Origin of the sequence: Ilumatobacter sp. (assembly GCF_041688325.1) — a bacterium.
In the GTDB taxonomy this organism is placed as follows: domain Bacteria; phylum Actinomycetota; class Acidimicrobiia; order Acidimicrobiales; family Ilumatobacteraceae; genus Ilumatobacter_A.
In genome coordinates this window covers 1-57,215 of the sequence record NZ_JBDNIJ010000018.1, presented here as the reverse complement: position 1 = coordinate 57,215, position 57,215 = coordinate 1, and the positions used below count along the sequence as shown (strand labels likewise).

Sequence of the window (57,215 nt, the reverse complement as noted above, 5' to 3'; positions counted from 1 at the left end):
TCACGCGCTGTACGGATTCACGACAATCGTTGCCGTTGGCATCCTGTACAGCTATCGGACGAGCCCGTTTATCAAAGACAAGCAATACCTGCTGTACGGCTTTGGTTCGCTGTTCATCATGGGCCTCGGTATCCGGGCTGTGTACTTAGGCTGACATGCCGATGGCGAACGGCAGCTTCGCAGGATCCCAGTTCAGCTGCGTGATGCCCTGCTGGCAGGCGTAGCGGTCGGTCATGCCGGCCACGTAGGCCACTGCAGCTTTGAGTGCGGCCTCGCTGCCAGCGTCGATGTGGCTCACTTCGACCTCACTGCCAAGGACAGCCTGCGTGGTCTGGATCGGAAGCGAATGCGGGCGGTCCGCGTAGTGCTCGACCAGAGCCCGCAGAAGTGCGATGACCGAGTCGGCCTGGCGGGTGCTTGCTGGCCGGAGGTAGATGTGCTTGTAGTTGAATTTGCGGAAGGCGGCAAGCGCCTCGGCGGTGTCGGGCATCATGCCGACGCGGCCTGAGGTCACTGCTGCGGTGATCATTGCTCGAACGAAGGCACCGAGCTGTGACGACCGGTTACGTCCACACCGCTCGGCCACGATGTCGGGCAACATGTCGGCGGTGACGATGCCTGTTGCAACGGCGTCCTCGAAGTCATGACAGACATACGCGATGCGGTCGGCCCACGAGACGACTTCGCCTTCTGGTGTTTGTGGCGCCGGAAGACTCCATGAGTGGTTGCGGATTCCGTCGAGCGTCTCGGCGCAGAGGTTGAGCGGCTGCAGCGTGACGTCGGCGCCCCAGGGGGCATGGTCGAACCCGCCCACCAGATATGGCGAGAGCGCATCTTCGCTGGCATGTCCGCCAGGACCGTGCCCGCAGTCGTGCCCGATGGCCATTGCCTCGGCGAGGGGGACGTTGAGTCCGAGCGCCTGAGCGACCGACCGTGCGATCTGGGTCACTTCGAGCGCATGGGTCATCCGGGTGCGCTGATGATCTTCAGGGAACACAAACACCTGTGTCTTGCCGGCGAGTCGACGAAACGACGTGTCGTGGAGGATGCGGTCGCGGTCACGTTCGAAGCAGGTGCGATGCGGATCGGGGGCTTCTTCGAGGGCTCGGTTGCCAGCGCCGTGCGCTCGTGTTGCGAACTCCGCGAGCGTGGCGTCTTCACGGGCTTCACGTTCCTCACGAATGAGAATCTTGGTGGCGCCGATTTCAGCTCTGGAGTCGGCGTGAGCGAGAACAATGTCGTCCCGATCGTGTCCCGTCATGGTCGACGCCCAGCGGTCGGCACGCACGTCTGCCGAGTCGAGGTACGGCAGGTCATCCATCGCTCGCATCGTACGGCGTTAGCCTTAAGCAGATGTCCCAGTTCGTCGACGAATGCCAATTGAACGTGAAGGCAGGCGATGGCGGAGCAGGCTGTATCAGCTTCCGCCGTGAAGGGCCGGTTGTCTTCGGAGGCCCGAACGGCGGCGACGGTGGTAACGGCGGCGACATCTGGTTCGTCGCAAGCCACAATGTGGCCTCTCTCCTGGCCTTTCGCGACTACCCGCACCGCAAGGCCGGCAACGGCGTGCACGGCAAGGGCAAAGACATGCATGGCAGGCGCGGCGAGTCACTCGAGATCGCCGTACCGATTGGTACCGTCATCTCCGACCTGTACACCGGCGCGCTGCTGGCCGAATTGGTCAACCAGGGCGACCGCTGGCTCGTTGTCGGAGGCGGCCGCGGTGGCCGAGGAAACGCCAAGTTCCTCTCGAATAAGCGACGTGCGCCGAGCTTCGCCGAACAGGGCGAGCACGGCGAAGAGCGCTGGCTCAAGATGGAACTTCGTCTGATGGCCGATGTCGCTCTCGTCGGATTCCCAAATGTCGGCAAGTCGACCCTGATCAGTGTGATCTCGAAGGCCAAGCCGAAGATCGCGAACTACCCGTTCACGACGCTTGAACCGAACTTGGGCGTGGTGCAGCTCGACGAGGCGACCGAATTTGTGGTGGCTGACATCCCGGGCCTCATCGAAGGAGCAAGTGAGGGCAAGGGTCTTGGGCATCAGTTCCTCCGCCACATCGAGCGAGCCCTGGTGCTCTGCATCATGGTCGACCTCGCACCAATGGATGGCGTGTCGCCGCAAGAGCAGGAACGGATTCTTCTCCAGGAACTTGGCCAATATCAGCCCGACCTCCTCGAACGTCCGCGCCTCGTCGTCGGTACGAAGGCCGATGCCATCCAGGCCGACGAACTCGAACTGCTCGGTTGGACCGGCGACATCATGTCGTCGGTGACGCGGCAGGGCCTCAGTGACCTCGTCGGCAAGATGGCAATGGCCGTGCACGATGCTCGCCAAGCCGTCGAGCACGCCGAAGGTGTGGTCACGATCCGCCCTGAAGCAAAGGGCGCAGCAGTCGAAATCGTCGGCGAAGGCGAGTTCCGCTTGGTCGGCAAGGAAGTCGAGCGTGTCGTCGCACTGAACGATGTCACGACGCCCGAGGCGCTTGCGTACATCGACCACCGGCTCGAACGGCTCGGCGTGCCCAAGATGCTCGCCAAAGTGGGTGCTGAAGAGGGCGACGTCATCTGGATCGGCGAATTCAGTTTCGGCTACTCGCCGGACATCTGATGCGGGTTGTCGCCAAGATTGGTACGGCGTCGATCACCGATGCCAAGGGCGCGATCGATCGTTCGGCTATCGCCAAGCTCTGTGACGAGGTCGGCGATCTCCGCCAGCAAGGCCACGAGGTGATTGTCGTGTCGTCCGGTGCAGTTGCTGCCGGAGTCGCGGCGGTTGGTCTCAGCGAACGCCCTGTCGATATGCCGACGCTGCAGGCAATTTCTGCCGCAGGCCAGAGTCGCCTCGTCGAGGCGTACAACCAAGAGCTCGGCCGTCACGGTTTGGTCGGTGCACAGCTGTTGGTTGGCTCAATGGACTTCGTCACGCGCAATCAGTACCTACAGTTGCGCTCGACGATGAACCGATTGCTCGAACTCGGCTGCGTTCCAATCGTTAACGAGAACGACGCGATTGCAAATGACGAACTGCGGTATGGCGACAACGACCGCATTGCAGCGATGATCGCCAACAGCGTCAACGCTGACGTGTTGGTTTTGCTGACCGACATGGATGGCGTCTTCACAGCCGATCCACGGACTGACAGCAGTGCCACCCTGGTGCCGCTGGTGCGCGCTGACGACCCGCTCTTGTCGATTACGGCCGACGCCGGGGGGAGCGGCCGGGGGAGCGGTGGCATGGCGAGCAAGCTCGTTGCTGCGAGGATGGCGTCCTCGTCGGGCATCCGATCGGTGATCGCCCGGGCGAGCCGTAAGGGTGTGCTTTCCGGGTCGGTGTCTGACGAACTGGTCGGCACCACGTTCGAGGCGCACGACCGCAGGCTGCCGGCCCGCAAGCTTTGGATTGCCTTCGCCGCCGAACCGGCAGGGACCATCTTCGTCGACCCAGGTGCACGAACCGCGCTGACGGATCGTCCGACGAGTTTGCTGCCAGCCGGCGTCACGACCGTTGCCGGTAAATTCGAGTCCGGACAGGTCGTCGAAATCAGCGATGGCGACATCGTGTTCGCCCGAGGGCTCGCCTCGATGGGCAGTACCGAGCTGGCCGATGCCGCCGGGATCTCCGGCGTCGGACATGTCGTCCATCGCGACGACCTCGTCCTCTTGGCCTGAAAAACCTGGTTACCCCATTTTATGTGAGCAGAAGTGGGCAACGACGCTGCTCTTGCTCACACAGAACCGGTGGCTAGGCCTCGGGTGCCGGAATCGGCTGGCTCTGCGGGGCTTCGACAGCGTCGAGGCCGAGTTCTGCACGCAATTCGCTGAGGCGGCCCTGTGCCTGGACGTTGGCAGTGGCCTGCTCGATTTCGAGCACGCGGCTCTCGACGCCGACCTCGTTGAGCTCGGCTGACGCCTTGGCTTTGGCGTAGCGCGCCTCAATCTTCTCAGTGACCTCATGGAGCGTCGGCACATCGTCGCCGACCGTCTCGGTGAGCGAGCTCATTGCTGCGTTCATCTCTTCTTGCATCTTGGCCTGTTCGAGCTGGCTGAGCAGTTTGGATTTCTCGGAGATCTTCTCTTGGAGCAGGCGACTGTTTTGCTTGACCGCTGCCTTGGCCTGATCGGATGCCTGTGCTGATTCGAGCACCATTGACTTGAGGCTCTCGACATCGGCTTCGATCGACAGCAGTTTGTCGGCGATCGTCTCGGCGGCACTGGTGTATTGCGCAGCCTTCTCGGCATTGCCAGCCTTCTGAGCATCGGAAGCCATGATCAGAGCCTGGCGGGCGTTGCCGTTGAGCTTTTCGAGCTCGGTCATCTTCTTGTTCAGACGAATCTCCGCCTGCTTTTGGCCGGCGATGACGTTGGCAGCCTGCTCTTTGAGCTGCTTGTGCTGTGTCTGGGCGGAACTAATGGCCTGTTCGAGCTGCACCTTTGGATCAGCGTTCTCGTTGAACCGGCCGGTCAACTTCGCAACGAGGTACTTCCACTGCTTCTTCATGTACTTGAACATGGCCGAGATCCTAATACGTGGACGCGCTGCGGGTACGCGCCTCAACGGCCATGGGCCAACGGTGCAAGTCAGGCGTCAGAGTTGGGCGTCAGAGTTGGGTGTCAGAGTTGGGTGTCAGGGCCGCGGTGCACGTCGTTCCGGGTGTCGTTCCGAGCGCCGTTACTCGGGAGGAGTCGACGCTTCAGTGCGTCGAGCTCCGGCGCACCCATCACAGCGAGTAATCCGAAGTACACGATCACGCCGACAACGGCGCCAACGACCAGTCGCAACAGCGCATCGACACCGACATTGCCGCCGACGTTGCGGGTGACGAGCCATACCGCCTCGCCCATCACCGCGCCGGCGACGATCATCCTCCAGAGGCTCTGGAAGATCGGCCGGATTTCGAAGCCAGGAACCTTGTAGCTCATGATTTGCAAGACCCAGAACGCTGAAAACACGTAGGCAATTGCGTACGCGGCACCGAGGCCGAGTACGCCGTAGGAGCCAACCAGGAGGAGCGCGAGCACGATGTTGATCGAGTTTTCGATGACGTTGACCTTGAAAGCGGTTTTGGTGTCCTTGTGGGCGTAGAAGCCGCGCAACACGAAGAAGTAGATCGAGAAGGCGCCGAGCCCGAGCGCAAAACCGCCAAGTGCCCGCGATGCGCTCAGACCACACGCCGCGTCACAACGTCCGTTCTCGATTGCCAGGCCGACAAGAGGCCGGCGCAACACGAACAGGCCGATACCGGCTGGGATGGTCAAGAGGGCGGTCATCCGCACGCCGAGCGACATCGTCGAGATAAACGAGGCCTTGTCTTTGCGAGCGACCGACCGGGCGAGTTCGGGTTGGAAGGTCGTCGCAATCGAGACGCCGAGAAGGCCCTGCGGGAGCACGAAGAATGTGAACGCTGCAAAGTAGGCAAACGTTCCGCTTGAGCCTGGCTCGGTCAAGTTGCGAACGACGACCAAGGCCACGATGTTCGACCCGACGAACCCGAACGTCCAGAACGACAGGCTGAGCAGCTTTTTCACCGACGGGTGTTTGAGGTTCCAGAGAGGCCGGAAACGGAAGCCGGTGGACAATGCCGCAGGGATCAACGCGAACGCCATCGCGCCGATACCGAGCGTTGCACCCAGTCCGAGTGTCAGGCGAAGCCGTTGGTTGTCGAGGACGTCAGCCAGATCCCATCCGGTGCTCACCGGGTCGGGCAGCGACAGCAGCGTGACGATAATGATCAGGTTTGGCAGGACCGGGCTCCACGCTGCAGCGAAGAAGTGTCGACGACTGTTGAGAAAGGCGTTGGCCAAACCGGTCAGTCCGTAGAAAAAAATCTGGATCAGGAAGATTCTCGACAGCGTCGTGCCAACCGAGCGGAACAGATCAGCGTCGACACCACCCGCGACGTTCAAGGAGAAGAGCCGGAAAATCAGCGGGGCAGCGAGCACGGCGAGCACCGTCAGCCCGGCGATCATCACGACAGCAGTCGTGATCACGACGTTGGTCGACTCGTCGTCTTCGTCCTCGGCGAACGTCGAAAACAGCGGCACAAGCGTTGCCGAGAGCACGCCGCCCAAGAGGAGTTCGTAGACGATGTTCGGGCTCTCGTTGGCGTTGATGTACGCGTCGTTCAGGGCCGTGCCGCCAATGACCCCGGCGAGCACGCTCAGCCGCAGCAGCCCGGTGACACGGGAGAGCGCAGTGCCGGCAGCAACGGTGAGATTGCTCTTGAGGAGGCTCACGCGGGCCGGATCTCCTGTACCGCCTGTCGCAGCCCTTCCAGCTCAACAACGAGATCCTCGACGTCGTGCTCGTACGCGTCGGTGTCGCCGGCTCCCACGCTGACTTCAGCGGCGCGTGCGACGAGTTCGTCCAAGCGCGTCTGTGCGAGCCGCAAGGTGTTGGCCGTCTTGGTCGACTGGGCTTTCAAGCGATCGACGCTTTCAAGTTGGCCGTGGACTGAAGCGATTGCCTCGGTCGCACCCTGCCGCTGCAGCGTGTCAAGCTTCGAGCGGAGTGCCGTCGGATCGATTCGGTGGACGGCCTGGTCGATGTCGTGGCCGCGGCGAGCAATCTGCCAGGTCTCATCGAGCCCATGATCGAGCTTGGCGACGATCGAGGCCATGCGATCCTGTACCGGGCCGGCAGTCACCCCCTCGACGACCTGATGGAGGTTGACGGCCGATCGCTGTGCGCTCTGCACGAACTGACGCCAAGGTTCTTGCACAGTGAATGGATCAATTCGAACTCGCGTATCACGCGGCATCGCAGCGGCCACTGAAACGCTGTAGGCAACAACGCCGAGTGTGATGCCGAATGCTGGAGCGATGCCGAGCAAAATCGAACCCGCGGCGACCCCCACCCCGAACAGGATCCTCCAAGAGAGAATCGCCTTGGCCGTCTGCGGTGTGTAGAACCGGTCGCGAAAGCTCACGTCAGCCGCCAGCGATGTCGGATGCGATGAGCGTCGTCAGTTGCTCGACCGTTGGGGCCTCGACATCCGAGAGGCGAAGGGCGTGGTAACCAATGGCGGCTTCGAAAACGTTGCGAGTGAAGCGAGCGTTGCCGAAGCCTCGACCGCGCGGCTCGGCCTCGATGACCGCGCGTAATGCCTCGGTGCCGCCCTCGTCGAGGTGGTACTGCTTTTTGCCGCTGATCAGGCCAAATATGGCCACGAGTTCCTCGGTGTCATAGTCGGGAAACTCGACGGTCCGTGTGAAACGGCTCTTCAGGCCAGGGTTCGTGTCGATCAGCTCGACCATCTCGGCGGGGTAACCGGCAGCGACCACCGACAGGTCGTCACGGTGGTCTTCCATGAACTTGACGATCGTGTCGACTGCTTCGAGGCCGAAGTCGTTCTCGCCGCCTCGGGCAAGCGCGTAGGCCTCGTCGATGAGGAGCGTGCCGCCCAGCGCCGACTCCATCACCTTCTTGGTTGTCGTGGCGGTCTGCCCGACGAAGCCGGCAACGAGGCCGGAGCGGTCGGTCTCAACGAGGTGGCCTTTACTGACCACCCCGAGAGTGCGGAAGATCTGGGAAAGCAGTCGGGCGACGGTGGTTTTTCCGGTTCCCGGGTTACCGGTGAAGACCAGATGCTTGCTGGTTTCGATGACGGGAAGGTCGGCGGCAGCGCGGAGCTCTTGAACGCGCAGCAGCGATGTCAGCCGGCGGACTTCGGCCTTCACCTGATCGAGACCGATCAACGCGTCGAGTTCTGCCAGCAGTTCCTCTATCGAACGTTCGGGTGGCAGCTCGACTTCCGGGGCTTCGGCTGGGATGAATCCGACAGAGGTTTGAGCTGTCGCCGGTGCAATGGGCTGGCCGGGGCGCGGTACGCCGTACTCGTCCATGAGCTGCAGCATCGTCGTGCGGAACCGATCGATTGCAGTGATCTCGGCAGTCGAGGGCACCAGGTCGATCGCTGCGGTTGCGTGGGCGACTGAGAGCGCATGCGTGTAATAGGCGTTTGCGCGACGCTTGGAATCACGGGCATCGGCCTTGACGAGGAGATCGAACATCGTGCTCGGCTTGGTGAGCCACTGCGCTGACCCGCCCAGCGTCTCGTTCTCGCGGAGCTGGGTCGGCGTGAGAATCATCGGTGGGTTGAGCTTGCGGCCAACGGCATCGACCCACGTTTCCAACTCCAGTGTGGTGTGTCGGCCGTCTGCGTCGACGACGGCCGACACGAGATTGGCTGCTTCGATTGTGCACTCGCTGCGGTGGTCGTCGCCCCCTGACAGTTCGTTGAGCAGGGAGTTCATCGTGTCGACGAACTCGTCGGCCTTGCGTTCGAACACGGCTGGCATGTCGCTCAGCGTAGATGACGCGGTCTGCAACACTGGGGTGCATGAATGAGTGGGTTGCACCGGGGCCCGGGGCGTGGAAACTCGACACTGCCCACTTTGAGACGACGGTCTCGCGTCCGATGCGTGATCTCATCGAGCTGGCGCTGCCGTCGGGCATGAGCGAGGGATTCGAACTTGTTGGCGCTCCGTTGAAAACCATCGACGTGGGATTCGTCAATGGCCGGATGTACCAAAGGTTGACGCCGCTGGTCGGCGGAGGCCGCGATCTTCCGACTCCGCCGAAGGGTGTGCTCTGGCTGATGACTCGACTCCATCCAGCGTTTCGCAAGCGGGCGAAACAGTCTGTTCGGGCAATCGACGAGCGGTTTTGGTTGCAGGAGTTCGCCCGTTGGGAAGGCGAGTGGAAGCCCAAACTGAACGCAACGAACCGCCGACTCGGTGGCGTCGACGCCACGTCGCTGTCCGATGCCGACCTCGCGGCGCATCTCAACACAGTCTGGCAGCATGTCGAATGGGCAGGTTCGCTGCATTTCCGCCTCCATACATCCGACCTGGCACCGATCGGCAGGCTCCTCCTCGCAGCGGGCAACTGGGGCCTCGATCAACGGCAAGTGATGACCACGCTGGCAGGAGCATCCCCGGCGACGAGTGCGCCGATCCGTGCGCTCAGTGCGATTGCCGACGAACTGTCCCGCGTCGGGGTCAAGCCCGCATCACTCAGCGACGTGCGCGAAGCGAGTGCTGTGGCGGCTGAACTCCTCGACGAGTATCTGAGCGAATTCGGTAGTCGCGTCACCACCGGATACGACATTCGCGACCGGACATTGCGTGAGCTCCCCGAGGTGATTCTTGCCTCCATCCAACACAGTCGCAGCGTCGAGTCGCCCGTGATCGTTGGCGATCAAGCGTTTGGCGCACTGCTGGAACAGGTCGACGAATCGAACAGGGCCGAGTTCACCGATCTCGTCGAGGAGGCTCGCACGCTTTACGGGCTACGTGACGAGAATGGCCCGATCACGGTCGAATGGCCTGCCGGAATCGCGCGTCACGTGATTCTCGAAGCAGGCCGCCGACTGGTTGCTCGCGGTGCGCTCGACGAACTCGAACACGTCTTCGACGTCGCCATCACCGAGCTGGTCGGGTTACTCGAAGGCAAGGAATATCCAACGGCCGCCGAACTCGGCATCCGCCACCGAGAACGGTGTGCATGGGGTGCGTTGACACCGCCGCCCGTGCTCGGCTCCACTGCGGAACCACCTGACATCGACGTCCTGCCTGGCCGGATGTCTGAGATGATGCGAGCGGTCCTCACGGTGACCACACTGCTCGACTCAGCGGATCAGACCGACTCGCTCTCCGGAACCGGCGTCGGAACGACGTCGTATCGAGGCATTGCTCGCGTCGTCGCTGATGCTGACGAAGCATTCGAACGAGCCAACCCTGGCGACATCATCGTGACGCGGCTCACGGTGCCGACCTTCAACTCGGTACTGGCGATGGCCGGAGGAGTCGTCACTGAAGGGGGCGGCCTCCTCAGCCACACAGCAGTGATCGCCCGCGAGCTAGGGATCCCCGCTGTGATCGGAGTCGCCGGTGCGCTGACCGATATTCCTGACGGAGCCGAGATCATCCTCGATCCCGTTGCTGGGACTGTGACGATCGTCTGAGCGTCATTCCAATTGCTGGGTCACAGAGGTCGACCGGTAACGTCGGCTCTCATGACGAGTACCGAAATCAATGGTGGCGATCGCTTCGAGAGCGTCCAGAGCATTCGCGATGCATTGAAGGAAGTCAACTATCTGGCCGATGATGGCATTGCGAGCGTGGCCTTCCTGGCCGACAAGCTCGGCAAGCCGATTCTGGTCGAGGGCCCAGCCGGCACCGGCAAGACCCAGTTGGCCAAGTCGATCGCCGAGATCACCGGATCCAAGCTGATCCGTCTGCAGTGCTACGAGGGGCTCGACGAGAGCAAAGCCCTCTACGAATGGAACTACAAGAAGCAGTTGCTCCGCATTCAGACCGAGCGTGGCGAGAACACCGAAGACTGGACCGACATCCAAGACGACATCTTTTCCGACGAGTTCCTGCTGACTCGTCCGCTGCTTGAGGCAATCACCTCTGACGAGCCGGTTGTACTGCTTATCGACGAAGTCGACCGCGTTGAGGTCGAGACCGAGGCACTGCTCCTCGAGATCCTCTCGGACTACCAGGTGTCGATCCCCGAGCTTGGCACGATCACCGCCAAGCAGATTCCGCTGGTGTTCCTCACGTCGAACAACACACGTGAGCTGTCCGAAGCGCTGAAGCGTCGCTGCCTGTACCTGCACGTCGACTATCCCGAACTGGATCGCGAGCGCGAAATCGTGCTCGCCAAGGTTCCGAACATCACCGAGAGCCTCGCTGACCAAGTTGCGCGAGTCGTTCGTTCGATCCGTCAGCTCGATCTCAAGAAGGCCCCCAGCGTGTCTGAGACCCTCGACTGGGCGCGGACCCTGATGATCCTGAACATCGACGTCATCGATGAGAAGATCGCCAAGGAGACGCTCAACATCTTGTTGAAGTACCAGACCGACATCGCCAAAGCCACCAAGGAACTGTCGGTCGACGACTGATTGGTTGGGTCTGTCTCAATGCTGGAACTCCTCAACGGCTTCGTCATCGAACTTCGTAACGCTGGCCTCCCGGTCAGCCTCACGGAGAATCTCGATGCGATGGAGGCCGTGCAACACATCCCGATCGAAGACCGCGACGCGTTCAAATACGCGCTCGGCGCCACGCTGATCAAGAACCACGCTCACTGGCGCAGCTTCGACACCGTCTTTGAGGTCTACTTCAGCCTGCGCGGGCCGGAGTACAGGATCGGCGATGGTGACGGCTCTGACATCGATGAGATGTGGCGCGAGATGCAGGAGCAGCAGCAGAACGCCGAGGGCAACGGCGGTCAGGGCGGCATGGATGGAATGACGCCCGAAGAGATCGCGCAGATGCTGATGCAGGCATTGATGAACGGCGATCAAGACATGATGCGGGCGATGGCCAAACAGTCCGTCCAGCGTTTTGCCGGCATGGAGCCTGGCCGGCCGGTCGGCGGCACCTACTACCTGTACCGCACGCTCCGGAACCTCGACCTCGACAGCATGCTCGAGAAGATGATGGAGCAGTCCCGCCAGGATGCCCCGGACGACTTGACCACACTCGAAGAGCGGTTGGAGAAAGAGGAATACTCCGACCGCATCGAGAAGTTCAAAGGCGAGATCGAAGCCGAGATCCGTCGGCGGCTCGTTGCTGACCGGGGTGCTGAGGCCATGGCCAAGACGCTCCGCAAGCCACTGCCCGAAGACGTCGAGTTCATGCACGCCAGCCGTGACGAAATGGTTTCGCTCAAGAAGTCGCTGCAGCCGTTGACCCGCAAGCTCGCTGCACGCCTCGCCCGAAAGCGCAAGCACGGCCGCAAGGGTCCGCTCGATTTTCGCAGCACGGTCCGACATTCGCTCAGCTACGGCGGCGTGCCGGCGGAGCCCCAATTTAAGTACCCCCGTCCGTCTAAGCCAGAACTGATGGTCATTGCCGACATCTCCGGCTCGGTTGCAGCCTTCGCTCGGTTCACCCTGATGCTGGTGTACGCGATCTCGGGCCAGTTCTCGAAGGTCCGCTCGTTCGTCTTCATCGATGGTCTCGACGAAGTCACCGACTACTTCAAGGCGACCGAAGATATTTCCGAGGCCATCCACCGCGTCAATACCGAAGCCGACGTCGTCTGGGTCGACGGGCACTCGGACTACGGACACGCTTTTGAAGTCTTCTGGAACAAGTACGGCAAAGACATCACTCCGAAGACCACGGTCTTGCTCCTCGGCGACGCTCGAAACAACTATCACGCCAGTCAAAGCTGGGTCGTCAAAGAGATCCAGCAGAAGGCTCGCCACGTGTACTGGTTGAACCCTGAGCCCAAGAGCTACTGGAACACCGGTGACTCGATCGTGGGCGAATATGGCACGTTCACCGATGGCGTCTATGAATGCCGCAACCTCCGACAGCTTGAGGGCTTCGTCGAGAAATTGGCGTAGCCGTCAGACGACGAACACCCAACCTCACCCGACCGACCGAGTGAGTGAGTGAGTGAGTGAGTGAGCTGATCGATCAGACCGACGAGATCATCTGATTGACGACATCATCTGTGCAACCTCGCGTCGGCTGCGGAGCCGGCGGACATCGGCGTGGGCCCAAAACGGACTGGTAAGGAACCCCTCGTAGCGCTTCGTGTGGGCGGCGTGGTGGGTCCAGGCCCAGACGATGACGTTGACCTCGGGGTGAGGGCTGACGAGGTTGCGCCATCGTTCCCTCTTGCCGTTCCACAGTTCTTCACGTTTGATCACTCGACGGAGGCTGCGTCGGACGACGCTCCACGTCACCAGCCAACGCGGCAGATCGAGCCAGATGATCGTGTCGGCGCCGCCGTGCACGAGATCCATCACGACGCTGTAGTTGCCAGCGACGACCCACCTGTCGGTGTCGAGCGCCTCCGCGACTCGGCGACGGAACTCGGGCGTCGGCGTCGGTGCCCAGTTCTCGCCGTGGAACAACTCATCGAGTTCGAGAGATGTGCCATCGATCTTTTCGGCGAGCGCTGCTGCGAGCGTCGATTTTCCGGAACCGGACGCGCCAACGACGGCGACGCGTCGCATTATTGGCGACGGGTGAACGTCGGCTCGTCGGGCGTTGACCTTTCGGCGTCGTAGCGATAGCCGTTGGCATCGAACGCAAGGAGCGCTTTGGCGGCGGTGATGCGCTCTCGCACGATCCAGCCGGCCATCGAGCCACGCGCCTGCTTCGCAAAGAAGCTCACGATTTTGTACTCGCCGCCTTCCTTTGCATCGAGGAAGCGGGGCGAGATGATCCGGCCGTCGAAGCGGTCAGGTTGGACAACAGAGAAGTACTCGTTCGATGCGAGATTGACCAGCACCTTGGCGCCGGGGGAGTCGGCGAGCGATGCATTCAGCTGGTTGGTTACCTCATCACCCCAGTAGCTGTACAGATCGCCGCCATTGGGATGCGTGACCTTGGAGCCCATCTCCAGCCGGTACGGCTGGATGAGGTCGAGGGGGCGCAGTACGCCGTGGAGGCCCGACAAGATACAGAGTACCTTCTGGGCATAGGTGTAGTCCCGCTCGCTGAACGAGCTCTGGGCATCGAGCCCGGTGTATGTGTCGCCGTCGAACGCGAGCACCGCCGGCCGGGCGTTGTCGGTGGTGAACGGTGTGGTCCAGTCTTGGAACCGTTCATGGTTGAGGTCTGCGAGCTTCGCCGAGATGGACATCATCTTCGACAGGTCGTCGGGCGACTTGCCTGCCATGATCCTGGCAAGATCCTCGGACCGTCCGAGCAGAACAGGCTGACTGTGTTTCTTGGTTGGCAGCGGCGTTTCGAAGTCCAGCGCCTTGGCGGGTGACACGACGATCAACATGACTCTGGTCTATCTGATCTCCTCGTAAACGCCTCTCCGTTCGTCAGCGTGATGGTTTTGGCTCTCATTTCAACCAAAACCATCACGCTGACGAACGGGCAGACCGGGACGAGACGAGAAGGGCTCAGGTCCGCTGGTAGTTCGGCGCTTCCTTGGTGATGGTCACGTCGTGCGGGTGGCTCTCTTCGCGACCAGCATTGGTGACACGCATGAACTTGGCGTTGCGGAGTTCGTCGAGCGTTCCAGCACCGGCGTAGCCCATGCCAGAGCGAAGGCCGCCAACGAGTTGGTAGGCCACGTCGCCGAGCGGCCCGGCGAACGGGACGCGACCCTCGATGCCTTCGGGAACGAGCTTCTGGCTGGCCGCGCCGATGGTTGATCCGCTGGTCGACTGTCCGGTGGCGTAGCGGTCTTGGCTGTCACCGGTCATAGCACCCATTGAGCCCATGCCGCGATAGCTCTTGTACCGGCGTCCTTCGAACAGCTCTACTTCTCCGGGGCTTTCTTCAACGCCGGCGAGGAGCGAACCGAGCATGACGGTCGATGCACCAGCGACCATTGCCTTGACGATGTCGCCCGAGAACGTGATGCCGCCGTCACCAATGATCGGAACGCCGATCTCCTTGCCCTTCTTTGCCGCAAAGTAGATCGCCGAGAGCTGTGGCATGCCTGCTCCGGATACGACACGGGTGGTGCAGATCGAACCGGCGCCGACACCCACCTTGATCGCATCGGCACCGGCCCTCGCCAGCGCCTCGACACCTTCTTCGGTGACCACGTTTCCAGCGGTGACAGCGAGCTCGGGCCACGAGCCCTTGACACGTTCGATGGCCTTGATCACGTTCGCCGAGTGCCCGTGAGCGGTGTCGATTGAAACCGCGTCGACACCCATTCTGACCAAGGCGTCGACGCGTTCTTCGACGTCGGGGCCCACGCCGATCGCCGCGGCACAACGGAGGCGACCCCTGCCGTCACGCGAGGCATTCGGGAAGTCGAGGCGCTTCTGGATGTCTTTCACTGTGATCAGCCCAGCGAGGCAACCGACGCCGTCGACGAGCGGAAGTTTTTCGATGCGGTACTGTTGGAGAAGCAGTTTCGCTTCATCGAGCGTCGTTCCAACAGGCCCGGTGACCAAGTTGTCTGATGTCATGAAGTCGGTGACGGGGCGATCGAAGTCGGACCCTTCGCAGAAGCGAATGTCGCGGTTCGTCAGGATGCCCACGAGATGACCGTCGTCGTCGGTGATCGGCACGCCCGAGAACCTGAAACGGTTCATCAGCGTCTCGGCCTCGTGCAGCAGGGCCGTCGGTGGCAGGGTCACCGGATCGGTGATCATCCCCGACTGCGACCGCTTGACCTTCTGCACCTCAGATGCCTGGTCGGCGATCGACATATTGCGGTGGATGACGCCGATGCCGCCGTACCGAGCCATCGCAATGGCCATGCGGCCTTCGGTGACCTTGTCCATAGCGGCAGACACGAGCGGTACCGCCAGCTCGATGTCGGCGGCAAAGGTCGCAGTGGTGTCGACCGCGTCAGGCAGCGTTTCGGAGTAGCCAGGGATGACGACGACGTCGTCAAAGGTCAGTGCTTCGAACTTGTCAAACAGACCGTCGTTGATATTGTTCTCGCTCATTGCGATGCCCCTGTCGTGTGTGGTGTTGCTGGTTCGAGCGTGGCTGCCCGATGAAGATCATGAGTGTCGCTCATGCGACGCGAGCACAGGTCAGCCATCACGCCGACCAGTAGCCGGTGCTCGACGGCATGCACGTTTGCCTCGAACTGTTCGATGGTTCCAGATACGTCGATCGGCACTGCCTCGGTGGCGAGGAGTGGGCCGTCGTCGATGCCTTCGTCGGGCACGAAGTGGACCATCACGCCCGATTCGGATCGGACGCCGTTGACTGCTTCTTCCCACGCCCGTTCGATCGCATGGAGGCCAGGAAGTTCGCCGGGCTTGGCCGGGTGCAGGTTGACGACGCGGCCAGGAAACCAACCGAGGAAGCTCAGCGTCAGAATGCGCAGCCACCCAGCGAGCACGATGAGGTCAGGGTCGAACCCGGCGACGAGTTCGGTGAGCCTGGCGTCGTAGTCGGCGCGATCTTCGTCATGATGCTGGCCGATGTGGACAGCGGGGACACCTGCGTCGGCGGCGCGCTGCAGAGCGAACACGTCGGCCTTGTTGGAGACAACAGCAACCACTCGGCCGTTGATACGACCATCGGCGCAGGCATCGAGAACCGCCTGGAGGTTTGAGCCGTTGCCCGAAACCATGACGACGAGACGCTGCTCGCGAACGGGGGAGTCGCTCATGAGAGGTGGACCTTTCCGGTTCCGGGGATGAGCTTGCCGACGACCCATGTGGGCTCGTCGATGGATGCTTGAACGGTTGCGACCTGATCGGGAGCGCAGACGATGATCATGCCGACGCCCATGTTGAGCGTGCGGTACAGCTCTTCGGTGCTCATTTGCGGTGTGAGCTCGCGGACAAGCTGAAAGAGCGGCGGCACGGGCCACGAACCGAGCGCGATGTCGGCGTCGACATCGTCGGGTAACACGCGTGGCAGATTCTCTGGGAGGCCGCCACCGGTGATGTGGGCGAGGGCCTTCACGGCGCCGGTCTGCAGTGTCGGGGTCAGGACATCGAGGTACGAGCGGTGCGGCTCCAGCAGTGTTTCGCCGAGCGGCTTGTCGAACCCGTCGGGTGTGACGTCCATTGGTGCCCACTCAAAGATCTTGCGGAGCAGCGAGTAGCCGTTGGTGTGTGGCCCGCTCGATCCGATACCGATCAACACGTCGCCAGCGGCGATGTCAGGGCGGGGGAGAAGTTCGGCGCGCTCGGCGACGCCGATCAAGGTGCCGGCAATGTCGAACGAGCCGGGTTGGTAGATGCCAGGCATCTCAGCCGTTTCGCCGCCGAGCAGTGCACAGCCGGCTGCCTTGCATGCATCGGCCATGCCGCCGACGACTTCAGCGACGAGGTCGGCGTCGAGGACGCTGGCCGCGATGTAGTCGAGAAAGAACAGCGGCCGCGCTGACTGGACCAAAACGTCATCGATGCAGTGGTTGACGATGTCCATGCCGACACCGCGCACCATGCCGAGTCGGGCAGCCAATTCGACCTTCGTGCCGACGCCGTCGGTTGAGGCGACGAGGACGGGTGAGTCCATTGCCTGAATGCCTTCGGCGGAAAAGACGCCCCCGAAACTGCCGAGCCCGTGGAGGACCCCCGGCCCAGGCGTTTGATGAGTTGCCTCGACAGCGGCCTTCATTTCAGCGACAGCACGCGTGCCCTCATCGATGTTGACACCCGCTGCGGCGTATGAGGCGAGCTGCGCTCCGGGTGCCCGCCATGCAATGTCGCGCCGGACCTGCATGTCCTGGAAGCTGATCTGTGCCATTCGCTCGTAGGCGTGTGCTCGTGCCTCGGCAATGTCGATGCCCACACCGGTGGTGGCCAGCACTCGGCCACCTGACGTGTTGCCAGCGGCGTCGACGCTGGCGTCAAAGCGGAATGCGGCAGCGGAGTCGGTGCCTCGATCGGTGATTGGGTGGCCCGTGACTGGTTCGCCGGGGTAGTTCGGCGAGGCAGCAACAACGGTGACTGCAGCTGCTGCCTTGATCCGAAGCGGGACCGACATCACGTCGCCACGGGTGCAAGCCAGTGCGAGTTCGGCAAGGTCGCTCTCGAGTAACGGCAGCACTGCCTGAGCTTCTGGGTCGCCGAAACGGACGTTGTACTCGATGAGGCGCGGACCATCAGCGGTGAGCATCAGTCCGGCGAAAATGACGCCGACGTAGGGAGTTTCAGCGGCCGCGAAGTGGTCGAGTACTGGTTGGACAAATACGTCGGTGAGTTCTGCGCCGCTGAACGCGACAGGTGCGGGGGCGTAGGCGCCCATGCCGCCGGTGTTCGGGCCAACGTCGCCTTCGCCGATGCGCTTGTGGTCCTGAGCGAGCGGTAGGGCAACGGCAGTCGTGCCATCACACAATGCCAGGAGCGAACATTCAGGGCCGGTCAGGCGCTCTTCCAGCAAGAAGGGGCCAACTGACGCGGCTTCGGCGATTGCGGCGCGTGTCTCAGCATCAGTGGAGGGCAGAGCGACACCTTTGCCTGCGGCGAGTCCGTCCAGTTTGACGACGATCGGCCGGCCGAGCTCGGCCCACCAGGTGAGCGCAGCATCTGCATTGGTGAACTGAGCGAACGCCGGGCCCGGGATGCCGAGTGATGTGGCGAGATCGCGGGCGTAGCCCTTGGATGCTTCGAGCTGTGCGAGTGCCGCGGTCGGGCCGAAGCACGCAATGCCTCGTTCGGCTGCGGTGTCGCTCGTGCCGGCAACGAGTGCGGCCTCGGGGCCGGGAATCACCAGGTCGGTGTCGGACGTGCTTGCGTTCCCGATATTCGACGCCATTCGGACCTCGTGGCCATGTTGACGGCAGGCCCATGCAATTGCTTGCTCGCGGCCTCCGCCGCCGATGATCAAGACGCGCATCAGGCGATGACGCCTTCGAAGTCGAGCTTGGCCTGAGCCCCGCCGACGGCGATTGGATATTGACCGGTGTAGCAGGCGTTGCAGTAGCCGTCGTCGTCGCCCGCGTCGCGGCCGGCAACGGCGTTCATCATTCCGTCGAGCGACAGGAACGCCAGGCTGTCAGCGCCGATGTGCGCTCGCATCTCGGCGACGTCGAAGCGAGCAGCTATGAGATCGTTGTCGTGGCCCATGTCGACGCCGAAGTGGCAGGCATGGGTGATCGGCGGGCAGGTGATCCGGACGTGGACTTCGGAAGCTCCTGCATCGCGCACGAGCTTGACGAGTGGCCCGGCGGTGGTGCCGCGCACCAGCGAGTCGTCGATCATGATGACGCGTTTGCCCTTCAGGTTTTCAGTCAGCGCGTTGAACTTGAGTGCGACACCGCGTTCACGGATGTCTTGGGTCGGCTCGATGAAGGTGCGGCCGATGTAACGATTCTTGATGAGCCCGTCGTTGAACGGCAGGCCGCTCTCTCGGGCGAAACCAATTGCAGCAGGGATCGAGGAGTCGGGAACCGGAATGACGACGTCGGCATCGACCATTGATTCCTTCGCCAACTCGATGCCAAGCCGCTGGCGGGTGTGGTGCACGCTGCGGCCGTCCCACACCGAGTCGGGACGGCTGAAGTAGACGAACTCAAAGGTGCAACGGGCGGCCTTGGACTGTGGCGCCAACACTTGGGTGCGCTCGATTTCGCTGCCGCGCAACGTGACCATTTCACCAGGCTTGACCTCGTCGACGTCGACGCAACCGAGCGTGGAGAGGGCACAGGTTTCGCTGGCCACCGCGTAGCCGCCGTGCGGGAGACGACCGACTGATAGCGGGCGGAAGCCCCACGGGTCGCGAACGGCGATGACCTGATCAGCAGCCAAGATGACGAGAGAGAAGGCGCCCTTCCAGGCGGGGAGGGTCCGCTCGATCCGCTCTTGCCAGGTCTGACCGCCGGCAGCGGCGAGCATCAGGGTGAACACTTCGGTGTCGCTGGTTGCAGTGAGGCCAAACCCCTTGTTCAGCAGTTCGTCGCGTAATGCTGCAGCATTGACGAGGTTGCCGTTGTGCGCGACCGAGAGTGGTCCGTGCATCGTCTCGACGAGGAATGGCTGAATGTTTCGACCGGAGTTGGAGCCAGTAGTGGAGTAGCGGGTGTGGCCGATGGCGTGATAGCCGGTCAGCGGCGCCAGCGTGTCGGGGGTGAAGACATTGGCGACGAGGCCGGCTTCTTTATGCAGCCGAGTGCGCTTGCCGTCGCTGACTGCGATGCCAGCGGCCTCCTGCCCGCGATGCTGGAGGGCGAAGAGCCCGAAGAATGCCAGCTGAGCGACACCTTCGCCATGTGGGGTCGACAGACCGAGGACGCCGCACTCGTCTTTCGGCTTGTCGTCGATGACCGCACCGTGCCGAGGGTGGGGTTGACCAATGGTGACCGGGACGTCGTGCAGGCTCATGGAATCTCCAGGGTTGCAACCGCATCTTTGATGCGTTGATCGGCGGGGTAGGAGCCCCGCTCAAAGGTGAGGCCGGTGAGGCGCTCGTAGGTTTCGATATAGCGGGCAGAGGTCTGCTCCCACACTTCTGCAGGAAGTTCGGGTATGTCGCCCTCTCCGGTGTATCCGGCGTCGGCGAGTGCCCGGCGGACAACCTCTTTGTCGAGACTTTGCGGTTCGTTGCCGGCAGCCATGCAGGCGTCGTAGGTGTCGGCAATCCAGTACCGCGACGAATCGGGCGTGTGGACTTCGTCGATGAGCATCAGTTCACCGTTGCTGTCGAGGCCGAACTCGTACTTGGTGTCGGCGAGGATCAGCCCGGCGTCAGCAGAGCGCTCGCGGCCGCGATCGAACACCGCCAATGCCACAGCTTGGACCTGGGCCCACAGTTCGCTTTCGACATGGCCTTCGTTAACGACAGCAGCGCACGACAACGGCACGTCGTGGCTGCCCATCTCGCCCTTTGTTGTCGGAGTGACGATTGGCTCCGGCAGCTTGGTGTTCTTCTGCAGGCCGTCGGGGAAATCGTGGCCGTACATGGTGCGCGCTCCGGCCGCATACTGAGTCCACAGTGCCGTGTCGGTGACACCTGTGATGTGGCCGCGTACGACGACTTCGACGGTGAGTGGCGTGGCAGTGCGTGCAATCAGCACATTGGGGTCGGGGAGTGACACCACGTGGTTGGCGACGATGTCGGCGGTCTGTTCGAACCACCACCCGGCCAGTTGATTGAGCACTTGACCCTTGAAGGGCACTCGAGCAATGATCCGATCGAAGGCCGAGAGGCGGTCGGTGGTGACGAACAGTCGGCGGTCGTCGCCGAAGGCATACGAGACGCGCACTTTGCCGTCGCGCCGGTCGTCGAGGGGAAGGTCGATGGTGTCGAGCGGCGTGAGCGTCATGGCGGGGTCAGAGTCCTTTGGCGTGTTGCACGCCGTTCTCAAACAGTCGCAAACCAAGATGGTTTGGCCCGCCGCCGCCGCGGGTGTGGCGAGGGTGCTGGCGAGCCACGATGTGATTCTCCGGGTGAGGCATCAGTCCGAGCACGACACCTGATGGATCACAGACACCAGCGATGTCGCCGACCGAGCCGTTGGGATTGGTGCTCCGATAACGCAGCGCCACCTGGCCCGCAATGGTGAGCGACTCGGGGTCAGGGTGAACGTACCTCCCTTCACCGTGTGCGATCGGACAGTGAATTGGGTCCTCGATGCCCTTCGTCCACACACAGGAACTCTTCTCGACGGTGTCGAGCACGACCCATCGGCAATCGAAATTGCCCTGAGCGTTATGCCCGAGTGCACCTGGCAGCAGCCGCGTTCGAGTGAGTACTTGGAACCCGTTGCAGATACCAATGAGTGGCCGACCAGCATCGACAAAGCCGCGGAGTTCCTCGCCTAGGCCGACCATGAGGTCGAGTGCGAGCATGCGGCCTGCACCGAGCGAATCGGCATGGCTGAAGCCACCTGCGACCACGGCAAGCCGGTAGTCGCCGAGCAGCCGGGGTCGTTCGATGAGTTCGCTGGCAAGCACGATTCTGGCGTTGGCGCCGGCCATCTCGAGGGCTTGGCGCACGTCTTGGTCGCGGTTGGTGCCGGGCCCGGCGATGATGAGGGCAGGAACCTGGCTCATGACTCAACTCCGGTCGCGTACGCGTCTCGATTGAACGCATCGGCGAGATCAGACACGAGGATCGGTTCGACGCCGGGCAAGGACAACATGCCTGACTCGCTGACCTCGCCGATCCGCAGGCAGTGGTCGTCCATGACACGCGTAAACGCAGCAGCACTGCGTGGTTCGATCTCGACGATGAGTCGGCCCATGGACTCGCTGAACAACGATGTTGCATGGTCATCGTGGGGCAGCGTGTCGATGCTTGCACCAAGTCGGCCGGCAAGACACATCTCGGCCAACGCCACGGCGAGACCGCCCTCGCTCAGGTCGTGGCACGAGATCACGAGGCCAGCTTGCATGGCGGCATGAAGATGGCGATAGTGCGTCGGCGCATCAGGATCGGGTGCTGGCGCAACGCCCGGCTTCGGGGGTGCACCGAGCACCTTGTCGAGGTGAGAACCTGCGAATTCGGAACTCGTGCTGCCGATCAGCATGAGGAAGTTGCCGGGCTCGACAAGATCGGGGGTGATGCAGCGGTTGGCGTCTGGGACGTGTGCAACAGCGGTGATCACCAGTGTGGGCGGGACTGCGTGGCGCTCGCCGTCGGTGCCGATGTACTCGTTGTTCAACGAGTCTTTGCCCGACACGAACGGGGCGTTGTACATGTACGCAGCGGCGCAACAGCCTTCGACCGCTGCGGCTAATTCACCCAGCGTGCTTGGGCGCCGCGGGTCACCCCACGAGAAGTTGTCGAGGAGTGCGATCTTGTCGGGGTCGGCGCCAACGGCGACCACGTTGCGGATGGCTTCGTCGACGACGGCGTAGGCCATGGCCTCGGGGTCGTGCTGCCCGAACCACGGGTTGACGCCGATCCCGATCGCGATGCCGTGTTGAGCGAGCGGTTCGGCGAGCACCACGCCATCAGCTGGGCCGTCGCTCGCTGCGCCAATGAGCGGGCGAACCACAGTGGAGCCAAGAATCTCATGGTCGTACCGGTGGATCGTCGTGGCCTTCGACGCGATGTTCGGGTGCGACAGCAGCGCCAACAACGCGGCGGTGGGGTCGGCGACCTTGCGCGTGGTGAGGTCGGAGCGGTCCGGATCGGGGAGCACTGCATTCATCCGACGTTGCGGGCGTCCGTCGTGCAAGAACGTCGTGTCGAGTTGGCACACCGGCGTACCTGCCGAACGCACTGTGAGCACGTTGTCGCCGGTGAACTCGCCGATGTCAGCGACGCCGACGCCGACGCGCTTGCAGCGGTTGACGATCGCGCTGACGTTGCGCTTCGGGACGGAGATGACCATTCGTTCCTGCGCTTCGGAGAGCCACACCTCCCACGGCTCGAGACCGGGGTACTTGCGGGGCACCAGATCGAGTTCGACGTCGGCCCCGATGCCCTCGGCCATTTCGCCGACCGCCGACGACAGGCCACCGGCGCCGCAGTCGGTAATGGAGGAGTAGAGATCCTCGGCGCCAATCAGGACGTCGATCAACAACTTCTCGACGATTGGGTCGCCGATTTGCACGCTCGCGCCAGCCACTTCGCCGGTAGTGGCATCCATCGTGGCCGACGAGAAGGTCGCGCCACGGATGCCGTCACGGCCGGTTGCTCCACCGAGGACCAGCACGCGGTCGCCCGGGCTCGGGCCTTCATGCAGCGGGCGTGATGGCGAGGTGCCGATGCATCCGGCAAACACAAGCGGGTTGGTGGTGTACGCGGGGTCGTAGAGGATTGCACCGGCAACGGTGGGGAGGCCGATCTTGTTGCCGTAGTCGGCAACGCCGTCGATCACGCCTTCACGAACTCGACGTGGGTGCAGGGATCCCTCAGGAAGGTCGGCGAGGGGCAGGTTGGCTGGGCCGAAGCACAAGATGTCGGTGATCGCGATTGGCTTGTGAGCGATACCGAGCACGTCGCGAATCACGCCGCCAACGCCGGTGTTCGCGCCGCCGAACGGTTCGACTGCAGACGGATGATTGTGGGTCTCGGCCTTGAGCGCAATCGTCGTACCCTTGGCAAACTCAACGATGCCGGCGTTGCCGACGAACGCCGACTTGACGAACGCTGCGTCGATGGTTTCGGTGCAGGTGCGGAGCTGTTGCATCAGCGGCACGAGTTCTTGCTCGCCACCCTCGGGACCACCGGTCGCATCGATAATGGCTCGGAACGTCTTGTGGGCACAGTGCTCACTCCACGTTTGGCCGAGCGTCTCCAACTCGAGGTCGGTGGGATCACGGTCGAGTGACTCGAAGTGGTCGCGGATCGCCACCATCTCCTCGGGGTCGAGGTAGAGCGCACGGCTGGTGTTGATCTCGGCGAGTCGCCCCTCGTCGGCACCACGCAGTGGGATGATCGTCGCAGCGACGCTTTCGCCAGCGCCCGGGTGCAGTGGCTCGATTGTCCCCCATGCCCATCGTTCGATGATCGGGTTGGCCACGAGCCGCGCGATGACTTCGTCGGCCAGTTCGTCGGACACGTCGTCGCTGAAGCGGATCCGGCGCCCGGTTGCAGCGGCCTCGATGTTGATACCGAGACGCTCACACGCATGCCGAACGGCATCAGCGCCGCTGTCGGTCACGCCGGGTTGGAGCGTGATCTCCACGGCATGGCTGGTTGGGAGGTCCCAATTGCCACGCTGTAACAGCGGGTCGACGAGAACGCTGTGGAGGCGATCACGGTCAGCGGACTCGAGGTCGCCATCGACGAACACGATGTCGGCGATGAACACCTCATGGAGATCGCCGAGGCCGAGGTCAGCAGCGCCGCGCTCGATGGCTGCGGCACGTGGATCGGCCTCAATTGGACGGAGGGTCAGTCGATGCCGGGGGACCACGGTGCCGACTGTAGGGAAGGCCTGTCAGGAGCTGGGAAAATTGTACTTTTAATTCGGCGCACGAATGTGGTGGTACATCGGTAGTCGGGCGGATGGAGCCATCCCGCTTGCATCCCGCTTGCATCCCGCTTGCATCCCGCTTGCATCCCGCTTCTGTTTGTCTCGCACGTCTCGGCAAGGTGGAGTCGTCGCTGCTGCTGCGATGATGGAGGTATGGCGGATCAGAGCACCAAACCAGCAACCCGGCTCGTTCTGGTACGTCACGGCGAGTCGCAAGTGACCGTGAACCGAGTGATTGGTGGGTATCGCACGTGCAGTGGCCTGTCCGAGCTCGGCCGCGAACAGTCAGGGCGTCTACGCGACCGTCTCAGCAGTACGGGTGAACTTGAGGGCGGCGTCCTCATCGCCAGCAACTTCGCCCGGGCACTGGAGACCGCACGCATCTTTGGCCCGGCAATGGGAGCCGCCGAACCAATCGAGATCGCGGGCTTCGGCGAGCATGACCCGGGCCCCGACCTCGACGGTGTGACGTTCGCTGCGTACGTCGAGCAGTTCGGTTCACCGAACTTCGGGGGTGATCCGCACTTTGACGTGTTCCCGGGTGGTGAGACCGTCGCAGCGTTCCATCTTCGCGTCGGCTCAGCCCTTGCTCGCGTCCTCGACGAGCGGGCCGGCCAACTCATCGTGGTGTCATGCCATGGTGGCGTCGTCGATGCCATCTTCCGACAGTTACTCCGTGCCGCCCCCACCGGAATCTTCGACCTCTGGACGACCAACGCATCGATCACCGAATTTGTGCTCTCGTCAGATTCAGCTGCTCGTGATCAGCGCTGGCGACTCGTGCGTTACAACGACGCGGCCCACTTGGCCGGGCTTCCTCGTGCAACGGACGAGGTGAAGCCCACCGAAGTCGCTGACCAAACCGCTGCGACCGGGGCCGAAGCGACCGGGGCCGAAGCGAGCAGCAGGATCTGATTGGTATGCAGCAGTGGGTCGTCGTCGGGGCTGGCTCGGCTGGCTGCGTGCTCGGTGCACGCCTGTCGGAAGATCCGGCTCGCCACGTCACGGTGCTCGATGACGGCCCATCCCTGTTGCCCGGCGAGGTACCTGCGGCGATCGACGGGCTGAACTTCCTCGCTGCACTCAACGAGTCGGGCCGAACGCACGACGGCCTGTTGGCGACTCGGACCGCCAGGGGAGCGACATCGGCGTACCAGCGTGGCCGCGGTGTCGGAGGGTCGAGTGCGGTCAACGCGATGGTGGCCAAGACGATTGACCCCGCACTCTGCGCGAGGTGGGGTTGGACCGATGCTGACGTCGCCGCCAGCCGGGTGCAGATCCCGAGCGAGGTGGCCGCCCCAGACGAACTCGGCCCGGTCGATCGGGCACTCCTGGCAGCCTGCCCCGAGGCACGGCCGGCCGAGCTCACCCGACGCGACGGTCGCAGGTGTACTGCGGCCGAGGCGTACCTGTGGCCGGTTGCCGATCGACCGAATCTTGATGTTCGGCCCGACTCCCGCGTTGATCGGGTTCTGTTGGACGGCAACCGAGCCGTCGGCGTGCGACTCACCGATGGAACGGACATTGCCGCTGATCGTGTTGTCGTCGCGGCCGGCGCTCTTCACAGCCCCGCCATCTTGCTGCGGTCCGGTGTGGAGGTGCCCGGCCTCGGCCGCCACCTGCAAGACCACCCGTCAGTTGCTCTCACGCTCCAGTATCGAGCCGGTCTCGCCGCCGACAGCACCGGACTGTGCCTCGGCTCGCTGCTTGAGCAGCGGATTGGTGAGGACATCATTCAGTTGCTTCCGATGAACCATCTCGGTGCTGAAGCGCCCGGGTACGGGTTGCTCATGGTCGCTCTGATGACACCCACCGGCATGAGCGGCACGGTCGCCATCGATGCGTCCGGTGATCCGGTCATCGACTTCAACCTGCTCGACGACGAACGCGACCTCGACGTTCTTGTCGCCGGGGTTCGGCTGGCACTCGATGTCGTTCGACGGCTTGCGTTCACCGAGATTTTCGATCAGGTGTACATCGACGGCGTTGGAACGACCGCCGATGCTCTGACCGATGATGCGTCGATCGCTCGGTGGGTACGCGAGAACGTCGCCGACTATGTCCATGCCACTGGCACGTGCGGAATGGGTCGAGTCGTCAACGAGCACGGCGCAGTCACCGGCTACACCGACCTCTACGTGTGCGATGCCTCGGTGTTCCCGTCGATTCCTGACGTGAACACCCACATCCCGACCACCCTGCTCGCCGAGCTGTTGTGCCTGCGTGGAATGATGACTCGATGACTTACAGCAAGGGCCTGCACGAACTCGGTGACAACTGTTTCGCGTATCTCCAACCTGACGGTGGCTGGGGATGGAGCAACGCCGGGTTGGTCGTCGGCGACGGCCAATCGCTCCTCGTGGACACGCTCTTCGATACGAAACTGACGGCTGCAATGCTCGACACGATGTCGATATACACCGCTGCGGCCCCGATTGATTCACTCGTCAACACCCATGCCAATGGAGACCACTGCTACGGCAACAGCGAGGTGCGCGCGCGTTGGTCGGCTGTCAACATCGTGGCGACCGAAGCAACGGCACGAGAAATGCCCGAGGTGCCGCCATCGATGTTGGCGGCGTTGAACAACGCGCCCGGCGATGTCGGTGAGTTGTTCCGCAACTTCTTCGGTGAGTTCGACTTCGACGACATCGAACTCGAACTGCCGGACACCACGTTCACGGGTCGGCGCACGATTGAGGTCGGTGGCCGGTTGGTCGAGCTCATCGAAGTCGGCCCAGCGCACACCGATGGCGACGCGATCGTCTACGTTCACGACGCAGCAACCGTCTATACGGGCGACATCCTCTTTATCGGCGGTACCCCGATCGTTTGGGCGGGCCCGTTGAGTAACTGGGTCGCGGCATGCGATCTGATGCTCGGCATGGACATCACCACGGTTGTCCCGGGGCATGGTCCGCTCACCGATAAGAGCGGCGTGCGTGAGGTGCGCGAGTACCTCTCCTTTGTCGACAGAGAGGCATCAGGCCGACACGCCGCAGGAATCGACGCATTCGACGCGGCACGCGACATCGGGCGAGCCCTCGCGGCCGATGAGCGCTTCAGCGAATGGGGCGAATTCGGCCGCATCGCGGTCAACGTCGACACCGTTTACCGCTCACTCGACCCGAACCACGCAACCCCGGACGTGGTCGAACAGTTCCGCCGGATGGCTGAACTCGAAGCCGGTGGCGCCGCTCACGCATGAGGCAACAGCGATTGAGGCAACAGTGACTGTGCCGGCGAAGCACAGCGAAGCGTCCGTCGATGTTGTTGTCATTGGCGACGGCCCGGCCGGGAGCGCCCTCGCACTGGCCTGCACGGCGGCTGGTGTCGACACGTTGTTGGTCGGCGACGATGCCGAGTGGGGCAATCCGTACGGCACGTGGATCGATGATCTCGACGCCGTTGACATACTCACCGGCCACGATGTGCTCGGTGCTGGTCCGTTCGATGTCGTTGCATGGAGCGACCGGCGACACGACCTTGGTCGGGCATACGGAATGCTTGACAACGTCGCGCTTCGCACTGTGCTGCGCGCCGGCGTCACCCATCGGTTTGGTCGGGTGGCGTTCGTGCGCACAGCGCGCGGTCGGCACACGGTCGAACTCGATTCGGGTGAGCAGCTCAGTTGCCGCCTGGTTGTCGATGCAGCCGGATGGCCCGCAGCATTCGCTGACCGAGTGAACGGCTCGTCGACGCCGGCGTGGCAGACGGCGTTCGGCGTCGTCCTCACCGAACCACCGGCCGGCGATCTGGCGCAGCCGACCGTGATGGATTTCCGATCGCCGAGCGAGCAGCATGCGCGCGCCCCCGCCACTGAGTACAGCACGTTTGTTTACAGCCTGCCCGTCGCTGACGGCTGGCTTGTCGAAGAGACGGTGCTGGCAGCTCGCCCGGCGATCGATCCACTCGACCTCCTGCCGCGACTCGCAGCTCGCCTGCAGACCGAACCCGACGCGCTGCTGAGCTCGGCGGTGCGCACCGAGTCGGTGCGTATTCCAATGGGTGGTGCTCGGCCTCGAAGGAATCAGCCGATCGTCGCATTCGGCGCTGCAGCCGGCTACGTCAACCCGACCTCGGGCTACTCGGTAGTCCATTCGATGTTGATGGCCACGCCGGTCGCAGCGGCAATCGAAGCAGTCCTGGGGACGTCACCGGACGACGAGGTGGCCGACTCGATTCCTGTCTGGAATGCGGTGTGGCCGGTTGCGCATCGACGCACGAGGACGCTCCACGACTACGGCCTCGACATGCTCACTCGGCTTGATGCTGATCAGACGCGACAGTTCTTCGGTGAGTTTTTCGACCTGCCACCCGACATGTGGCCGAAATACATGCGATCCGGCACGCCGCCCACCGAATTGAGTGCCGTGATGGCACGGTTGTTCAGGCAGGCGCCATGGTCGACTCGGCGTCGACTGATGGTGGGGAATCCGATGGCGTTTGCTCGCCTGCTGCGGCCGTCGTGATCGACCGGCGCACTGCGAGCACCCAGCCGACAGCGACACAGAACGCAAAGATGAACCACTGGAACGCGTACGACAGATGGTTGCCTTCACTCAGTTCTGGTGGGTCGAGAAGTTGCGGATCGCTCGGCCCGACTGCAGGAGAACTTCTCAGCAGTTCGACGTACATCGGGATGTAGTCGAGCTCCGGAGACTCAGCAGCGATCTGATCGATGTTGACTCGCCGCAGCTCAGTGATCACGCTTTGTTCGGCATCGCTCAAACCACCACGCTCGCGTGACTCTGACAGCCTGAGGCGTCCTTCGATCTCAACTTCTCCTGGGAACGGTGTCGGTGGCGTTGCTTGCACTGCGATAGCGCCACGGTTCACCAAGAGAATGGGCCCTCCGGGTGTTTCCAGACGGGCGAGCACGTTGTCGACGGCTCCGCCACCTTGGGAGCGATTGAAAAGGACGATCTGTTCGGGGGCGTACGTGCCGGTGGCCCGCACCCTTCGATTGACATAGGTCTCAGGGTCGACGCGCAACTCGTCGAGCACACTGTCGAGCGAGACCGGCGCTTGTTCGATTTGGGCGACGAAGGAGGCGTTGTTTGTACGTCGCTCGTCGAGCCGATGAAGCTGCCAAACGCCGAGGTTGACCATGGTGGCGACAGCCGCCAGCACGAGGGCGTGGAAGGCAATCCACTTTGGACGGAAGAGGAAGCTGAACCGGGAGAACGACGACGGGCTGTCTGACGTGGGGGCCATCGCTATGTGACGGTATCGGTGCTTTGTTACTGTCCGCTTCATGGGCCCCGATGACATCACTTCTGCTCGACTCTCGGAAATTATGGGCGGCGAGGTCGGCGCGATCGAATCGACCCGAATCGGTGATGGCCTGGTCGGCCTCAACCTCCGAGTGCGGCTGCTGGATGCCGCTCCGGAGCTGCCCGATTCGGTCGTGATCAAGTTGCCTTCGATCGACGAGACGAGTCGGGCGACAGGCATCGCGCTGCGGAACTACGAGCGAGAAGTGAAGTTCTACCTGCACGTTGCTGACACGGTCGACATCCGTGTGCCGGAGTGTCACTTCGGAGAGTGGGACGAGACGACCGGCGATTTCGCCCTCGTCCTTGAAGACATGGCCCCGGCCGAGCAAGGAGATCAGGTCACCGGGTGTTCCGTCGAGCGGGCAGCGGCTGCTGTTGAAGAACTTGCGCTTCTCCATGCTCCCCGTTGGGACGATCCGACGCTGCACGACATCGACTGGCTTGGGCGACGTACCTCGACCGAAGATGTCACCGGTGTGGCGGCGTTGTGGGCGATGTTCCACCGACCGTTCCTGGAGACCTATGCCAAGCACCTCAGTACCGAACAGGTCGATCTCAGCCATGCGTTCGGGCCGAGAATTCTCGACTGGATGGGCGATCGGGAAGGTCCGCTCACCATCACCCACGGCGATTATCGGCTTGACAACCTCCTCTTCGCCACACCCGCAGGTGGCCCGCCCGTCACTGCAGTCGACTGGCAGACCCCGGGCCATGGGCCGCCGGTCGCCGACCTCGCCTACTTTTTGGGTGCAGGCCTACTGTCCAACGAACGGGCTGTCTCTGAGCGGTTGCTGCTCGACCGGTACGCGGCAGCGCTCGCTGCCCGCAGCGTCGACGTCGATTCGTCATGGCTGTGGACGCAGTACTGTCGCGAATCGTTCGGTGGTGTCGTGATGGCGGTCGTTGCGTCTCAGATTGTTGGTGAGAGCGCCCGAAGCGAATCGATGTTTGCCGCGATGGCGACGCGCCATCTGCAACATGCGTTGGACACTGGCGCGCTTGATCTGATCTGATCCGGGTGACTCATGGAGCTTCCTGACTTCCACATTCCCCACGCCGAGAAGATCGAGTGGATGATCGAGACCAACGGGTGGGCACTCGAACCCGTCGCTGCCGATCCTGACAGCAACCCACCGATGCCGTCGTACGCGTACTCGATCGGGATGCCGGGTGCGGTCGGCTTTCCCGACGTTGCCGTGTTCGGCCTCACGCCGGTTGCGGCCAACGGACTCGTGACGTTGGTGGCTGATGCTTGTCGAGGCGGCACGGAGATCCCGGTGGGCGTCGAACTGGTCGGCTTGCTCGACAACGAGCTGCGTTGCTTGTTTGCGCCGATCGATATCGAAGAGCACGCCAGCTTCTTCACGACGGCGGCGTCGTGGTTCCGTGGTGCCCCGTTCCAGATGGTGCAATTACTCTTTCCAGACCGCAATGGCTTTCTGCCGTACGAAGCGGGCTACGAGCAACGCATGCGCCTTGCCCAGCCCGTGCTGGGCCAGCTCACCGATTGAGTGAGGCGCGAAGTGCGTCGATCCGGCGCTGAAGATATGGCGAAAAATGGCCCGCCCGGAGCACTTGGAGGGCCGGTGACATCCAATCTTGACCCGTCACCTTGGTTCGGCAGCTGGGGCTGGCGCACTCGCACTCGAACTCGTCGTAGGGCAATGAGTCGCATGTGGCGTAGTCGAACGTCAACTCCTCGCCTGGCTCGATCTGTCTGAGAGCGACGAGCGAGATTTCGCTCACGAAGCCGAGGTTGGGCTCGCAGGAATGGTTGATGAAGTCGCCGTCGTTTAATGGCTCATCGCTGACGAGGAAGAGGTCTTCGCCGATCTGCAGCGAATGACGCTGGCGGTGCTCAGGGAGTCGACGAAACCCCGGGCCCTGGGTAACGAAACCTCCGAAGACCACGGCGCAGGTGCCGGCTGAGATTGGTTCTGTTGCGTACACGCCGCGTTCGCCAAAGTCTGACCACCTGACCTCATGTGGGATGAGCAGACAATCGGTCGTGAGTTCGTCGGCCGCAGTCGTTGTGTCGTACCGGGCCGCATCCTGGGAGCTGGTCTCCGACACATTTCTCGTCACTGCGTCCGTCACCTGCTGGGTCACCTGCTGGGTCACTTGCTCGAGAACCGGTGTCTCACGAAAGCCCCTTCGCTCGTTCTTGACTACTTCGTAGCGCAACTGCGCTGTCTCCGGGGCAGTTGCTGCAAACGGAGCGCTGTTGGATTATTTCATAACCAGAACTCGGAAACGGGTTCTTGATCAAGCTGACGACGCTGGGGCAAGGTAAAGGGGGTGTCACCACCTCACTAGCGGCTGGTACATTCGCCTCAGAATGGCCACCCCAACGGAACTCCCTGCGAGTGGCGCATGGCGCCCCGGAGACGAACCCGGCAAGCGCAAGTTCTTCACGTTTGCGACCGATCGGCGGTTCGCTCTCGACTCGGGTGCGGCGCTGAGCGACGTGACCGTGGCCTATGAAACCTGGGGGCACCTCGACGCGGATGCGTCCAATGCGGTGTTGCTCTGCCATGCCTGGACGGGGGACAGCCACGCCAGTGGTTCGGCAGGCCGAGGCCACAGCACGCCGGGGTGGTGGAACGACACGGTTGGGCCAGGAAAGCCCATTGACACTGACAAGTACTTCGTTGTTTGTGCCAACGTATTGGGCGGCTGCCAAGGCTCGACCGGACCCGCTTCGCCCCATCCTGATGATGGCCAGCCGTACGGCTCTCGCTTCCCGGTTGTCACGATCCGCGACATGGTGCGTTCCCAGGCCCGGCTGATGGAGGATCTCGGCGTGCGCCGGTGGCTGTCGGTGATCGGCGGTTCGATGGGCGGCATGCAGGCACTCGAGTGGGCAGTGATGTATCCCCACCGCGTGCGGTCGATGGTCGCGGTCGCCACCTGCATGCAGGCCACGGCACAACAGATCGCATGGGGCGCCATCGGCCGTCGTGCGATCGGGCTCGACACCAAGTGGCGCGGCGGCGACTACTACGACGCTGAGCCGGGCGAGGGGCCGACCGAGGGCCTTGCAATCGCTCGTATGGTTGCTCAGGTGACGTTCCGCAGTGACAACGTCTTCACCGACAGGTTCGGACGAGAACTCGCGGACAAAGCCACTGTGGGCGACACGCTGGGTATGTGGCAGCGGTTTGAGGTCGAGCGATATCTCGAACATCACGGCAACAAGCTCGCGACCCGGTTCGATGCGAACAGCTATCTGAGCATTGGTAAGGCAATGGATCTCCACGACGTCGCTCGCGGTCGTGGCAGCCTGGAGCGCGCTATGGCCCGTGTCACTGCGCCGACGCTCGCTGTCGGGATTTGGAGCGACATGCTCTACCCGGCATATCAGCAGCGGCAGATTCACGAAATTTTGCGGTCCAATGCCGTCGACTGCGACTTCGTTGAAATTGATTCACCGCACGGCCACGACGCGTTCTTGATCAACAGCGACCAGTTGGCTGAGCCACTCGAGCGAATGCTTGCCAAGGCGTCCAAGACCGACGCCGCAGGGTAAGGCGGCGGAAGCGTGCCTGAAGGCCTCGAAGCGGAGATATGGCGGCGTTCGCTCGACAGGTTGGTGGGGTCGACCATCACCGACGTGTGGGCCGACGGACGGTCGGCCGATCCCGGTGTCTCGTCGATGCTTCCCGGATCCCTCATCACGCGCATCGACCGGCTCGGTAAGGTCGTGTTGATTGCAACCGACGGCCCGACCGTTGGCTTGCACTTCGGTATGACCGGCCGCGTCGAGGTGCACGGGGTCGCTCCGATCGAGCAACTTGAGTATGCGTCGGGTCGCGACCTCGCCGAATGGGATCGCCTGCGGGTCTGGGTTGATGACGTAAGTACCTCAGAACCGCCAGCGTTGCGGCTCAACGATCCGCGCCGTCTCGGGAAGGTCTCGATAGATCCTGATCTCACGCACCTTGGTGTTGACGTCTTCGCGATCGATCGCTCGAGCATGGAGCGGGCGACTCAGAGTCGAAGGTCACCGATCAAGTCGTTGCTGTTGGACCAATCGGCGATCGCGGGCATCGGGAACCTCTGTGCCGACGAGGTCTTGTGGTGGTCGGGTATTGCTCCGCAGCGACCAGCGAACAGCCTGACCCATACTGAACGAGCGGCACTCGTGACGGCGATACGGCGGCGCATGCCGATCATGTTGCGGCGAGGCGGAAGCACGATGGGGATGCTCTCTCCGGACGTGCGTTCGGCCGCGGGTCCATGTCAGCGCGACGGCGCCGCGCTCGAACGCTCGAAAGTCGGTGGCCGGACCGCTGTGTGGTGCCCCGATCATCAGCATTGACCGCGCGGTCGATGGCTACAGGTGGCACACTCTTTCCCGGTGAGCAGTGAATCGGTGAGAGCCCTGGCCGCAGACGCAACGCGGCAACTGGCCGGCGGTGACCAATCCTCGACGCGCACGGTCTACGCCGTCGTACTCGCTCTCGTTGCCATCGGCGTCGTCTTGATCTTCATCGGTGCATGGATCGTCCGTCAGACAAAGCCCGACCCCGAACTCCTTGCTCCACTTGAGCGGATGGCAGATCGATCGTGGCGTCAACAGGATCCGGCGCAGAAGCGATTGACGCTCGACGAGGCGCGGCCAGATGGGGCGAAGCCGTTGTTCCACGACAACGATGTCCCCAAGGTTGACGACGACGGCGCCCCGTCGAACGCCTCGATCAGCAACTTCGACGATCTTCGGGCCCAACTGGAAGCCGACCGCCGACTTGCCGTACAAGGTGATCCGCTGATGCCGCCACATCTCGACGACGCCGTCGCCGAGGTCTCCGAGCAAGCCGATCAAGCCGATCAAGCCGACAACGGTGAAGGCGTTGCCCACCCAGACGGGTCAGCTCTTCAGGACGACAAGTAAAATTGCCCCGCTGTTCAAGTTCTTGGCAGCGCCACAGCAACGGGAAGTAATTTCCGTGTCCGGTCGGTCGATCGGACTGCTAGATTCGTCTCTGCTCTTCGGAGTAGCAATCATGCGGATGTGGCTCAGTTGGTAGAGCGCAACCTTGCCAAGGTTGAGGTCGCCGGTTCGATCCCGGTCATCCGCTCCAGAACCCCTCAGTTCAGACTGAGGGGTTCTTCGCTTTTTCGCCGAATTCACGCCGAATTCACGCCGGTTCACGATGATTTCCCGGCGATTTCCCGGCGATTTCCCGGCGATTTCACAGACAGTTCGTGGTCCAGCCCAACGGCTGCCACGACTGATGGCGCCGCCGGAATTGTTGATTGCCGCACAATCCTTTGGCTTCGGCGCATCGTCGCGTAGGCTTCATTGTTCGCCCGAAAGGACCTGCTCTATGACCGTAAACTCAGTGCTCACTCACCGCAACGTCGGTGTTCTTGCGATCGAAGCGGTCGAGGCACCTGAAGTGGTGACATCAGCGTGGATCGACGAGCAACTCGCTGTTACCTACGAACGCACTGGGATGAAGGCGGGAACACTGTCCGATTTGGCCGGTATCGAATCTCGTCGCTGGTGGCCCGCAGATGTCACGTTCGACAAGGCTGCGGCGCTGGCAGGGCGCAAGGCCCTCGACCGCTCAGGCATCGATCCGGCGAAAGTCGGCATGCTCATCTCGACGTCGGTGTGTAAGCACCACCTCGAGCCCTCGATCGCCTGCTCGGTCCACCACCAGCTCGGCCTGGCCCCGAGTTGTCTGAATTTCGATGTAGCGAACGCCTGTCTCGCATTCGTCAACGGTATGCAGATTGCGGCCGCTGCGATCGATTCGGGCGCCATCGATTACGCACTCGTCGTCGACGGCGAGGGCAGCAGATACACGCAGGAACAGACGATTGCTCGGCTGCAGCAGCCAACGACCGAAGCGTCAGACATCTTCGCCGAATTTGCATCACTCACCCTCGGGTCGGGTGCGGCCGCTGCGCTGCTTTGCAGGATGGACAAGCATCCTGATGCCCACCGCCTCGTCGGTGGTGTGGCTCGTGCGGGTACCGAGCATCACAAGCTGTGTATTGGTGACCTCGAAGCGATGTACACCGACACTCACGCGCTGCTGATTGCTGGCCTTGACCTGGCTGAAGCTGCCTGGAAGAACGCCGGCGCCGACTTCGACTGGGAAGCGGGCATGGACTGGTACATCGTCCACCAGGTCAGCTCGGTGCATACCCGTCTGCTCTGCGAACGGTTGGGTATCGACCACAAGCGGGCCCCGCAGACCTTCCCGACCAACGGCAATGTGGGCCCGGCCGCGATCCCGATGACGCTTGCCAGCGTCGCGCACAAGATTGCTCCGGGCGAACGCGTGCTTCTGATGGGCATCGGCTCCGGGCTGAACACCAGTTATACCGAAATCGTCTGGTGAGCGTTCGGTCCTGGGTTCCGGATCAGCCCACCGCAGCCGACCTCGAGTCGTGGCATCTTGATCCGGCTTGGTCGCGGGTGCTGGACGTGGCGAGCCATGACGGCTCGACGTATCGATGGCACGTCCTTGATTCAGGTCCGACGCTCGACGGGCCGCCCGACGCAACGATGGTCTGTGTGCACGGCAACCCGACCTGGGCCTACGCGTGGGCGACGTTCCTGCGGAAGTTCGGTACCCGTTGCAGGGTGATCGCCGTCGACCAGCTCGGGATGGGTTTCAGCGAGCGAACTGGGCTGCGCCGTTACGCCTCCCGTGTTGCCGATCTCGGTGACGTGATCAAGGCGCTCGACATCGACCCGACTGTGCCGTTCACACTCGCGGCCCACGATTGGGGTGGGGCGATTGCCATGGGCTGGGCGGTCGACCACGCTGATCGCGTCGACGGCATGGTGCTGTGTAACACCGGCATCGGTGTGCCTGTGGGTCGGAAATCGCCAGGTTTGATCCGGATCGCTGCTGCTGGCCCATTACGCGACTTCGTGTGCCGGCGAACGCCGATCTTCGTCAGCGGAACCACCCGGCTGTCGGGTTCCCGGATCAACGCCGCTGACCGTGCCGCCTTCGCGGCGCCGTATTCGTCGGCCAAAGCCCGCGTCGCAGTAGCTGACTTCGTGGGCGACGTTCCGTTGCAGCCTGGTGAGGGGCATCCCTCTGACGTCGCGCTGGCCGAGGTCGCCGCCAAGCTCGGAGCGATCACTGCACCGGTCTTGCTGGCCTGGGGCGCGGCTGATCCTGTGTTCAACGATGACTTCGCGGCCGACCTCGCCGAGCGGATTCCGAACACGAGCATGCAGCGTTTCCCGTCGGCGAACCACCTCGTGATGGCCGAGGCTGATGTTGCGTCGGTCGTTGGCGACTGGCTGAGTGACCGTGTTGCTGACCGTGTTGCTGACCGTGTTGCTGACCGTGTTGCTGACCCGGCACCGCCGAAACCGCTCTGGGCAGCTCTCGCCGAGCGTCGAACTGATACATCCGTAGCGTTCGCCGACATGGCCTCCGGACAGTCGATCAGCTGGGCCGATTTCGCCGATCGCGTCGACGGAGTCGCTGCGCAACTGGCGAGTCGGGGCTTACGGGCCGGCGAGCACGTTGCGATGCTGACCCCTCCTGGAGTCGACCTCGTCGTTGCCGTGTACGGCGTCTGGCGAGCTGGGGGCGTCACCGTTGTTGCTGATCGAGGGTTAGGCCTCCGTGGTCTCGGACGCGCCGTTCGCAGCACCCGACCAAACTGGGTCGTCGGTCCGAGCCGAGCGTTGCGTGCCGCCAAGACACTGCGCTGGGCGCCTCGCGCTGAGCGCGTTGACGTCGACGTGTTGATGGCGCAAGCAGCCGTCGGATCAGAGTCGCTAGAGGTCGAACCTGCTGCGAACGACCTCGCCGCGATTCTTTTCACCTCCGGCGCCACCGGCCCGGCAAAGGGTGTTCGGTATCTCCACGGTCAGCTCGCAGCGCAACGCGACGCACTTGCTGCAACGTACGCGATCACGACCAACGACAGCTTGGTCGCGGCATTCGCTCCGTTTGCGCTCTACGGACCGGCGCTCGGTATCTCCACGGTGCTGCCCGATTGTGACGTCACCAAGCCGGGCGAACTCACAGCGGTTGCACTCGACGCTGCGTGCCGACGGCTCGACGCGACGCTCACGTTTGCTTCGCCTGCCGCACTTGCCAACGTGCTTGCGACAGCCGGATCCGGGCTCGCCGGGCTCGCCGGATTGCGCACGGTGATGTCGGCCGGCGCCCCCGTGCCTGCTGAGACGCTCACTGCGTTGTCTGTGCTCGTCCCGAACGCGTCGTTCCATACGCCGTACGGCATGACCGAAGTACTTCCAGTCGCTGATATCAGTCTCGAGGGGATCACTGCAGCGACCGGCGGAGATCCGATCGGCGGTGTCTGCGTCGGTGCTCCGGTGCCGGGTGCAATGGTCGAGATTCTTCCGCTCGGATTTGATTCTGCTGCGCCGCCTGCGTCGATGCCTGCTGGCGAAATGGGCGAGATCGTCATCACGAGCCCCTGGGTGTCTGACGGTTACCACGGCCTCTGGGCCATCGAGCGTGCTGCTCGTCTGCAGCGTGGCGACGGCAAGGTCTGGCACCGTTCCGGAGATGTTGGTCACCTTGATGATGCCGGCCGACTGTGGGTCGAAGGCCGTGCGGTGCACAACATTGACGGCCCGGCAGGTGTGATCACCTCGGTTCCGGTCGAGCGTCTTGTCGAGACGTCGCTTGAGCTTGCCCGAGTTGCCGCAGTCGGCGTCGGCCCGGCGGGCCGTCAACAGCTTGTGGTCGTTGTCGAAGACCCGCATGGGGCTGATGGCCTGGCGTCAACCGACCTGACGGCTCGGGTGCGTTCAGTCGTCAACCATCCGGTTGCAGCCGTGCTGAGCCGACGATCGTTGCCGGTGGACATCCGCCACAACGCGAAGATTGACCGCACGGCGGTGGCTGGTTGGGCCGAGGACGTGCTCGCTGGTCGCTCGAGTCGCCGTTTCCGGCGGGGGTAACTGTGCGCCTTCTGGTCACCGGTGCCTCCAGCCTGATTGGTGACGGCGTGGTACGAGCGCTGGCGGCTCGCGGTGACGAAGTGGTCTGCCTACAGCGCCGCCCTGTCGACGGACTCGCAGTGCTCGACGGAGTCGAACAGCAGCTCGGCGACATCCGAGATCAGGCTGCCGTCGACCGTGCGGCGCACGGCTGCAACGGCATCATCCACTTGGCCGCGAAGGTCGGCGTGGTGGGGGAGCGCGACGAGTTCCTCTCGATCAACGTCGAGGGCACTCGGAACCTGCTCGCTACAGCAACCAACTCGGCGACCACTCGTTTCGTTCATGTGTCGTCTCCGTCGGTGGCACACGGCGGCGAAGCCATCATGGGTGATGCTGCGACACCGCCGGTAACCGGGCGAACACGCTCCTGGTACGCCGAGTCGAAGGCGATTGCCGAGTCGATTGCCGTGGAGGCCAACGGGCCACACCTTGGCGTCGTCGTCATTCGTCCCCACCTCGTTTGGGGCCCGGGTGACACGCAACTCGTTGGCCGTATCGTCAAACGATCTCGACAAGGCAGACTCGCATTGGTCGGCGGGGGTACCGCACTCGTCGATACGACGTACATCGACAACGCCGTGAGCGCGCTTGTGGCGGCACTCGACGCTGTTTCTCCCGGTGCGACCTGTGCTGGCCGGGCCTACGTCATTGCCAATGGTGAGCCGCGCCCGATCCGTGACCTCGTTGCGGGGATCTGCGCTGCAGCTGGTGTCAAGTTCGAGCCCAGAGATGTTCCGCTGGGTGCAGCACGCACGATTGGCTCGCTACTTGAACGTGCCTGGCCGAAGCTTCCGGACCGGCTACGCCAAGGAGAGGTCGAGCCGCCATTGACCCGATTCGTTGCTGAACAGCTCGGCACGGCGCACTGGTTTGACCCTCGTCCGCCGGCGCTCGACCTCGATTGGGAGCCAGCGGTTTCGATTGACCAAGGGCTCGAACGACTCGCGACTTGGTTCAGAGAAATCTCCTGATCAGCGAGTTCTCGCCGCTATCGTCAAGGCGTCTGGCGACGTGGCCGAGTGGTTTAGGCAACGGATTGCAACTCCGTGCACATGGGTTCGATTCCCATCGTCGCCTCCAACTGACGAGCCCTTGATGAGTTGCTGACTCATCAAGGGCTCGTTGATTTTTCGGGCGAGACGTGTCGATCAGCTGGGCCAGGCGGCGCGGGCCTGCGGCACGACATCGGTCAGGTACATCTCCAGCGCGTCGTCGTCGACGGGGAGGCGGAGCGCGACGTTCACAAGGTCGGCGCCGGCTTCTCGGTATGCACCGATCCGTTCGAGAACATCGTCGGCCAAGCCGGTGAGCGCACCGCCGGTCACCCGTTCGGCGGTTTCTGGGCCCCACTGGTCGATGATCCGTTGCAATTCAGCATCGGCCGATGCTCGGTCAGCACCCATGTGGAAGGCGAGGTTGATCGATCGTTCGAGCGTGGCGGGGTCGCGCCCGATCGCTTCGCACGCGGCATCGAGCTGTTCGTTGAGCCGCCGGTACTCGAGCGGATCAACGTAGGGCACGTTCCATCCGGAGCAGTACCGGGCCGCAATGGCGGGCGTTCGCTGCGGGCCGCGACCTCCTGCCCAGAGCGGCATCGAGCCGTTCAGCGGGCCAGGAACACACGTGACGGCGTCGACGCTGAAGTGCTTGCCCTGATGCGTCGTGGTCTCGTCTGGTCCGAGCATTCCCGTGATGATCTCGAAGGCGTCGGTGAGCATGTCAAAGCGCACACCGGTCGATGGGAATTCGTAGCCATGTGCACGAAACTCAGGTTCGTGCCACCCAGCGCCAAATCCGGGCTCGAAACGTCCACCCGAGATGTGGTCGATGGCGACACATGACTTTGCGAGAACGGCAGGATTGCGGAACGGAGCGCAGAACATCAGACAGCCAATGCGCGCTTTCGAGGTGACCGACGCCAGGGCACCGAGCGTGGCAACTGCCTCGAAGTGCGGCGTGTTGCCACCGTTCGGCGGCGCCTCGTACAGATGATCCCAGACCGAGATCCAGTCGACGGCATTGTCGAACCGCTTCCACAGCTCGACCATGTTGGCCATCGGAGCGTTTTGCTGGCCGAGATGGACCCCGAGTTGCAACCCAGCGCGCCCGGTCATGCGACGCCGCCGAGTTCTTCACCAGCAACGGTGATTCGTTGCATCAACCGACGATGGCCGTGAGGATCGATGAGTGCCCGGTGCCAAGTCGACCGGTTGCCCAACATTGCGACCGAACCAGACTCCCACTCGAACTGAGAGGAGAATGACCCCGAGGCGATGTGCCGGTAAAGGTGTGACGACAGGGTGGGTTGGGCGATATCGACGTCTTTGACGAGGGCACCGACGTGATCTGAAACCTGGGAGATCCGCATCTCCGGAGTCTCGCAAATTCGATGGGCCTACGTCGGTGTCGGGCTGGGCTCAGCCGGCGAGTTGGGCCAGCGTCTTGTCGGCTTCGTTCGATCCGAGCACGAGGAGGATGTCGCCGTCGAGTGACCCAGAGGTGGTCGGAACGTCGACAGGAAGTGCCAGGACGGGCAAGCCGCCGAGTGCCGCTGCGAGTACTTCTGCATCGGCCCGAGCTGCATCGTTCGCGTAGTACACCACTGACTCGCTCGCCTTCGCGGTGCTGTCAGCAGGTGTCCCGACCGTGAATCCCGCTGCTTCGAGAACGCTGCTCATCCGGCCAGCAGAGCCGCTGGTCGTGTTGGCGTTGGCGACCACGATTGACGAGCCGCCATTGGCAATGGCTCCTGTGTTGGCAGCGGCGTTGTCCGTCGATCCGTTGGCCAGTTCGGCGAGTGATTTGTCGGCCTCATTGTTGCCGAGTAGGAGGAGGACCTGACCGTCGGCGAGCGTGCCGTCTTCGGTCGGCGCTATCGCAGGGAGCGCTTCGACGTTAATGCCGCCAAGCGTGATGGCGAGCGTCTCGGCGACGTCTTGTGCACCAGCGGCCGCTGTGTAATACACGATCGACGCTTCGACCTTTTCGGAGCCGTTGACAGCAGCTCCGGTGGTGAAGCCGGCGCGAGCGAGGGCATCGGTCATCCGGCCGGCGGAACCGCCGACGATGTTGCCGTTGGCGACAACCACGGTGGCGCCATCAAAAACTAACGGAACAGTGGTGGTGGTCACAGGGGCGTCGGTGACGGTCGGAGCTTCTGTGGCCACGGGCGCCTCAAGCACGGGAACGGCCATCGAAGTTGTCGACGTGTCGTCGTCGCTCCCGCCGCTGCATGCAACGAAAAGCAATGAACCAAGGATGGCGAAAGGGACAGCTCGTGACATCACTTCGTTAGTCTGTCAAATTCTCACGCCGTGTCCGTGCATATCGAAGTTTTGAGCGCGCCCACCGCCGGCCTTCGCCCCGCACCCAACCGTTCCGCGGCCATATCCAACGAGCAGCATTCGAAGCGGTTGAGTTCTGGAAACTTCTGGGTTTGGCCGGAGCTGGGCGGTCATTCCATCTCAAAGGTGTGACTCGTACACAGCGCCGCAGTGTGGTCGTCGGTATCGGCAACGTATCGGCCGGGCACGCTGGGCCGACCCGCTGGTCAGTACAGTGGCGCCGTGAGCAGGCGGTCCTCCAGTGCATCCATGCTGGTGGCCGGCATGTTCATCGCAGGCGGGTGTGGGGGAGCGGAGAGCGCCAGGGTGGACATTCTGGCAGCGTCGTCGTACACCGATGTTGCCGAGCCGCTCGAAGCGCTCCTCGAAGAAGAACTCGGGCTCGATGTCGAGTTCTCGTTCGGATCGTCAGGCTCGTTCTTGGAACAGATCCGCCAGGGCGCCCCGGCGGCCGTGGTGATCACGGCTGACAGTGCGACGATGCAACGCATGAGCGATGCGGGTCTCGTTGACTCGGTCGTATCGATTGCCACGAACGAGTTGGTCATCGTCGCTGCTGACACTGCGGCAGGTCGAGGCATCGAGAGTGTCACAGATCTCGGGTCGAGTGACGTGCTGGTCGTGTTGTGCGCATCGTCAGCACCGTGCGGGGCGGCCACCGACGCCCTGCTCGGTGGAATTGATCTCGACGTCGACGCAGCAAGTCGGGAACCGAACGTCAGGGCAACGCTGACCAAGGTCCGGCTGGGTGAAGCCGATGCTGCAATTGTCTACCGGACCGACGCCTTGGCATCACCCGAACTGCGCGCCGTGCCGATTGCCCGGGTCGACAACGTGCAGGTGATCAGTCAGGCTGCAGCGGTGGTTGGCCGTGAGGATGCAGCACGAGTTCTTGAAGTGTTCACCGAACCAGCGGCCATGGCGATTCTGGCCAAGGCAGGGTTCGGATCGCCGTGAACCGTCGACCACCGGCCTGGGTCTTCGCGATGGCGGCCGTGCCTGCGCTGCTGTTAGGTGTTCCGCTCTGTGCACTGCTGTGGCGCCTCCCCTGGAGCAATCTCGGCGCAGCGTTGAGCAGCGATGCGGCCACATCAGCCCTTGCACTGTCGCTCGTCACCTCGTTGATCGCCACGGCCCTGTGCGTCGTCTTCGGCCTGCCTCTGGCGTGGGCGCTCGCCTCGGGCAGAGGGACAACGACACGGGTCGTGCGGGCGCTGTGTCTGCTTCCGATCGTCCTTCCGCCTGTCGTCGGCGGCGTGGCGTTGCTGCTGGCGTTCGGTCGTCAGGGAATCGTCGGTCAATGGCTGGCTGATGTCGGGGTGCAGTTGCCGTTCACGACAGCGGGTGTCGTGTTGGCGCAGACCTTCGTCGCGCTTCCGTTCTTCGTGTTGTCGGTCGAGGCGGCGTTGCGTCAACTGGACGTCGAATACGCCGACGTAGCGATCGTCCACGGCGCAAGCCCGTTCCGGGCATTCGTTTCTGTGACGCTGCCGTCAGTCGGGCCGGCTGTGCTCGCCGGAGCCGTCCTGGCATGGGCGCGGGCGCTTGGCGAGTTTGGTGCCACCGTCACCTTTGCCGGCAGCCTCGAGGGCCGCACTCAAACGCTGCCGCTTGCGGTGTACGACCTCCTCGAACGTGACCCGGCCGATGCAGTGGTGTTGAGCGCTGTGCTGGTGGTCGTGGCGGTCGCAGTCCTCGTCGGTCTACGCGATCGTTGGTTCGGCGTCTTCCGCTCGGACGTGTCGTCATGACCACCATGACCACCCGCGTCCGCTTCGATCGCGGTGACCTGACCCTCGACGTCGTGCTGCCAGATGCGTCGATCGTGGCGCTGACCGGCCCGAATGGGGTCGGGAAGTCGACCCTGCTGCGCTGCCTGGCTGGGCTCGAACCGGCGAGCTCAGTCGAACGGCTCGGGCCCTCGCCAGCGAGCATCGGCTATCTCCCGCAGCGCATCTCGCTGTTCCCCGCCATGTCGCTCCGTGACAACGTCGCGTCGTCGCTTCGGTTTATCGGAGCCGGCAGAGTCGAGGCCCGTCAACGCGCTGCCGAACTGTTGGCCGAGTTCGAGATCGACGAGCTCGCACGTCGCCGCCCGCACGAAGTGTCCGGAGGCCAACGCCAGCGTGCCGGCCTGGCGCGGGCAATTGCCGCTGTTCCAGATCTGTTGTTGCTGGACGAGCCGTTCGTCGCGATCGATGTGGCTGCACGGCGTTCGATGCGGACGCGCCTCGTGGAGCACCTCGTTGCGTCGGGAACAAGATGTGTGTTCGCCACGCACGACGACGCTGATGTCGAAGCGATGGGCGCAGTTCGAGTCGAACTCGCGTGAGTCAGGAGATTCGAGTCGGGCGGTCGGGGCGGTCCCCGAGTACGTCACCGAACGCTTCCCACTGGGAGAGGCTCTCGAGCGCGGCGATCGTTGAGCGCATTGCCTCGGCCGGCACGGGGTGCGAGATCAGGTATCCCTGCGCCTTGTCGGCACCGAGCTGGCGCAGCACTTTGAGCTGTTGGACCGTCTCGACGCCTTCACCGACGATGTCGAGGCCGAGTGCACCGGCCATGGCGATGATGGAGCGAACGAGTGACCGGTCGTTGGCGTTGTCGGCGATGCCGCTGACGAAGGCCCGATCGATTTTGAGGCGCTGGATCGGGAATTGCTGGAGCAGCGAAAGCGAGGAGTAGCCGGTCCCAAAATCGTCGAGGGCGATCCTGACGCCGGTCGAGTGAATCCGCTGCAAGGTGTTGCGTGCAACTTCGGGGTTCTCGATCATCATCGTCTCGGTCACTTCGAGCCAGAGCAGGTGGGCCGGAAGACCTGACCGGCTGAGTGCTTCTTCGACGATGTCACAGAAGGCTGGATCGGAGAGCTGACGAACTGAAACGTTGACCGACATGGTTGCTGAATCGCTGACGATGCCGTCTTCGCGCCAGGTGGTCAGCTGGGTCAGCGCCTCGAGGAGCGCCCACGAACCAAGGCTCGTGATGATGCCTGTTTCTTCGGCGACCGGGATGAACTCGGCAGGCGACATCATCGTGCCGTCGCTGCGCTGCCACCTGATTAATGCTTCGAATCCGGCTACGCGTCCGCTCGTCGTGTCGACGATCGGTTGGTGGTAGAGCCGCATCTCCTGGTTGTCCAGGGCGCTGTGTAACGCCGTTTCGATCTGCATCCGCTGCGTGAGGCGCTGCTGCATCGTGTCGTGATACAACGCCACGCAATTACGGCCGGCGTCCTTGGCCCGGTACATCGCAATGTCGGCATGACGAAACAAGTCAGACGGCGCGGTAGCGCGGTCGGTTGGCCTCGTGGCGACGCCGATGCTTGCGGTCAAGAACATGACGCCTGCGTCGAGTGACACGGGGGCCTTGAAGGCCTTGTGGAACGCGTCGGCATTGGCGAGTGCTTCACCGGTGGTGGTGCTCGTCGTGTCGAGTACGAGGAACTCGTCGCCGGACGGGCGGCCGAGGTGGACGCCCAACTTGTCGGCGACAAGGCTGAGTCGGCCCGCGAGTACCTGGATGGCTTCGTCGCCTGCTTCATGGCCGAGGGAGTCGTTGGTGTTCTTGAACCGGTCAATGTCGATGAGTATGACGGACGGGCAGGTGACGTTGCCCCGCGATTTGTCCATGTGTTGAGCGGCAAGTTCGAGCATTGCAGTGCGGTTGGGGAGCCCGGTCAGCGCATCGGTTCGTGCCGATTCGATGAGCTCCTCCTGGGCGTGCAGATGCGAGCGAGTGGCCTGAGCAAGCCGCAGCGACACGAGGCCGAGAAGCAGGAGGACTGAGCAGGCGCGGACCAGCCGATCAGCACCTGATGTCGATTCGACCAGGGCCATCAGCGTGATCGGAACGGTGAGGATGAGTCCCGTTGCAGTCAGTCGGCTGGGGAGTTTGAGGCGGCGATGCGACTCGGCCTTGCCGATGAGCTCGGGTGAGGTCGGGTGCAGCAGTGCGGCACCGGTCGAGGTAAACGCTATGAGGTAGAGCGCCGAGGCCAGCGTGTCTGACCACGCGCTCGCTATGCCGACTTCGAAGGTGCCATAGAGCGCATCACCGCTGACGTTCGCGATCACTGCAACGACAAAAAGCCACGTTGCAGGACGACGTGCCAGTCCTGAGAGCACGAGCCCGCCAGCGAGCGCGATCAGCGGTGTGGCCATTGGGAGATAGGCGGCATTGAGTACGACGTTCGCATTGGATCCGCCGTTCAGATCGAGATAGGGCTGGACCAGCATGATCCAGGCGACGAGCCATCCGCCGAGCCCCATGACGAGGCCGTCGAGAATGTCGCCTGCGGTGAAGCGTCCTCGCCGTTGGCTCACACCCCAGGCAAGCAAAGCAACGATGATCCCGTTGGCGATGAGATCGATGGCCGAAGTTGCCAGCTCCATCGCCGACGACGCCGACACTTCGAGGAGAAGGGCTGAAAACAGGTAGAGGCCGCCGACCGATAGCGCGCTCGCAATGAACCAGCCGGGAAACCCGTGATGTTTGTGTGCAACAACACACGCAGGAAGAAAGAAAACCATGACAATAAGCGTCAGGCCCGCACGCTCCGTCGAGTTCAGAAAGGGAACAGCAAGGGCAGCAAGAAGCCCGGCGGCGACGTACGCCCAAGCAACCCGTTCCAATACCCTCTGCATGAATCTGCACCCCTGCGTTCGTTTCCGGCCCGATAATCGGAACTAGATTCTTGTATCGGTCAATCAATCGCCATACCGTAGGAATTTCTTGGTGGACTGGCACCGAAGGTCAGGCACGGGTCGACAAAGGGGCAGCAAGATGTACATCACGAAACATTCGAACGTGACGGATCGGACTGTACTGGACTCGTTCTGGCAGCTGTACGAAGTCTCCTATCTCCCGCTTGCAGCATCTGACCCGTCGCGGGAGTTGCTGTTCCGCAGCGAGTTCGACGCTGCACTCGCTGATCCGACGAATCGGATCACCGTGCTGCGGGACGAAAACCGTCCGATCGCGATGTCGGTAGCTGCGACCGACATCGGTGCCACGCGCTACCTCAGCCGGGCGTTCTTCGAGCGGATGTACCCGGAGCGGATGGCTGCAGGGCTCGTTCACTATGTGATGTGGATTGTGGTTCATCCCGACCATCAAGCGTCGGAAGCATTGTTCCATCTCGCGCGGGCGGGTCTGGCGCAAGAGCAGGAAGAGGGTGCCCTGGTGGTGTTTGACCTGCCCGAGTCGAATCAGGCGAACGAGCAAGGAGGCGCTGCAGAATTGCTGACGCGCCTCGCCCGCCTGGTCGGGCCAGTGAGCCTGGAGTCTTTTGGAATGACCCGCTACTACGCCCTGGATTTTGCTCCCGTCGAAACTGATGCTGCGCTCGCACCGGTTGAAGGCGAACGCGTCGCCAGATGACCCAAGGCGCCCCAGCACGGCCTTCCCCAGATTCTCACGTCACGGTTGTCGTACCGGGCGAACATGTAATGGCGGCCCTCGTTGGCCCGCGTGATCAGTTTCTCCGGCGCGTTGAGCAAGAGTTTCCTACCGTCGCCATCCGCGTCCGTGGCAACGAAGTCCGAGTGTCTGGCGAGGAGACATCCCACGTCACGAACGTGTCGCGGCTGTTCGAAGAGCTCGTCACATTGATCCAGAACGGTCAGCAGCTCGACGACAACACGCTCGACCGGGTCTTCACGATGGTGAAGTCCAATGAGCGGCCGAGCGAAATTTTGACGCATCAGGTGCTCCGGAACGCTAAGGGACGTCAGGTCAAGCCGAAAACTGCGGGCCAGAAGCGGTATGTCGACGCCATTGCGAAGAACGTCATCACGTTTGGCATCGGGCCAGCAGGCACCGGAAAATCGTGGCTTGCTGTGGCGATGGCGGTGCGAGCACTCCAGGCCAAAGAGGTCGAGCGCATCATCTTGACCCGCCCAGCAGTCGAGGCCGGCGAACGGCTCGGGTTCCTGCCGGGCGATCTCATGGCGAAGATCGACCCGTACCTGCGGCCGCTCTACGACGCCCTGTACGACATGCTCGACATGGAAGGTGTGCAACGTCTGATCGAGAAGCAGGTGATCGAAGTCGCACCGCTCGCTTTTATGCGCGGCCGGACCTTGAACAGCAGCTTCATCATCCTTGACGAGGCTCAGAACACGACGCCTGAGCAGATGAAAATGTTCCTGACGCGTATCGGATTCGGTTCGCGTGTCGTCATCACGGGCGACGTGACCCAGGTCGATATAGCCGGCAACAAGAGCGGCCTGCTCTCGCTGGAAGAGACCCTGGCCGGGATCGACAACTTGGCCTTTGTCAAGCTCGGGAGCGCTGATGTGGTTCGCCACAAGATCGTTGCCGACATCGTGCAGGCCTACGAACGGCGCGACGCAGCAGCCGAAGCCAAACGTGAAGCCCAGCGCTGACGACATCACCGTCGTTGCCGCCGATGAGCGATCGGCTGACGATTCTCCTCGCTGGGACGTCGACGTCGAGCGTTGGCAGCAACTGGCTCACGCTGCGTTGCTGACCGAAGGTGCGAGCGGCGAACTCACGCTCACGTTCATCGACCTCGACGACATGGCTGAACTCAATGCCGAACACATGGGCAAAATTGGTCCGACCGACGTGCTCTCGTTCCCGCTCGACGACGAACCGATGATCACACCCGATGGTGAGGTGATTCCCGCTCTGCTCGGTGATGTCGTGCTTTCGCCGGCAGTCGCTGGTGCGCAGTTCGCTGACCATGCCGGGACCTACGAAGACGAAATTGCGTTGCTTGTCGTTCACGGTGTCTTACACATCTTGGGGCACGACCATGCCGAGCCTGCCGAAGCAGCGACGATGCGCGCCCGTGAGCTCGCACTCCTCATCGAGCATCACTGGGGTGGCCCCCCGCCGGCCGAGTTTCGGCAACTCCACGTTGATCAACTCCATCCCGATCAACTCCACCGTGATGAGACAGGCGAGGCCGCAGAGTAGGTTCGCCGTCCATGGAGATCTCCCTGGATGGAAAAGTCGCTCTCGTCACGGGAGCCTCACGCGGTATCGGTAAGGCAATCGCTGCGTCGATGGCTGCTGCTGGTGCAAAGGTCATGTTGAACAGTCGCAAGCAGGATGCCCTCGAGGCAGCTGCTGCCGAGATGACCGGCGAGGTCGATGTGTTCGCCGCCAACGCTGGCGACGAGGACGCTGGTCAGCGTGCCGTCCTCGCAACGATCGAACGCTTTGGCGGGCTCGACATCCTCGTCAACAACGCTGCGACGAACCCGTACTACGGGCCGATGATGGCAGTCGACAAGGGCCGTTACGACAAGACGTTCCAGGTGAACCTCGATGCTCCGATCTTTTGGACTCAGGCTGCATACGAACATGCGCTCAAGGACAAGCCGGGCGTCGTTATCAACATCGCATCGGTCGGCGGGCTCCGCGCCGAAGGTGGCCTCGGGGTCTACAACCTGACCAAGGCAGCAGTGATCCACCTCACCCGTCAGCTCGCCAGCGAGATTGGTCCGAACCGCGTCGTCGGCATTGCGCCTGGGCTCGTCCAGACTGACTTCGCCGCCTACCTCGTCGACAATTTTGGCGACAGCCTGGCTGCTCGCCTGCCGCTCGAACGGCTCGGTGACCCCCAAGACATTGCCAACCTCGCCGTCTTCCTGGCGAGCGATATGGCCAGCTGGATCACCGGCGAAACATATGTCATCGACGGTGGTGCAGGGGTTGCAAGTTCTGGAGGTTGACGCTCAGACGATTCTGCGTAGCTTGCCGAGCGCGGTGCGCGGGAGCGATTCGACCAGTATGAGGCGTTTCGGAGCCAGGTAACTCGGTGCGTTCTGCTTCACGTGCGATCGGATCGATTCCAGGTCAGGCGTTCGCCCAGCGAGAGGAACGACGACTACTTCGACGATCTGACCCCATTCGGTGTCGTCGACACCGCGGGCCATCACCTCAGCGACGTCGGGGTGTGAAGTGACGAGCAACTCAACAGCTTCGGGCCAGATGTTCTCGCCGCCGCTGATGATCAGGTCGCCCTTGCGGCCATCGACGTGGAGTTGGCCGCGGTCGGTCCAGCCGCCGAGATCGCCGGTGGGCAGCCATCCGTCGTCGGTGATGGGTGACTGACCGTTGCGGTAGCCGCGCGTGAGCATCGGGCCGCGCAGCCGAATTTCATGGTCGTCGCCGATGTCGACGTCGACGCCATCGAGTGGAATGCCGTCGTAGACGACTCCCGACCCGGTTTCAGTCAGGCCGTAGGTCGTGACGGCATTCGCAGGGCGATTGGCCGGTGGCCGGGCCCCGCCGAGGACGATGGTCCGGAAGTTGGTGGAGTCGATGCGAGCGAGCGCTGTGGCGACGAGCGAGACAAGATTCGCGTCGGAGGCGTCGACTGCCGCAGCATCGAATGCGGGGAGCACGGTGAGAGCCGTGCCGGCATGCAGAGCGCGAGTAACCACCGACAGGCCGCCGACGTGTGACAGCGGCAAACATGCGAGCCAGTGATCGCCGGCGCCGACCCCGAGACGAATGCTCGTCGCTTCTGCTGATGCAGCCACAGCATCATGCGTGAGGACCACGCCTTTGGGTGTACCGGTTGACCCGCTGGTGGCGACGACGAGCGCGTCGCCAGGCTCGATATCGTCGCCGACGCGCATCGCTGCGCAGATCTGCTGTTTGGCAGGCGCAGGAAACCGTTGGTCGACCGGGAACGCGGCATCACCGTTCGCCCAGATGCGTTGCAGTTCGTCAATAAAGTCAGGCCCGCCGGGAAGATCGAGGGCAACGAGACGGCCAGCCACGTCAGCCGGTGATCGGATCGATCGGCGTGAAGGTGCCGACCAGCGACTCGATTTCGCCGGCCACCGTGAGACAACGCAGATCGCTGAAGCGGTCGCCCATCACCTGGACGCCCACCGGGAGACCGTCAACGATGCCAGCGGGTGTGATCGCGGCTGGTGTACCAAGGAGGTTGGCGATGACCACCGGGCGGATCGTGTCCGTCATCGTTTCGGTCAGATCAGGGTCGAGGTCAGCGTCGTGTTCGAATGCTGGCAAGGCCCAGGTCGGGCCGATCAATACCGGGTACTCAGCGAAGAACGCCGACCAGGTCTGCATCACCCGGTATCGCTCGACGTGGCTTGCAAGAACACCGGCCAAGTCGGTGGATGCGAGCCCGCGTTCAAGGTTGGCGAGCACTTTCTGGCCGCCTTCGCCCATGACCAGAGAAAGGAGTTCTTGTTGCTGACGAATATCGGCGATCAGCATCTGCCCCCACAGGTCGATCACAGTTTCGTAGTCGGGGGGCACGACCTCGACGACATCGTGCCCTGCGTTGCTCAGCAGGTCGCCGACCGAGCGAATGGCGTTGGCGATGCCGGGGTCGGTCCGGCCTCCGGGAGGCTCAGGGAGCATGGCAATCTTCATCCGCTCGCCAGGTGCAGCATCATCGAGGACAGCGGTCACGCTGCGCGGATCTCGTGGGTGCTGGCCGGCGAGGATCTCGAGGCCGGCGCGGACGTCAGCGATGGTGCGCGCCATCGGCCCTTCCACGACCATTAACTGCGAGGAGATTGGCATTTCTTGCGGAGGAACGACCGTGGCCATCGGGATCACACCGACGGTTGGCTTCAACGAGGCAATGCCACAGCAGTGCGCCGGGTTGCGGAGTGAGCCACCGATGTCGTTGCCCAATCCGATTGGACTCATTCCAGATGAAATGGCGGAGCCCTCGCCCCCGCTGGATCCGCCAGCGGTGACGTTCGGGTTCCAAGGGTTACGGGTCAACCCGTGGAGTTGGGAGTCGGTGTGCACGCGGAGCCCGAAGTCGGGGAGGTTGGTTCGGGCGAACGGGATTGCGCCAGCGGCGCGCATTCGGGCAGTGGTGGGTGCGTCGATCGAAGCGATCGCATCGGCCAACGCGACGACACCTTGGGTCGTCGGGTTACCGGCCACGTCGATATTTTCTTTGATCGTGCAGGGCACACCGTGCAGCCGGCCCAATACGGCGCCCGCGGCCACCGCTGCATCGGCGGCGTCGGCGGCAGCGAACGCTTCGTCGTCGAGTCGCCGAACGACGGCGTTCAAATGCGGATTGACCTCGTCGATGCGGGCGAGATGCGCCTCGAGTACTTCTCGACTCGACGCCTGCTTCGTCCGGATTTTGTCGGCGAGCTCGAGCGCCGACAGTTGCCACAGTTCACTCATGTACACATCATGTCACCTGGCATGATGGTGCCCACATGAATCGTTGGATCATCGGGTCACGCCCGCGCACCTTGCCCGCTGCTGTTGTCCCCGTGGCTATAGGCGCTGCTGCTGCCGTGGGTGGCGGGCCAATCGTCTGGTGGCGCGTCGCGGCCTGCCTCGTCGTCAGCTTGATGCTGCAGGTCGGGGTCAACTACGCCAATGACTACAGCGATGGCGTCCGGGGCACAGATGACGTCCGTGTCGGCCCGGTCAGGCTCGTTGCGAGCGGCCTCGCATCAGCGAAGTCGGTCAAACTCGCAGCATTCGGATCGTTCGGCGTCGCCGCTGTCGCGGGCGCTGCAATCGCGCTCGACACATCGCTGTGGCTGATTGGTGTTGGTGCGGCCGCCATTGCGGCTGGGTGGTTCTACACCGGTGGCCCGAAACCGTACGGCTACCTCGGTTTGGGTGAAGTCTTCGTCTTCGTCTTCTTTGGCTTGGTCGCAACTGCAGGTTCCACGTACGCCGCCGTCGGCCACGTCACCGGGCTGTCAGTCATCGTCGGGTGCGCTGCTGGTTCGCTGGCCTGTGCGTTGCTTGTCATCAACAACCTGCGTGACATCCCGACCGACCGTGAAGTCGGCAAGAAGACGCTGGCTGTTCGGCTTGGCGACCAGCGCACTCGGTGGTTTTATGTCGTGTTGATCGCCGGAGCCTTCGTGCTCGTCGCGGTGGCCGCAGCAACGGATCGGCCGTTGGCGCTGATCGGGCTCGCCGCAGCGCCGCTCGCGATCGCACCGACCCGTACCGTGCTCGGCGGAGCGAACGGCAAGGCGCTGATTGGTGTCCTCGGTGCAACCGGCAAGCTGCAACTCGGCTTTGGTGTTGCCGTGACCCTCGGCCTTGCACTCGGCGGCTGACCAGCCCGATGGTGTCGCAAACAGATCATGTCGATGCCAGCCAGTCGATGAGCGCATCGACGGTGCGCTCCGGCTGCTCGAGATGGACGCTGTGGCCGGCGTCGGCGATCGCTCGAAGCTCGGCGTTCGGCAGCGCCGTCGCCAATCGTTCGGCGATGGCACTGAACTTCTTGTCGTGTTGACCGACCAGAAGCAGGACCGGGCATGTGATCTCACTGAGGCGATCCCAGAGGGGCGCCTGCGTCCCGGTGCCGGCAAGGCGAAGGCTCGAAGCCAGCCCATCGGCGGTGTTGCGCAGCCGATCCACCCGCATCGCCTGGTCCGGCGTGAGGCCGGCGAAGAGTGGGTTCTGCAGCCATTCGTCGATGAACGCTTCGACGCCGATGGTCTCGATTCGGTCGGCGAGGAGTTCGTCGTCGGTTCGACGCTGGGCCCGGGCATCGGCGTCGTCGATCCCGGCGGTCGCCCCGATCAAGACCAGCCGTTCAACGGCCTGCGGGTGAGCGAGAGCGGCGTGCAAGCTCACCCGTCCACCCATTGAGTAACCGACGTAGGTGCTGCGGCCACCAGCCGCAACCAAGTGAGCAGCGGAGCCCCACAGGTCGGATCGAACGTCGCCAGCTAGTCCGTGGCCCGGGAGATCGACTGCATTGCTCTCGTCGAAGCCCCGTGAGTTGAGCAACTGTTGAACGACCGACCAACTCTGTGCGGTCTGCGTGAACCCGTGTGCGAGCAGCACGATCAGTCGGTGGCGGGCTTCAGCATGTTGGCGGCGATATTGCGGAGCACCTTCTCGAAGGTGCTGGCGTCTTGGGCGCCAGGCACGGACCACTCACGGTTAAACACATACGTCGGCACCGCTGTGATGCCGTTGTCGCGTGCGTCTTCAATTTCGGCCCGGACCTCGGCGACCCCTTGATCGGAGGAGAGAAATGACTCGACATCATCGCGGGCGAAGCCCAATTCGATTGCGCATGCTGCGAGAACATCCGGGTTGCCGATGTGTTGGCCGTCGGTGAAGTACGCCTGCATGAGACGTTCTTTCATCACGGCCTGAGCGACAGGCGAGTCGGGAAGGCCGGCCAGCCAAATAAGTCGGTGAGCGAGCAGCGTGTTGGCCCGGAGTGCCTTGTCCATGTTGAACTCGATGCCGTCTTCGGCGGCGGTGGTCGTGACGTGCGCCAGGATCTCCGCGGCCTTCTCGGGACCGCCGAACTTTTTTGCGTACCCCTCAGCGACGGGGGTCGCGACGCCTGGAGCCGCATCGGGATCGAGCTGGTATGCGTGATAGCGGACGTTGAAGTCGACGCCGAGGTCTTCGTCGATCTGGGCGAGGCCGTTCTCGAACCGGCGCTTACCGATGTAACACCACGGACAGACGACATCAGAAAAGATGTCGATGTCAATGGTGGGCCGAATGGGATTCGCGCTGGTGTCCACGATCTCCACGGTAGAGCCCTATCGTCTCGAAGCAATGGTCGAACCGATCCGAGCCCAGGATGTTCAGGCAACGTTCTGCGCCACTCTTGTCGACGAGTGGATCAATCAGGGCGTGCGAAGCGTGGTGATTGCGCCTGGGTCTCGGTCGACTCCATTGGCTGTTGCGCTCGCCGCTCGGATTGAGCTGAGCGTCCAAGTCGTTCATGACGAACGCGTCGCTGGCTTCGTCGCGCTCGGATTGGGCCTCAGCGGCGTCCCGTCGATTCTGTTGTGCACGAGTGGGACTGCAGCGGCAAACTTCTTTCCGGCCGTCGTCGAAGCAGGGCTGTCGGACGTTCCGATGATCGTGGTCACCGCCGATCGGCCGGAGGAACTGCGTGGTGTCGGCGCGCCGCAGACCATCGATCAGGTCGAGCTCTACGGCAGCCACGTTCGCTGGTACCACGACCCCGGGGTGGCGGACGCTGCAGAGCGAGGCCAGTGGCGCACTCTGGCTGCAGAGACCATGCAGCGAGCTCAGGCTGGTCCGATTCAGTTGAACCTGCCGTTCCGCGAGCCGCTGTTGGGAGTGCCAGGGGTCCTCCCGGAAGAGTTCGCAGGCGATGCCGCGGTCCGGGACGGAGCCGAGGAACGAGGCGAGCACACTGCACTTGTCTGCGAACCTCTGTCGGCGATCACGGAGCCTCACGGGTTGATCCTTGCCGGCGGGCGCAGTGGCGTCGACGCTGCCAGCGTGGCAACACTCCATGCGCTGACCGGTTGGCCGATCTTGGCTGACCCGATCTCCGGGATGCGTCATCTCGACGGAGTGGTCACGACGTCGGAGTCAATGCTGCGTTCGGCACCATTCGCCGATTGCCATCTTCCCGATGTCGTCATCCGAGTCGGCCGACCGTCGACGTCCAAGACACTGGCCCAGTGGATTGACCACGCAGTCGCAGGCGGGGCTCAGTTGGTGCAGGTCGGTGGGCCTGGTCTGATCGATCCCGGGTGCAACGTCGACGCTGTCGCAACGCTCGACGCGGTCATCGCGGCGGTCGAGGGCACCACGCCCGATTCGGAGTGGCTCGATGATTGGACCACAGCTGACCGTGCAGCTGACGCTGCCGTGCTCGCGGCCCTGTCTGAGACTGACGAGCTGTCGGAGCCGCTTGTCGCCCGAACCGTTGCCGATCATCTCCCGGCAGGTGTCGACCTCGTCGTGTCGTCGTCGATGCCGATTCGCGATCACGAGTGGTTCGGCGGGCGGCGGGCCACAGCGCATGCCAACCGAGGAGCCAACGGCATCGACGGCGTAATGTCCACGGCTCGCGGCATCGCGGCGATGGGTAAATCAACAGCAGTACTCATCGGCGACCTCGCCTTCGTGCACGACAGCAACGCGCTCGTCGGGCTCGTCGCGAACGGCATCGACCTCCGGGTCGTCGTTGTCGACAACGACGGGGGAGGGATCTTCTCGTTTCTTCCGCAGGCGTCGACGCTGGCACGCGATCGTTTCGAACAGCTCTTCGGTACCCCACTCGGGACAGACGTTGCGGCGCTCGCAACAGCCCATGGCATCGACGTGTGCACGGTGGCGACGGCCGACGAACTGATTGACCAGCTCGCCAAACCGGGCCCGTGGGTTGTCCGCATCGAGTCGACGCGTGACCGCAACGTTGAGGTGCACGCCGATCTCCACGCGGCCGTCGCAGCTGCCATCAGCTGAATGCTGCTCCGGCGGCTTGCGGCCGCCGCGTGTATCTTTCGACAATCTTTCAGCTTCCCGGTGAGTGGCTTTGCTCAGCGCGTTCATGGTGGTGCCATGTCAGAAAACATCACCTCCCAGGGACCGGCCGTCGACAACAGCATCGCCGAAGCACACCCGAGTGGCTCGCCGTCGCGGCGCGCGTTCCTTGGACTGATGGGCGCCAGCGTCGGCGCGGCTGTTGCGGCCCCGTCGCTCGCCGGTGCCCAGGCGGAGCCAGAGGCGATCGACGACCGACTCGAACACCAACGCAAAAGAGGCGGCCCTGGCTCTGGTCGAGATGCTGGTCGAGATGCTGGTCGAGATGCTGGTCGAGATGGCATCCCCAACGGCGGCGACCAGAACCCGGGTGGCGGAAACGCGGCGCCTGACCGATTCTCTCGCCTCTTTGACTTGCCGCCGTTTGCCGAGCCAAGCCGGGAACTTCGCGAGGCATTGACCGAGATGGGCCGCCCGGGCGGAATGATGGACGCCAACGATCCGCTCGAGGTCGGCCCGATCCGGCTGATCACCGAGCCAGATCTCAGTCCGAACAACCGGGACAATCCAACGCACACAGCTGGCGTTACGTTCATGGGCCAGTTCCTCGATCACGACATCACCCGTGATGCGGGTTCTCGTCTCGGGCGAGTGACGCCAGTACGTCGGAGTCGCAACCTGCGAAGTGCAACGTTCGATCTCGACAGCGTGTACGGCGGTGGGCCTGATGAATCGCCCGAGCTGTACGACGGCTTCAGGCTTCGCATCGAATCGGGCGGTCAGTTTGAGGATCTCCTTCGAGATGACGACGGCAACGCGATCCTCGGTGATGACCGCAACGACGAGAACCTCATGATCTCTGGGCTGCAGTGCGCCTTCATCATGTTCCACAACGCCGTACTGACCGATGTGTCCGGCCGGACCCCAACGGCGGCGAACTTCGAGACGACGCAACGGATCGTTCGGCACCACTACCAGTGGATCATCGTGCACGAGATCCTTCCGCAGTTCGTCGGTCAGGAGATGGTCGACGACATTCTCGGCAATGGCCGCCGGGTGTACACGCCCAACATCGCTCGCATTCCGCTGGAGTTCCAGACAGCGGCG

The 57,215-nt window shown here is 63.1% G+C and carries 52 protein-coding genes and 2 tRNA genes (1 of these 54 running past the window's edge); 30 read left to right on the top strand and 24 right to left on the bottom strand.

Annotated elements, in window-relative coordinates; translation table 11 throughout:
* On the top strand, nt 1-154 hold the end of the coding sequence (locus ACH2EI_RS01215; protein ID WP_395154516.1) for a hypothetical protein. 215 nt of this gene lie to the left of the window's left edge; 154 of the gene's 369 nt are visible here — the last part of the coding sequence; the start codon falls outside the window, past its left edge; its stop codon occupies nt 152-154.
* Here the strand turns inward: ACH2EI_RS01215 and ACH2EI_RS01210 are convergent.
* Nucleotides 146-1,261: an HD domain-containing protein gene (locus ACH2EI_RS01210; protein WP_395158904.1), complete on the bottom strand. Its 1,116-nt coding sequence runs from the start codon at nt 1,259-1,261 to the stop codon at nt 146-148. The genes ACH2EI_RS01215 and ACH2EI_RS01210 overlap by 9 nt on opposite strands.
* Nucleotides 1,262-1,353: 92 nt before the next feature.
* On the opposite strand from ACH2EI_RS01210, the gene obgE reads away from it, so the two are divergent.
* Nucleotides 1,354-2,610, top strand: coding sequence for a GTPase ObgE (obgE, locus tag ACH2EI_RS01205; RefSeq protein ID WP_395154515.1), 1,257 nt, complete (start codon nt 1,354-1,356; stop codon nt 2,608-2,610).
* A complete protein-coding gene (gene proB / locus ACH2EI_RS01200; protein ID WP_395154514.1) occupies nt 2,610-3,671 on the top strand; it encodes a glutamate 5-kinase in 1,062 nt (353 codons plus the stop codon). Before obgE ends, proB begins: the two co-directional genes overlap by 1 nt.
* Before the next feature lie 73 nt (nt 3,672-3,744).
* Here proB and ACH2EI_RS01195 read toward each other — a convergent pair whose 3' ends face one another.
* The 4 genes from ACH2EI_RS01195 to ACH2EI_RS01180 form a co-directional block, all read right to left on the bottom strand.
* On the bottom strand, nt 3,745-4,512 hold the full coding sequence (locus tag ACH2EI_RS01195; RefSeq protein ID WP_395154513.1) for a PspA/IM30 family protein: 768 nt from the start codon (nt 4,510-4,512) through the stop codon (nt 3,745-3,747).
* A 101-nt stretch (nt 4,513-4,613) separates the two neighbouring features.
* Nucleotides 4,614-6,236, bottom strand: coding sequence for a murein biosynthesis integral membrane protein MurJ (gene murJ, locus ACH2EI_RS01190; RefSeq protein WP_395154512.1), 1,623 nt, complete (start codon nt 6,234-6,236; stop codon nt 4,614-4,616).
* Nucleotides 6,233-6,928: a hypothetical protein gene (locus ACH2EI_RS01185; protein WP_395154511.1), complete on the bottom strand. Its 696-nt coding sequence runs from the start codon at nt 6,926-6,928 to the stop codon at nt 6,233-6,235. Before ACH2EI_RS01185 ends, murJ begins: the two co-directional genes overlap by 4 nt.
* 1 nt (nt 6,929) lies before the next feature.
* Complete coding sequence (locus tag ACH2EI_RS01180) at nt 6,930-8,300, bottom strand: AAA family ATPase (RefSeq protein WP_395154510.1); 1,371 nt, start codon at nt 8,298-8,300, stop codon at nt 6,930-6,932.
* A gap of 41 nt (nt 8,301-8,341) precedes the next feature.
* On the opposite strand from ACH2EI_RS01180, the gene ACH2EI_RS01175 reads away from it, so the two are divergent.
* Genes ACH2EI_RS01175 through ACH2EI_RS01165 form a run of 3 tightly spaced genes read left to right on the top strand, consistent with a single transcriptional unit; the run spans nt 8,342 to nt 12,367 of the window.
* Nucleotides 8,342-9,967 (top strand): PEP-utilizing enzyme, encoded by a 1,626-nt coding sequence (locus ACH2EI_RS01175; RefSeq protein WP_395154509.1) that lies wholly within the window; start codon nt 8,342-8,344, stop codon nt 9,965-9,967.
* Between the two features lie 51 nt (nt 9,968-10,018).
* Nucleotides 10,019-10,912, top strand: a complete 894-nt coding sequence (locus tag ACH2EI_RS01170; RefSeq protein ID WP_395154508.1) for an AAA family ATPase — start codon at nt 10,019-10,021, stop codon at nt 10,910-10,912.
* Between the two features lie 18 nt (nt 10,913-10,930).
* Nucleotides 10,931-12,367, top strand: coding sequence for a VWA domain-containing protein (locus tag ACH2EI_RS01165; RefSeq protein WP_395154507.1), 1,437 nt, complete (start codon nt 10,931-10,933; stop codon nt 12,365-12,367).
* 87 nt (nt 12,368-12,454) lie between these two features.
* Here the strand turns inward: ACH2EI_RS01165 and ACH2EI_RS01160 are convergent, their stop codons facing one another.
* From ACH2EI_RS01160 to purL, 9 genes are all read right to left on the bottom strand, one after another.
* Nucleotides 12,455-12,985, bottom strand: a complete 531-nt coding sequence (locus ACH2EI_RS01160) for an adenylate kinase (protein WP_395154506.1) — start codon at nt 12,983-12,985, stop codon at nt 12,455-12,457.
* The gene (gene yaaA / locus ACH2EI_RS01155) at nt 12,985-13,764 is read right to left on the bottom strand and encodes a peroxide stress protein YaaA (RefSeq protein WP_395158896.1); all 780 of its coding nucleotides are present in this window, start codon (nt 13,762-13,764) and stop codon (nt 12,985-12,987) included. Before yaaA ends, ACH2EI_RS01160 begins: the two co-directional genes overlap by 1 nt.
* Nucleotides 13,765-13,888: 124 nt before the next feature.
* Nucleotides 13,889-15,400, bottom strand: a complete 1,512-nt coding sequence (gene guaB / locus ACH2EI_RS01150; RefSeq protein ID WP_395154504.1) for an IMP dehydrogenase — start codon at nt 15,398-15,400, stop codon at nt 13,889-13,891.
* Entirely contained in the window at nt 15,397-16,077 is a 681-nt protein-coding gene (gene purN, locus ACH2EI_RS01145) for a phosphoribosylglycinamide formyltransferase (RefSeq protein ID WP_395154503.1), read from the bottom strand. The genes guaB and purN overlap by 4 nt, the downstream gene beginning before the upstream one ends.
* A complete protein-coding gene (gene purD, locus ACH2EI_RS01140; protein ID WP_395154502.1) occupies nt 16,074-18,257 on the bottom strand; it encodes a phosphoribosylamine--glycine ligase in 2,184 nt (727 codons plus the stop codon). The genes purN and purD overlap by 4 nt, the downstream gene beginning before the upstream one ends.
* Nucleotides 18,257-19,741 carry an amidophosphoribosyltransferase gene (gene purF, locus ACH2EI_RS01135; protein WP_395154501.1) on the bottom strand — a complete coding sequence of 495 codons (1,485 nt, stop codon included), beginning with the start codon at nt 19,739-19,741 and terminating at the stop codon, nt 18,257-18,259. Before purF ends, purD begins: the two co-directional genes overlap by 1 nt.
* Nucleotides 19,738-20,682: a phosphoribosylaminoimidazolesuccinocarboxamide synthase gene (locus tag ACH2EI_RS01130; RefSeq protein WP_395154500.1), complete on the bottom strand. Its 945-nt coding sequence runs from the start codon at nt 20,680-20,682 to the stop codon at nt 19,738-19,740. Before ACH2EI_RS01130 ends, purF begins: the two co-directional genes overlap by 4 nt.
* 7 nt (nt 20,683-20,689) lie before the next feature.
* Entirely contained in the window at nt 20,690-21,412 is a 723-nt protein-coding gene (locus ACH2EI_RS01125; protein ID WP_395154499.1) for a phosphoribosylformylglycinamidine synthase subunit PurQ, read from the bottom strand.
* Nucleotides 21,409-24,228 (bottom strand): phosphoribosylformylglycinamidine synthase subunit PurL, encoded by a 2,820-nt coding sequence (gene purL / locus ACH2EI_RS01120; protein WP_395158894.1) that lies wholly within the window; start codon nt 24,226-24,228, stop codon nt 21,409-21,411. The genes ACH2EI_RS01125 and purL overlap by 4 nt, the downstream gene beginning before the upstream one ends.
* A gap of 213 nt (nt 24,229-24,441) precedes the next feature.
* Here purL and ACH2EI_RS01115 point away from each other — a divergent pair, with 213 nt between their 5' ends.
* Genes ACH2EI_RS01115 through ACH2EI_RS01100 form a run of 4 tightly spaced genes read left to right on the top strand, consistent with a single transcriptional unit; the run spans nt 24,442 to nt 28,760 of the window.
* Nucleotides 24,442-25,203 carry a histidine phosphatase family protein gene (locus tag ACH2EI_RS01115; RefSeq protein ID WP_395154497.1) on the top strand — a complete coding sequence of 254 codons (762 nt, stop codon included), beginning with the start codon at nt 24,442-24,444 and terminating at the stop codon, nt 25,201-25,203.
* Nucleotides 25,204-25,208: 5 nt separating this feature from the next.
* On the top strand, nt 25,209-26,531 hold the full coding sequence (locus tag ACH2EI_RS01110) for a GMC family oxidoreductase (protein WP_395154496.1): 1,323 nt from the start codon (nt 25,209-25,211) through the stop codon (nt 26,529-26,531).
* Nucleotides 26,528-27,496 (top strand): MBL fold metallo-hydrolase, encoded by a 969-nt coding sequence (locus ACH2EI_RS01105; protein ID WP_395154495.1) that lies wholly within the window; start codon nt 26,528-26,530, stop codon nt 27,494-27,496. Before ACH2EI_RS01110 ends, ACH2EI_RS01105 begins: the two co-directional genes overlap by 4 nt.
* 22 nt (nt 27,497-27,518) lie before the next feature.
* Nucleotides 27,519-28,760 (top strand): lycopene cyclase family protein, encoded by a 1,242-nt coding sequence (locus ACH2EI_RS01100; protein ID WP_395158892.1) that lies wholly within the window; start codon nt 27,519-27,521, stop codon nt 28,758-28,760.
* Here ACH2EI_RS01100 and ACH2EI_RS01095 read toward each other — a convergent pair.
* On the bottom strand, nt 28,678-29,505 hold the full coding sequence (locus ACH2EI_RS01095) for an SURF1 family protein (protein WP_395154493.1): 828 nt from the start codon (nt 29,503-29,505) through the stop codon (nt 28,678-28,680). The genes ACH2EI_RS01100 and ACH2EI_RS01095 overlap by 83 nt on opposite strands.
* Before the next feature lie 40 nt (nt 29,506-29,545).
* Between ACH2EI_RS01095 and ACH2EI_RS01090 the strand changes: the two genes are divergently transcribed.
* Both ACH2EI_RS01090 and ACH2EI_RS01085 read left to right on the top strand, forming a co-directional pair.
* Entirely contained in the window at nt 29,546-30,580 is a 1,035-nt protein-coding gene (locus tag ACH2EI_RS01090) for a phosphotransferase family protein (RefSeq protein WP_395158890.1), read from the top strand.
* A gap of 12 nt (nt 30,581-30,592) precedes the next feature.
* Complete coding sequence (locus ACH2EI_RS01085) at nt 30,593-31,078, top strand: DUF4262 domain-containing protein (protein ID WP_395154491.1); 486 nt, start codon at nt 30,593-30,595, stop codon at nt 31,076-31,078.
* Here ACH2EI_RS01085 and ACH2EI_RS01080 read toward each other — a convergent pair.
* The gene (locus ACH2EI_RS01080; protein ID WP_395154490.1) at nt 31,068-31,676 is read right to left on the bottom strand and encodes an SET domain-containing protein; all 609 of its coding nucleotides are present in this window, start codon (nt 31,674-31,676) and stop codon (nt 31,068-31,070) included. The two genes, ACH2EI_RS01085 and ACH2EI_RS01080, sit on opposite strands and share 11 nt — an antisense overlap.
* A gap of 229 nt (nt 31,677-31,905) precedes the next feature.
* Here ACH2EI_RS01080 and ACH2EI_RS01075 point away from each other — a divergent pair, with 229 nt between their 5' ends.
* From ACH2EI_RS01075 to ACH2EI_RS01040, 8 genes are all read left to right on the top strand, one after another.
* A complete protein-coding gene (locus ACH2EI_RS01075; RefSeq protein WP_395154489.1) occupies nt 31,906-33,096 on the top strand; it encodes a homoserine O-acetyltransferase in 1,191 nt (396 codons plus the stop codon).
* A 12-nt stretch (nt 33,097-33,108) separates the two neighbouring features.
* Entirely contained in the window at nt 33,109-33,888 is a 780-nt protein-coding gene (locus tag ACH2EI_RS01070) for a DNA-formamidopyrimidine glycosylase family protein (protein ID WP_395154488.1), read from the top strand.
* 39 nt (nt 33,889-33,927) lie between these two features.
* On the top strand, nt 33,928-34,461 hold the full coding sequence (locus ACH2EI_RS01065; RefSeq protein ID WP_395154487.1) for a hypothetical protein: 534 nt from the start codon (nt 33,928-33,930) through the stop codon (nt 34,459-34,461).
* Nucleotides 34,462-34,575: 114 nt separating this feature from the next.
* A tRNA-Gly gene (locus ACH2EI_RS01060) sits at nt 34,576-34,651 on the top strand.
* A 246-nt stretch (nt 34,652-34,897) separates the two neighbouring features.
* Nucleotides 34,898-35,923 (top strand): 3-oxoacyl-ACP synthase III, encoded by a 1,026-nt coding sequence (locus ACH2EI_RS01055; protein ID WP_395154486.1) that lies wholly within the window; start codon nt 34,898-34,900, stop codon nt 35,921-35,923.
* A complete protein-coding gene (locus ACH2EI_RS01050; protein ID WP_395158888.1) occupies nt 35,920-38,487 on the top strand; it encodes an alpha/beta fold hydrolase in 2,568 nt (855 codons plus the stop codon). Before ACH2EI_RS01055 ends, ACH2EI_RS01050 begins: the two co-directional genes overlap by 4 nt.
* A gap of 2 nt (nt 38,488-38,489) precedes the next feature.
* Complete coding sequence (locus ACH2EI_RS01045) at nt 38,490-39,500, top strand: NAD-dependent epimerase/dehydratase family protein (protein WP_395154484.1); 1,011 nt, start codon at nt 38,490-38,492, stop codon at nt 39,498-39,500.
* Nucleotides 39,501-39,534: 34 nt separating this feature from the next.
* A tRNA-Cys gene (locus ACH2EI_RS01040) sits at nt 39,535-39,609 on the top strand.
* Between the two features lie 68 nt (nt 39,610-39,677).
* Here the strand turns inward: ACH2EI_RS01040 and ACH2EI_RS01035 are convergent.
* From ACH2EI_RS01035 to ACH2EI_RS01025, 3 genes are read right to left on the bottom strand one after another with little or no spacing between them, the layout of a single operon-like run.
* Nucleotides 39,678-40,643: an LLM class flavin-dependent oxidoreductase gene (locus ACH2EI_RS01035; protein ID WP_395154483.1), complete on the bottom strand. Its 966-nt coding sequence runs from the start codon at nt 40,641-40,643 to the stop codon at nt 39,678-39,680.
* Nucleotides 40,640-40,897, bottom strand: a complete 258-nt coding sequence (locus ACH2EI_RS01030) for a TauD/TfdA family dioxygenase (protein ID WP_395154482.1) — start codon at nt 40,895-40,897, stop codon at nt 40,640-40,642. The genes ACH2EI_RS01035 and ACH2EI_RS01030 overlap by 4 nt, the downstream gene beginning before the upstream one ends.
* Nucleotides 40,898-40,946: 49 nt before the next feature.
* On the bottom strand, nt 40,947-41,813 hold the full coding sequence (locus tag ACH2EI_RS01025; protein ID WP_395154481.1) for a LytR C-terminal domain-containing protein: 867 nt from the start codon (nt 41,811-41,813) through the stop codon (nt 40,947-40,949).
* A 282-nt stretch (nt 41,814-42,095) separates the two neighbouring features.
* On the opposite strand from ACH2EI_RS01025, the gene modA reads away from it, so the two are divergent.
* The 3 genes from modA to ACH2EI_RS01010 are packed head-to-tail and all read left to right on the top strand — an operon-like array spanning nt 42,096 to nt 44,205.
* Nucleotides 42,096-42,830 (top strand): molybdate ABC transporter substrate-binding protein, encoded by a 735-nt coding sequence (modA, locus tag ACH2EI_RS01020; RefSeq protein ID WP_395154480.1) that lies wholly within the window; start codon nt 42,096-42,098, stop codon nt 42,828-42,830.
* Nucleotides 42,827-43,624, top strand: a complete 798-nt coding sequence (locus ACH2EI_RS01015) for an ABC transporter permease (RefSeq protein WP_395158886.1) — start codon at nt 42,827-42,829, stop codon at nt 43,622-43,624. Before modA ends, ACH2EI_RS01015 begins: the two co-directional genes overlap by 4 nt.
* Complete coding sequence (locus ACH2EI_RS01010; RefSeq protein ID WP_395154478.1) at nt 43,621-44,205, top strand: ATP-binding cassette domain-containing protein; 585 nt, start codon at nt 43,621-43,623, stop codon at nt 44,203-44,205. Before ACH2EI_RS01015 ends, ACH2EI_RS01010 begins: the two co-directional genes overlap by 4 nt.
* A 1-nt stretch (nt 44,206) precedes the next feature.
* On the opposite strand, the gene ACH2EI_RS01005 is transcribed toward ACH2EI_RS01010, so the two are convergent.
* Nucleotides 44,207-46,519, bottom strand: coding sequence for a putative bifunctional diguanylate cyclase/phosphodiesterase (locus ACH2EI_RS01005; protein WP_395158884.1), 2,313 nt, complete (start codon nt 46,517-46,519; stop codon nt 44,207-44,209).
* 163 nt (nt 46,520-46,682) lie between these two features.
* On the opposite strand from ACH2EI_RS01005, the gene ACH2EI_RS01000 reads away from it, so the two are divergent.
* The 4 genes from ACH2EI_RS01000 to ACH2EI_RS00985 all read left to right on the top strand — a co-directional run bounded on the left by ACH2EI_RS01000 (nt 46,683) and on the right by ACH2EI_RS00985 (nt 49,579).
* Complete coding sequence (locus tag ACH2EI_RS01000) at nt 46,683-47,255, top strand: hypothetical protein (RefSeq protein ID WP_395154476.1); 573 nt, start codon at nt 46,683-46,685, stop codon at nt 47,253-47,255.
* A 68-nt stretch (nt 47,256-47,323) separates the two neighbouring features.
* Nucleotides 47,324-48,262, top strand: a complete 939-nt coding sequence (locus ACH2EI_RS00995; protein ID WP_395154475.1) for a PhoH family protein — start codon at nt 47,324-47,326, stop codon at nt 48,260-48,262.
* Nucleotides 48,246-48,818: an rRNA maturation RNase YbeY gene (gene ybeY, locus ACH2EI_RS00990; RefSeq protein WP_395154474.1), complete on the top strand. Its 573-nt coding sequence runs from the start codon at nt 48,246-48,248 to the stop codon at nt 48,816-48,818. The genes ACH2EI_RS00995 and ybeY overlap by 17 nt, the downstream gene beginning before the upstream one ends.
* A gap of 11 nt (nt 48,819-48,829) precedes the next feature.
* Entirely contained in the window at nt 48,830-49,579 is a 750-nt protein-coding gene (locus ACH2EI_RS00985; RefSeq protein WP_395154473.1) for an SDR family oxidoreductase, read from the top strand.
* Nucleotides 49,580-49,582: 3 nt separating this feature from the next.
* Here the strand turns inward: ACH2EI_RS00985 and ACH2EI_RS00980 are convergent, their stop codons facing one another.
* Entirely contained in the window at nt 49,583-50,635 is a 1,053-nt protein-coding gene (locus tag ACH2EI_RS00980; RefSeq protein ID WP_395154472.1) for a class I adenylate-forming enzyme family protein, read from the bottom strand.
* Between the two features lies 1 nt (nt 50,636).
* Nucleotides 50,637-52,040, bottom strand: coding sequence for an amidase (locus ACH2EI_RS00975; RefSeq protein ID WP_395154471.1), 1,404 nt, complete (start codon nt 52,038-52,040; stop codon nt 50,637-50,639).
* A 35-nt stretch (nt 52,041-52,075) separates the two neighbouring features.
* On the opposite strand from ACH2EI_RS00975, the gene ACH2EI_RS00970 reads away from it, so the two are divergent.
* On the top strand, nt 52,076-52,942 hold the full coding sequence (locus tag ACH2EI_RS00970) for a 1,4-dihydroxy-2-naphthoate polyprenyltransferase (protein ID WP_395154470.1): 867 nt from the start codon (nt 52,076-52,078) through the stop codon (nt 52,940-52,942).
* A 25-nt stretch (nt 52,943-52,967) separates the two neighbouring features.
* Here ACH2EI_RS00970 and ACH2EI_RS00965 read toward each other — a convergent pair whose 3' ends face one another.
* Together ACH2EI_RS00965 and ACH2EI_RS00960 are read right to left on the bottom strand one after the other, a co-directional pair.
* A complete protein-coding gene (locus ACH2EI_RS00965) occupies nt 52,968-53,681 on the bottom strand; it encodes an alpha/beta fold hydrolase (RefSeq protein ID WP_395154469.1) in 714 nt (237 codons plus the stop codon).
* Nucleotides 53,682-53,683: 2 nt separating this feature from the next.
* Complete coding sequence (locus ACH2EI_RS00960; RefSeq protein WP_395154468.1) at nt 53,684-54,382, bottom strand: DsbA family oxidoreductase; 699 nt, start codon at nt 54,380-54,382, stop codon at nt 53,684-53,686.
* Between ACH2EI_RS00960 and menD the strand changes: the two genes are divergently transcribed.
* Both menD and ACH2EI_RS00950 read left to right on the top strand, forming a co-directional pair.
* Nucleotides 54,360-56,090 carry a 2-succinyl-5-enolpyruvyl-6-hydroxy-3-cyclohexene-1-carboxylic-acid synthase gene (gene menD / locus ACH2EI_RS00955; protein WP_395154467.1) on the top strand — a complete coding sequence of 577 codons (1,731 nt, stop codon included), beginning with the start codon at nt 54,360-54,362 and terminating at the stop codon, nt 56,088-56,090. The two genes, ACH2EI_RS00960 and menD, sit on opposite strands and share 23 nt — an antisense overlap.
* A gap of 96 nt (nt 56,091-56,186) precedes the next feature.
* The coding region (locus ACH2EI_RS00950; protein WP_395158882.1) for a peroxidase family protein at nt 56,187-57,215 on the top strand (1,029 nt) is incomplete at its 3' end.

What these genes read in the sequence shown, in the direction of transcription:
- ACH2EI_RS01210 (WP_395158904.1), bottom strand. Translation starts at nt 1,261, where the DNA reads ATGACGGGACACGATCGGGACGACATTGTTCTCGCTCACGCCGACTCC.
- ACH2EI_RS01005 (WP_395158884.1), bottom strand. Translation starts at nt 46,519, where the DNA reads ATGCAGAGGGTATTGGAACGGGTTGCTTGGGCGTACGTCGCCGCCGGG.
- ACH2EI_RS01030 (WP_395154482.1), bottom strand. Translation starts at nt 40,897, where the DNA reads ATGCGGATCTCCCAGGTTTCAGATCACGTCGGTGCCCTCGTCAAAGAC.
- ACH2EI_RS00970 (WP_395154470.1), top strand. Translation starts at nt 52,076, where the DNA reads ATGAATCGTTGGATCATCGGGTCACGCCCGCGCACCTTGCCCGCTGCT.
- ACH2EI_RS01105 (WP_395154495.1), top strand. Translation starts at nt 26,528, where the DNA reads ATGACTTACAGCAAGGGCCTGCACGAACTCGGTGACAACTGTTTCGCG.
- ACH2EI_RS01125 (WP_395154499.1), bottom strand. Translation starts at nt 21,412, where the DNA reads ATGAGCCAGGTTCCTGCCCTCATCATCGCCGGGCCCGGCACCAACCGC.
- ACH2EI_RS01165 (WP_395154507.1), top strand. Translation starts at nt 10,931, where the DNA reads ATGCTGGAACTCCTCAACGGCTTCGTCATCGAACTTCGTAACGCTGGC.
- proB (WP_395154514.1), top strand. Translation starts at nt 2,610, where the DNA reads ATGCGGGTTGTCGCCAAGATTGGTACGGCGTCGATCACCGATGCCAAG.
- ACH2EI_RS01170 (WP_395154508.1), top strand. Translation starts at nt 10,019, where the DNA reads ATGACGAGTACCGAAATCAATGGTGGCGATCGCTTCGAGAGCGTCCAG.
- ACH2EI_RS01180 (WP_395154510.1), bottom strand. Translation starts at nt 8,300, where the DNA reads ATGCCAGCCGTGTTCGAACGCAAGGCCGACGAGTTCGTCGACACGATG.
- ACH2EI_RS01085 (WP_395154491.1), top strand. Translation starts at nt 30,593, where the DNA reads ATGGAGCTTCCTGACTTCCACATTCCCCACGCCGAGAAGATCGAGTGG.
- ACH2EI_RS01195 (WP_395154513.1), bottom strand. Translation starts at nt 4,512, where the DNA reads ATGTTCAAGTACATGAAGAAGCAGTGGAAGTACCTCGTTGCGAAGTTG.
- menD (WP_395154467.1), top strand. Translation starts at nt 54,360, where the DNA reads ATGGGATTCGCGCTGGTGTCCACGATCTCCACGGTAGAGCCCTATCGT.
- ACH2EI_RS00995 (WP_395154475.1), top strand. Translation starts at nt 47,324, where the DNA reads ATGGCGGCCCTCGTTGGCCCGCGTGATCAGTTTCTCCGGCGCGTTGAG.
- purN (WP_395154503.1), bottom strand. Translation starts at nt 16,077, where the DNA reads ATGAGCGACTCCCCCGTTCGCGAGCAGCGTCTCGTCGTCATGGTTTCG.
- ACH2EI_RS01175 (WP_395154509.1), top strand. Translation starts at nt 8,342, where the DNA reads ATGAATGAGTGGGTTGCACCGGGGCCCGGGGCGTGGAAACTCGACACT.
- ACH2EI_RS01095 (WP_395154493.1), bottom strand. Translation starts at nt 29,505, where the DNA reads ATGGCCCCCACGTCAGACAGCCCGTCGTCGTTCTCCCGGTTCAGCTTC.
- ACH2EI_RS01035 (WP_395154483.1), bottom strand. Translation starts at nt 40,643, where the DNA reads ATGACCGGGCGCGCTGGGTTGCAACTCGGGGTCCATCTCGGCCAGCAA.
- ACH2EI_RS01025 (WP_395154481.1), bottom strand. Translation starts at nt 41,813, where the DNA reads ATGTCACGAGCTGTCCCTTTCGCCATCCTTGGTTCATTGCTTTTCGTT.
- yaaA (WP_395158896.1), bottom strand. Translation starts at nt 13,764, where the DNA reads ATGTTGATCGTCGTGTCACCCGCCAAGGCGCTGGACTTCGAAACGCCG.
- obgE (WP_395154515.1), top strand. Translation starts at nt 1,354, where the DNA reads ATGTCCCAGTTCGTCGACGAATGCCAATTGAACGTGAAGGCAGGCGAT.
- ACH2EI_RS01010 (WP_395154478.1), top strand. Translation starts at nt 43,621, where the DNA reads ATGACCACCATGACCACCCGCGTCCGCTTCGATCGCGGTGACCTGACC.
- ACH2EI_RS01160 (WP_395154506.1), bottom strand. Translation starts at nt 12,985, where the DNA reads ATGCGACGCGTCGCCGTCGTTGGCGCGTCCGGTTCCGGAAAATCGACG.
- ACH2EI_RS01115 (WP_395154497.1), top strand. Translation starts at nt 24,442, where the DNA reads ATGGCGGATCAGAGCACCAAACCAGCAACCCGGCTCGTTCTGGTACGT.
- guaB (WP_395154504.1), bottom strand. Translation starts at nt 15,400, where the DNA reads ATGAGCGAGAACAATATCAACGACGGTCTGTTTGACAAGTTCGAAGCA.
- ACH2EI_RS01090 (WP_395158890.1), top strand. Translation starts at nt 29,546, where the DNA reads ATGGGCCCCGATGACATCACTTCTGCTCGACTCTCGGAAATTATGGGC.
- purF (WP_395154501.1), bottom strand. Translation starts at nt 19,741, where the DNA reads ATGAGCCTGCACGACGTCCCGGTCACCATTGGTCAACCCCACCCTCGG.
- ACH2EI_RS01055 (WP_395154486.1), top strand. Translation starts at nt 34,898, where the DNA reads ATGACCGTAAACTCAGTGCTCACTCACCGCAACGTCGGTGTTCTTGCG.
- ACH2EI_RS01110 (WP_395154496.1), top strand. Translation starts at nt 25,209, where the DNA reads ATGCAGCAGTGGGTCGTCGTCGGGGCTGGCTCGGCTGGCTGCGTGCTC.
- ACH2EI_RS01075 (WP_395154489.1), top strand. Translation starts at nt 31,906, where the DNA reads ATGGCCACCCCAACGGAACTCCCTGCGAGTGGCGCATGGCGCCCCGGA.
- purD (WP_395154502.1), bottom strand. Translation starts at nt 18,257, where the DNA reads ATGCGCGTCTTGATCATCGGCGGCGGAGGCCGCGAGCAAGCAATTGCA.
- ACH2EI_RS01130 (WP_395154500.1), bottom strand. Translation starts at nt 20,682, where the DNA reads ATGACGCTCACGCCGCTCGACACCATCGACCTTCCCCTCGACGACCGG.
- ACH2EI_RS00985 (WP_395154473.1), top strand. Translation starts at nt 48,830, where the DNA reads ATGGAGATCTCCCTGGATGGAAAAGTCGCTCTCGTCACGGGAGCCTCA.
- ACH2EI_RS00975 (WP_395154471.1), bottom strand. Translation starts at nt 52,040, where the DNA reads ATGAGTGAACTGTGGCAACTGTCGGCGCTCGAGCTCGCCGACAAAATC.